This window comes from Pseudoalteromonas sp. JB197 (assembly GCF_002332205.1).
Taxonomy (GTDB): domain Bacteria; phylum Pseudomonadota; class Gammaproteobacteria; order Enterobacterales; family Alteromonadaceae; genus Pseudoalteromonas; species Pseudoalteromonas nigrifaciens.
This window is the reverse complement of record NZ_NRGZ01000001.1, coordinates 2,018,505-2,076,175: the sequence shown is the minus strand read 5'-3', so window position 1 is coordinate 2,076,175 and position 57,671 is coordinate 2,018,505. Positions and strand designations below refer to the sequence as shown.

The window sequence follows — 57,671 nt, the reverse complement described above, 5'->3', positions numbered from 1 at the left end:
CATCATCTGAAAAAATATCCATTCGTTGGCGAATTTCTTTGCAGTCAAAAATGGACTTTTCACCATCAATTGCCCGCACAATATCAAGCACATTTATGTCTACAGGTAGCTTTGCTAACTTAAAGCCTCCTTTACGGCCTTCTGTGCTTTCGACTAACCCTGCCTTTGAGAGCTTAGTAAATATTTTGCCTAAATATTCATAAGGAACGCCTTGCAATTTAGCCGCTTCCCTAACCGACATGACAATAGGCTGGTCGTGTTCATCGAGCATATTTACTAAACAATGAATACCATATTCCACACCTGAACTATAAAACGCCATGCTTTTCCTTTAAAACTTTTATTTGAAGTAGTAGTTGCAACTTGTTTCCTATCTTAATCGAAACAACTAAAAAAATAAACTCCGATTAATGCTGTCGGATTTAATTTCATCTTGTATGATTCATTTAAATCTTAATTGGCAAAAAAATAGGAATAACTAATGAACAAAGAAATCGTAATTATTGGTGCTGGTTTTGCTGGCATGTGGGCTGCGTTAAGTGCAGCTCGTTTAGCTAAGCTGCAAGGGGTAGAAAATATTCAGGTTACAGTTATTGCTCCTGTTGCAGAGCTGCGTGTCCGCCCTCGCTTTTATGAAGCCAACGCTGGGTCGATGGTATCGCCACTAATGCCAGTGTTTGATGTTATGGGCGTGAGCTTTGTAACAGGTAAGGTTAGTGATATCGATTTAAAAAATAAAATCGTTCATTTTGTGGATGGCAGTAACACGAAGAGTAAACAATATGACAGACTAGTGCTCGCTGCTGGTTCGAACCTACGAACAGATCTTGTCAAAGGCACAGCAGAGCATGCTTTTGACCTCGATCAAATCGAGTCAGCTATTGTACTTGATCAACACATCAACAATTTAGCAAGTCAACCATCATCAAATGCCCGTAATACTGTCGTAGTTTGTGGTGGTGGCTTTACTGGTATCGAAATGGCTACTGAATTGCCAGCAAGGCTCAAAGCACAATTTAATGACAACCCCCCAATAAAGGTCATCATTGTTGAGCGTAGTAATCAAATAGGTTCAAACTACAGCGAAGAATTACAAGATGTCATTAAGCAAGCTACAGATAACTTAGCAATTGATTGGATGCTTGATGCACAAGTCGCTGAGATTTCAGCGCATGGAGTAACTTTGGCGTCTGGTGAAGTAATTGAATCAGATACAGTTATTTGGACCGCTGGCGTCAAAGCCAATGATCTCACAAATGTATTTCCTGAGCAAAAAGGCCCACAAGGGCGATTGAAAGTTGAACCATCGTTACGAGTTATAAATGAAGACTACGTTTTTGCAACAGGGGATGTTGCTTATGCCTTAACCGATAATAAAGGTAATCACGCACTGATGACTTGCCAGCATGCAATACAAATGGGTAAGTTTGCAGGTCACAATGTTGCTGCGAGCTTGATAGGTTGTGAAACAATTGATTACAGGCAAGAAAACTATGTAACTTGTTTAGATCTTGGAGCGTGGGGGGCTGTTTTTACAGAAGGTTGGGACCAACAGGTTAAGATGGTCAAGGAAGAAGCAAAAGCCGTCAAAATATCAATTACCAACGAATTAATTTATCCACCTAAAGCTGATATTGATATTATCCTTAAACAAGCTGACCCACTTGCTCCTTTTGTGTAAATTAAAACCCCCATATATAATTCATATTTATGGGGATACATATGGGTTGATGCACAGTGAATATAAATATCCAGAAGTAATCTAAAAGATAGGTTGTCTATGGTCATTAATAGAGCTAAATAGCACGGCTTTAAAACGAGAGGCTAATTCATAGCATTGAGCTTCATCTTTTATATTAGTGAAGCTTAAAATAACCCCTGGTTCCTGTTGTGAATTAGCCCATTGAGATAACCCTTGGGCAAATAAACCCGCCTCTATCATCTTTTTAGCTAGCGTATTGTCGTTAATGCTTTTATCTGTGAACATCACAATCATATTCATGCCACCGGGCTGTGGGTCGATATTGATTGCAGAGCCTAAAACTTTTTGAAATACAGTTGCCATTATGTTGCGGCGTTCCCTATATAGCTTTCTCATGCGTTGAATATGACGAGAGAGGTGACCTTCTTTTATGAAAGAAAGAACCGAGGCTTGAGTCAACGCCGACACATTGCCAGCAAAGAGCTCTGATACTTGCTCAAAGGCGGTCAGTTGGCTTGGTGGTACGACAATATATGCTAAGCGTAGACTTGGAAACATGACCTTACTGAACGTTCCTGAGTAAATCACTCTATCTTGTGTATCTATGCTTTTTAAAGCTGGTAAAGGAAGCCCTGTATGTCGATATTCGCCGTCATAGTCATCTTCAATAATCCACCGTTTATTAGTTTCCGCCCAATTGAGTAAAGCTTGCCTTCGCTCTAAAGAAAGGTATACACAGGTCGGGCTTTGATGGGCTGGTGTTACAACAACTGCATCAGGTTTAGATTCGGAGTTAAAAATAATACCATTTTTATCAACCGGCGTTGGGAGCGGGGTTAAACCGTTGTTGATCAATAGTTGACGCGTTAGAGGGTAACCGGGATCTTCCATTACAACTGAAGCATGTTTTTTTAATAAAACATGGAAAATCCAATTTATGGAATTTACATATCCTGAAGTAATAAACACTTGAGAGGGCTCACATTGAATACCACGTGATAACTGCAAATATTGAGCAATTGCTTCTCTTAATTGCGGGTTACCATAAACTGATGGGTAGGCAAGATCATCTTTATGTATATTCCTTGCACACCTAGCAGTCATACGAGCCCAAACTTCTTTTGGAAACTTATCGAGTGCTGGAATACCTAGTTGAAATGGCAGAACTTGAGGTATTTCTACCTCAGATTGAAGCCCAGGTTGACGAGCTGTCGTTTTGCTTTGTAATACCCGAGGCTGTGAATGAAGTTTTTCACTGACAAGTGTTCCAGCTTGGCCTTTTGATTCGAGGTAGCCTTCGGCTTTTAGTAGCGCGTAGCCTTCTTCAACCGTCCCTCTTGAGACACCCATTTCTTTTGCTAATGTTCGTGTAGAAGGAATTCGTTCGCCAGGCTTTAATGTGCCTTTTAAAATAGCGCTATGAATTCGTTGGTAAACTTGTTTGTAAGCTAATATTTTAGGCATCAACATACCCGCTTATTATGGACTCTAAATATGGCCTATAATAATAGTTAATTTATGGCACTTATTATAATCCATATAGCACGATATTATAACCACCTTATGATAATTGGTAATTCAAAAATAACCATTTGAGGAAATATGAACGTATTATTGATTAACGCTAGCCCGAAGAAAGATCAAGCATCTACGCACCTCATTGCCCAAGTTATGGTGAACACCTTATTGGATAACGCAGAGGTTAAGCTAGACACTCTCGATGTGACAATGCTGCCTCATATAGATCGGCATTATGCTGAAGTTTTATGTGGTTCAGCAAGCCCACATACTGATTCTGCCAGCCTCAATTTATCAGATAGGCTTATTGCTTCTCTTGAAAAAGCTGACCTACTGATCATTACCTCTCCGATGCATAATTATACATTACCTTCTAGCTTAAAGTGTTGGCTAGATTATGTAGTCCGAGCAGGAAAAACTTTTGAGATAACTAACACCGGAAAGCTACCATTATTAAAAGATAAACCGGTGTATATTTTGATTTCTTCAGGGGGGATCTTTTCTGGTGAATTGGCATATCAACCAGACTTTTTCACGCCCTATATGAAAGCGATTCTCGCGACGATAGGGTTAACTAAATTGCATTTCTTCTCTATTGAGGGAACTGCGGGTGATCCAGAAGTTGTAGAGCAACAAATATATAAAATTCAGCAACAAGTATGTGATCACTTACGTGCGAGTATTTGATGTTCTTCTAATTTCTCTAGTCTTTATGGCTGTATTTACAAAAAACAGTAGTTATAAATTTTCAATATAAATAGGATAATGTTATGTCAATACGATTGGTTCGTTGGATGAAAACATCTTTACTAACACTATTATGCTCAATTACTCTCATGCAGATGGCGCATGCAACCGATGATTACTCTGCTGATGGTGAGCGAAGAGCAAAATCAGCGGGTGAAAACTTAGTTGGTACACCTGCCCCTCAAATGACTGTAAAAACAATTGATGGCAAAGAGATTGATTTGGCTGAAGTGTATGGTAAAAAGCCGGTCTACATTAAGTTCTGGGCTACATGGTGTGTCCCTTGTCGCGAGCAAATGCAGGGCTTTGAAGAAATTTACGAGAAATATGGCGAGCAAGTTCAAGTTATCGCGATTAATACTGGTATCAGCGACAATGTAAAATCGGTAACCGCGTTTCGTAAAAAAGTGGGGTTAACTATGCCAATTACAATTGATAATGGTGAATTAGCACGTGCTTTCCAGTTACGTGTTACGCCTCAACATTTGTTGATCGATAAAAGTGGCAAGTTCGCTTATTTTGGTCATGTTGATGACAAAGAATTCCACCGAGCTTTAGATGAAGTAGTAGCTGAAAAACCAAGCCAACAAGCGGTGATAAACCCAACTTTTGTTGATAACAATTCAGGTTATCAAGTAGGTGATAAAGTATCAGACATGACTTTATCCACTATTGATAACACAAATCTCGATGTAAAGTTTAATACGCCAACCAGTAAAAAAGTTGGTATGGTTTTTTTTGGTCCTTGGTGTGAATGGTACTTAGAAGAAACCGAACCAACCACGTCTAAAGCGTGCACTGAAGTGCGTGAACTATTAGAGCAAAAATCAAAATCATCAGAAGTACAATGGGTCACGGTATCGACGAACCTATGGTCTTCAATAAATGATCTAAACGATTATCGTAAAAGCTATGGTACAACGTTACCTATCGTATTTGATAAAGATAGCTCACTATTCAAGTTGTTTGGTGTGAACCAACTGCCAACCATCACACTAATAGATTCTGAAGGTAAAGTGACTATGAAGTCCTCAATTCAAGATGGTGACTTTAGTCAGGCATTAGAAATCATTTCTTCATTTAAATAATTGCTAGCTTTTAACCATATAATGCTATTTAAAAATAGGCGCACAATGAAATCATCTTTATTACGTTCATTGAAAAAATGGACAGCTTGTTTTAACTCTGTCTATTCATTTAAACCGAGCACTTTTTTAAAACAAACACTTTTGTTCGTCCTCTTTGCATGTTCATCACATGCGATAGCTACGGCTCAAGTTGATACTCAGCGCCTATTATCAGTTACTATGATGACAGAATCCGGACACATAGCATCTGACATGACGCAAGATCTAGCTCTGATAATGACACCTAAAGAGGGTTGGCATGGATATTGGGCTAACCCGGGTGATGCCGGATTTCCGACCCGCTTTGATTGGCATTTGCCAAAAGGGATTGAAGCGGGTGAAGTAAAATACCCCGCGCCAAGCCAACTTGTGACTAGTGATATTATGAATTATATCTATCACGGTCAGTATGTATTACTTGCTCCAATAACAGTTAGTAAAGCTATTGCGGTGGGCACTTCAGTACCTATCAAAGTCGATATGAGTTATTTGGTTTGTAATCCGACATCTTGCTTGCCAGAACAACAAACGGTAGAGCGTACATTTACTGTCGGTGAAGACTCCCAATTGTTATTGGATAAAAAATCGAATAATGACTCAAATAAAGAACTGTTTGATCAATGGCGTCAAAAACTGCCACAACCAATGGCGGCTGTGGGGCGTTTTTCGGTCGATAAAAGTAAATTAACACTCGCATTACCCTTACCAAGTAGCGTGGATATTGAAGGTGCGCATATTTACCCCGTTATCAATGGCATGATTGTTAATAATGCGAAACAAGCTTTGCAGCATAAGGGTGATGAGCTTTTGATGCAAACTCAAGTTGGAGACAATCTAGAACCTGTTTTTAAAGGGGTCTTGGTATTAAAAAGTGGTATCGGGCTTAGTTTTAGTGCAAATAAAACCGAGACTATCGCTTTTACCCCGACCGTTGATAACGCTAAAGATACTAACGGGCCCAATTCATGGTGGTTAGCCATTACTGCTTTGTTAGGAGCAATCTTAGGTGGTCTACTGCTTAATATTATGCCGTGTGTGTTTCCTATTCTTAGTCTGAAAATACTGAGTCTTCCTCATCAAAGTTCAGAAGAAAGAGCCAAAACAGGCGCAATAGCTTACACTTTAGGTGCAGTATTAGTGTGCCTTGTTCTTGGCGCTGCTATTTTGGGCTTACGGGCTTTGGGGCATCAGATTGGTTGGGCTTTTCAGTTACAAAGCCCAGTAGTGATTTCGGTCTTAATCGTATTAATGAGCGCAATAGGGTTCAATCTAGCTGGTTTATTTGAAATTGGTACTTTAACTTCTGGCTCAAAACTGCAAGATCAAAAAGGTCCTATTGGGGACTTCTGGACAGGGGGCCTAGCGGCCCTTATTGCAACACCTTGTACTGGTCCATTTATGGCAACCGCACTAGGTGCTGCCTTAGTATTGCCGATGAGTATTGCATTAATGATCTTCGCTGGCTTAGGTTTTGGTATGGCATTGCCGTTTCTTTTGGTGAGTTTTATACCGAAGCTAAGAACGTGTTTACCTAAGCCTGGTGGTTGGATGATAACCGCTCGTAAAATACTTTCTATACCGATGTTTATCACAACTCTAGGATTGGTTTGGATCCTATTACGTCAATCAACTGATACGTATGTGATGATGATTTTAACGACGACAATGTTATCCACATTTGGATTATGGTTAACTGGTGCATGGCAACAATCTCAACATAAAAGAAAGTGGTGGCCTGCGCTTCTATTTACCTTCATTCCTTTGTTGCTCTCAATTTATACAATACCTAATTCGGATGAGTTGAATGCTAGCTCAGTGCAAAAAGAAGGTACGCAAGTTTTGAGCTTTGATCAGAATAAATTAGCTGAGTTACGCGCTAAGCAGGATATGTTTGTATATTTCACAGCTGATTGGTGTTTAACTTGCAAAGTTAACGAGAAAACGTCGATTGATCGTGATGAAGTGCAACATGCATTTAAACAAAATAATGTTACAGTTATGGTCGGTGATTGGACTAATGGAGATAGTCAGATAACGGAATTTCTATCGCAACAAGGGCGCTCAGGTGTACCACTTTATTTATGGTATAAAAAGGGCGAAGATACTCCCGTTGTATTGCCGCAAGTCCTAACACCGTCAATATTATTGGATCATGCAAAGCAATACTAAAACGAATAGAAATACATTTTTTGATCTGGTAGGAGTCATTTTTATCAATTGATTAAATGGCTTGCGTCTAAACGAGTTTGAGCGACTGTCTCCTCACGCTCTTTTGAGGCAAGGGTTAGTCAAGTTAGAACAACGCTCGCGTATACGGAAACGCCCAAAGTTATTAGCTTTGGGGGTTTCTTTTAGCAAACTTGGTTACGACAAACCGAGCTTTTGAGTGTCATATGCAGAATTGGAAAAGGTTTTTCTATATCATCAAGTGGCGAGCGCGAAACGACTTTGAAGTCCATATGCTCGTATAAACTTACTGCCTGTGGGTTTTGTTCGTTTAGATCTACTTTGGTTGCGCCTAACTGCTCTATTGCGTATTGCAGCAGCACTTTGCCAGTTCCTTACCCTCTGGCCTCGTTTAAGATGAAATTAATTTCACAACATACTAACGCACTGGTAATTTGTATTCACTTTATATCCACAAGCCACATATACTAATGATCTAAACCAGCTAAACAGTGGTGTTCACTATATCAGCAGCATAAGAATTCCGCAGTATTTTGCTATTCCAATCCTGTTGAATCGTTACTGACATTACGAAAAGTAATGCGAGTGAAGATTTGGCTAAGTTAGTTCTCAACCGTTCGGAACTCACTTTGGGGCAAAGGCGAGTTAAATACATAACCCGCCTCTGGACAATTATGAGTTAGAGTCGACGGGCGGTTCTGTGCCAATTCCTAATAGCACGTACCTGTATGGCAAACAGTGCAAGACGCGACTCCATGCACCCCTCCACCACATCTAGAGTTCGTTTCGACATCGCTATTTACACTATAAATGCAGCACAGCGCCTAACCGGGCTTGTTCAACACCCAGATATGCCCGCGGCTTCGCGCGGCCTATCCTTATTTGCTATGTTCAGTTTGGGCAATGAACTTATGTTCCGGCAATATCTCTTTGCATGCATCTCGTAAACTTTGAAATATGACTTTTAGCCCCTTTTCTGTCTCTAAAATATTTGTTTCCAGTACTTCAACAGACTGGTATGCAGCCTTAAATATTGGTGGTGGTAGCGCATCTTCATACTCACCAATCGTTGCTTTACGATCAAGCAAACCCAATTCAAACATCTTAGGCTGCAAGATATTTAAGTAGTGCTCATTTCGTATTTTAAAAGATTCAATTGTTTGAATATAACCATCTTGTTCATTATTAATTTCTAGTAACAACTGAGGTTTGGAGGTTAATATTAAGGCAATTTCATTTATATCAACAATGGCATTGTCGTTAAAGTTTTTCTCAGCATTCATCGAGAATGCTTTATCATGTATCGTATTGTACTTATACAACTTTTTCTTCATGTTGCCGATAGTATTCAACTGCATAGCGATGTTTAATAAGGCTTTGTTCAAAATAGCTGCATTTTGTGCTTTCTCTTTTAAATCAATTCTTTCATTTTTAATACCCTCAAGTCGATTGTTAAACTTGAACGCAAGAGTTGCACCAAAGCCAGCACTACCAGCGACAGTTAGAGCCCGTATAATGTGCTCATAATATATAGGCACTACGCCTTGCTCGATCGCAATACCAGATAAATACCATGCATTTATGAGTAACAATGCAAATAAAACACCCAAAAATTCGGGTAAATAGTTTTTCAAATTCACTTCCTGAACATAACAATTTTAATCTACGAGCGATTCGGTCGTTTTTCTACCGTTAACCGTCTCGAGTTTCCTCTTGATGAATTTTTATCACATTGGATAACTTATTGCTACAAATAGCTTTATGCCTTTAAAGCTTAAATTGCTTTGGGATAGAAACGACCAAATAGCTCGTTTTCCTGACTATACGAGAAACTTGTAAATGGACAGCCGACCAGGGAAAAGGTCGAGCGTCTACAAATCGCTCGATTGAGAGCCTTACTCTAACTCATTTTGGGCAAAGGCGAGTTATATTAATAACTCGACAATGGATAAAAGTTACTTAGAGGTTCAGATTTTCTATTTGTATTCGGATATAATGTCTAGTAATGCAAATGGCTAGAGATCGTCATCGCTCAAATCTAACAAAGTGACTAAACTCACCGTACCACTTCATATGCACCTCCTAATATTTTCCTAAATTCTGTTTGCCACTACAAAATAATTTCACTGTTGGCCATTAAGCTTTTTATTGCCCTTACAATTAGTTAGAAGAAAATCTTTAAGTCACGTAAAATGAAAATATAAAACTATTTACTTAGCTATTTGTTAGACTTCCATGTGCAACTATGAAGGTAAGGATGTAACGTGAGAATCAAGATGTACCCTGCTGAGAACGGGGATGCTTTTCTAATAAGCTCAGAAAAGACGAATATCCTTATAGACGCTGGATATGCCAGAACTTTCAACTCATACATACGACAAGATCTAGAAGAGATCGCAAGTAGAGGTGCATGTTTAAATTTAGTAATCGTTACCCACATTGATGCTGATCACATTGGAGGTATTATTCGCTTTCTTCTATTAAACAGCCATTCAGAAACAAAAAATATTGTTTCTGTTGAAGGTATCTGGCACAACAGCCTACGAAGTCTGACATCATTGAATGAAACTGAATTATCACCTCAAGATTGTGAGGTCATAAATGCAATTAATAGACGAGGTCACCCCAAAGAGCTTAATGCAACGTCAAATTATGACGAAATAAGCGCACGTCAAGGCTCAACATTAGCATCTTTGATTCATGCTGGAGGGTATGTTTGGAATGACGGCGATGGAAGTGAAAGCGTTTGTATCAATCATGTGCAACACAAGCGATTTCAGGATGGTTTGGTAAAGGTGCTAACACCATCAAAAGAACGATTGGATGGCTTAATAAAGTCATGGAAGCGGGATTTAAGACGCTATGGCTTTGTCGGTTCTATAGGTTCTAGCCAGGCAATCGACGATGCTTTCGAACTTAATTTTGAGTACAGCAGTGAAGGGCAAGCTAGAGGAAAAAAACTCATATCTGCAGGACGTAAGAAAAGTCTCGAAGACGTATACAAACCAGACAACTCACCGACTAACGGAAGCTCTATTGCGACTATTATCGAACTCGATGGTCTTCGAGTATTAATGCTTGCAGACGCGTGGGCTGAGGAGGTTTTGAAAGAACTCCTTAAAATGAAGTCACAAGGTGAGTCCATGATGTTTGATGCAATTAAAATATCTCACCACGGAAGCAACTATAATACTAGCCCAGAACTACTTAGCACTGTAGATGCTCCAATGTATTTCATTTCCTCGAATGGAAGTAAACATAACCACCCTGATATTGAGCTTCTTCGGGCAATAGTCGATAGAGAAGCTAGTTTTACGAGGACTCTCTATTTTAACTACTCGACTCCAGAATCGAGAGAAATTAAAGATTTCCAAACAACTACAGGCGCTACTTTCATTGTTGAAGAAGACGCTGCTAACTGGATAGAAATCACCAAGGAATAATCATGTTAGATACTGAAATGAAAGTGGCAACTTGTAAGGTTGAATGTGGTGAAGAGTCAGGTACAGGCTCACTAATTACATCGAAAATCGTATTAACTGCCTACCATTGCGTAGCCGAAGCAATTGAAAGTGATTTAGAAGTAAGTGTCACCTTTAATTTTAGTTCCTCCCCTTCAGTACTGAAAGCTCGTGTTATTGGACATGACGCAAAGTTAGACATCGCTTTAGTAGAGTTAGAAGCTGTGTGTGACATCTCTCCAATCAAGCTTAGTGACTTATTACCTTTAGGTGGAAACCGCTTTTATTCCTATGGGTGGCCTGCTAGCAAGCTGACTCTGGGACATCGGTTAGAAGGAGCGATTGTTCAAACTTTCGAAAGCCTTAAGTTAGGCTCAGATATAGAAATAAGCATAGATGAACCGATATCTTTAAGCGACTATAAAGGCTTGTCTGGAGCGGCACTAGTTTGCAATGATGTTTGCGTTGGTGTTATTCGGGTTTCTGTAGAAAAAACCATCGGTGTTATATCTATATCTAGGCTATGTGACTTTTTGAACAGCTTTGGCATTGCTATTGAAACGAATAAAAAACATTCAACCAGTCAACGCTTAGCCTCTAGGAAAGCATTCACTGAACAATTCGATGATTTTATCTCTGCACAAACCGGTAGCTATATTTTCATTAACGGGGCTCATGGTATTGGTAAATCAACGTTTTGTGAAGCCTATTCACCAGAACTCCCTTCTTTAGAACACTTTGGAACATACAGCTTTACTCCAAGAAAAAGCACCAAAAATGCAACTCTATTAGCTCAACCTCAAGAGTTTTTCAACTGGCTAAACATGCAAGTTTCGATGTTCATCACAGGCACTCCTGGACGCAAAGAAACGCTCGATTACCCAGAGCTAATAAATAAAACAGAACAGCTATTGTTACAGTTAAGTGGAACTTACTCTTCTAATGGGAAAACCGGGATATTATTTATTGACGGACTTGATGAAGTCGAACGACAAGATACTGATACCTTAACTAAGTTCATTGGTCTATTACCTATGAAACTACCATCAGGAGTGGTAATTGTTCTTTCTGCACCAAACTATGAACAGTTTGCGACTCGATTAGGTAATAGGCTAAACCGCGAATCATGCATCTCTATAACCTCTCTCAGTGATAGTGCAGTTCAAAGTTTTTGTTATGGTGCTCTTACTGCAGAGCACTCTAACTCAACAACTGTAAGTCTGATTTGTGAACGAGTGCAAGGGCATCCACTATATCTTCGTTACTTAATCGATCTCGTGAACTCAGGTACAAGTAATGACGAACTAAAAAATTTGCCATTAATCGACGGCAGCATTCGAAAGTACTACGACTTGTTGTGGCTAAAACTGAAAGAGGATAACGACGCTGTAAACTTGCTAGCAATAGCAGTTCGTTTGCGTTGGGGGATTTCTATCAGTCACTTTACAGAGATTTTGAACCCAAATGAACAGGCCATACTTTTAGGCACTCTTGGAAGAATACAACACTTGTTGTTGAGCCCAACTGAAACAACGATATATCACTCTTCTTTTTCTGATTTTCTTCTTGAGAAGACAGCATTACGAGAACAGGATGTCCAGTTGCGGTTAGCTGAACACTGTGAGAAGCAAATACAAAAAAAATACTGTTTGCTCAATTTGATCTACCATGGTCTTAAAGCTGAAGGCACTGACAAAGCACAAGTGGTAGCTCTATGTACTCAAAAATGGATTGACGATTGCGTGTATCAAGGCATCGAGCCTGATACTCTCCTAGAAGATCTTAAATATGTTTTGAAAGCGGCAACAGAGCTTGGTAGCTTGGTTGAAGCGGTTCGTATCCTTTTACTTTGCCAAAGAATTCAATTTCGGTATGACACATTGTTTGCTCAATCTGCTGATTTAATGGCTAGTGCTTTGATCTCTATTGGGAAAGAACAGGAAGCTTTACAGCATGTAAGTCGATATGGACAGTTAATTATACCGTTACAAGAGGCACTTATCGTTGTATTGAAGCTTGTAGACTCAAACAGCCATGAGAAAGCTTTAGAGTTGCTAGGTATCGTAGAGAAGCACTTAACAGAAGCTCTTGAACAGGTATCTAACGAAAATGGACTTTCTTATAGAGAGTTTCTAGATATTTATAACCTTCAAATCCAGCAGTTCCTTCTAAAAATTCGCGCAGGGGATGATAACTCGCGATTATTACTTGCTAATTTCCAGTTTTATTGGATGAAAGCTATCGACAAAACTGCAAGAGATAAGGAAGCAAGCAAACTTATTCGAAGTGAAATGATAACCTACGTGCAAGCTGCATCAATGTGCTTTACTAGCAGTTATATGTCAATTTCTCAATTGCGAAAATTTTACTCCGGACCTTTAAGTGAGATAGCGGAACCAATCGTATTTGCAGTTCCGTTATATCAGGGGCTATGCGAAAGATATGAAGTAAATTATGACCAGGAGTTACTTGACCAGATTTTTTCTGATATAGAAACTTTAGTTTCAGATGCGTGGAATGAACAGAATAAAGTACATCCGAGTATAGTTGATTGCTATCTATCCCTTGGTGCGCCTAAAAATATTGTTTTGGCGCTAGGAGAGCCTGCTGATGACGAACTTTTACCCATATCATTTATTGCAGATGACAATGTCACTATTGATTATTCTGAATTAGAAAATTGTATGGCAGTATGGAAACAAAAAGCGTTTATTGAGCCTGAATTCACCTACCCCAAGTTAATCCCCTTATCTTCAAGCTCATGGTTAAAAGGGCTTAGTTCAATATGTAGTGCCATCGCTTGGTGTGACGGTGCTGCAAGGCGATTCAAAGAAGTCGGCGATACAATAGGGCTAGAAACTGTCTGGAAAACTCTAAATCAAGATATTTTAAACCACTTAAGGTTCAGTCTCGCACAGCGTGTTCAATGGGAAGACGCCTATGGCTTGCCAGAGAGCATTGTTCCAAATATATATCAATCAATTACAAAATTAATTACAGAGATATATCATAGTAGAATTTGTGACTTACTGAATTTTATAGAGGAGCAATTTGACTGCCAATGCGGTATCTACTCAGAAGGCTTTAGAAATATTCTAAACCAAGTTCTAACAACAGTTGTTAGTAAGCCATTAGACGTGGAAGTAGAGGATCAAGCATTTCTATTGCTGGATCATTGGAAAGAATACGTAACATCTAACCTAGAGAATAGATATGAGCTCGTTCCGGAGCTGTTAAGTATAATTCCACTTTATGCAAGGTTAGATGCTTCGGACCAAGCGAATAAAACTTATCAACTTGTCTTATCATTCTCCATGGGACCGAGTTGGTATAAGGAAGATCAGCTAGGTTTAAGTATTACTGCACTAGAGTCTATTGACAAAGAATACATCGTTGAACCAGAAGTCATATGTCAAATAGCAGGCCTTCTAGATGCCGCGGATGGTGAGATGACTTTCCAGCGTTTTGTTCGATACGCTAAGCGAGACTTCATTGGAGCTTTGTGTCAAAGAGGCTCCGTTCAAAGCGCTGTAGATTACTTTATTCGCCAAACCTACGGAACGCTTGAACAAATGCATCAAGAAGTTACTCGTGGAGATATAGACAGAGTTTCAACGCTAAAAGGCACTCGTTTCCCAGGAGCAGCTCTGGATGAACAAGACTCAATTTTATCTCTCATTACCCCTCTGATTCCTAAGGCTGATTGGCAGCTATGTTGGGCTCTGTTGGAGTGCTTCCAATTTGGCGATTCACGTCACAGAGACAAGTTTGCGCATGCCTATAGCCTTTTAATCAACAAGTTGGCAAATGATAATACCTATCTAGACCTAGCTTTTGATAGGGTGGAGATTATTTGTGAGTCTGAATTTGATAGTTTAAATGACCGTTCTGAGTTCATTTCATCGTTAGCCTCCAATCTAAATGAGCATGTCAAAAAAGTTTTCGCAGCTAGATTTCAGGAGAGCATCGCCCAGCCAGGTACAGACTTGACTAAAACTCCATCAAGAGAAGGCTCAAAATCTGATAATAGAGAAGCAGAAATAAAAGATTCCGATACAATTCACTTACCAGGGACTTTTGGCAGCTCTAACTTTATTGAAGAGGCTAACGTAGCCTTATCTAATGCGTCTAGATACCTACGCCGTAGGAATAATTCCGAAGCAAAAAGCGAAGTCATCTCAGCAATGAATGCGATTCAAGATGGTGGGTGGTCCATATGGAATGAGTCTACATCGGCTGTTAAGGAAGGAAGAGCACTACTTCTGCAAACTGATAGCTCTGTTTCTGATTTAGTTAAGCTGCTTTCACTTTTAATCGTGGGTAAGCCTTACACTGAGAGCTGGAGAATCGCAGAAAGTTTAATTACATGGTTAGCAAGTCATTGCCCTTATTACGAACAAGTCCAGCTCCTAAAACTAACGAATGAACATACTAGCTTAATGGTTGGAAGTCTAGAAGATGCTGATACATATACCTTTCTGGAGAATGGCGATGGTTTATCTGATTGCTTAGCTAAGCTAATTCTTCATGTTATCGAGCACCCTACATGGCTGAGGCGCGAAAAAGCATCAGAGATGCTGATTTGGTTGTCAAAGAGCTACCCAGATTTTGTTCAATTATTTGGAGCAAAAGCTTTTTCCATGAACAGCGGCACTCATCCCGACTTAATTTGTGGTGTTCTTGAGCAAACATCTATGTCACAACAAGCCTGGGAAGCTCTGGCTCATGAGCTTGACTTTAATTCGATACAACAAAACTGCAAACATGTCGGTAGATATTCAGTTTTAGTACGCATTACTAGACAAGCTGCAGTGCAAGGGTCAAAGTCTGCTGAGGAGGCTTTGGATACATTAGCGGCTCGCTTCAATGGTGCAACTAATAAAAGCACATCCGATGATGTTGAGTTACCTACATGGGCGGAATGTATTCGATCCAACTGGCCCAGGTTAATGGAGCTAGGCGTGCTGAGTTCTTCTGTACTAGCTCAAGCAGAGTCAATACTGAAAGAAATATGCTCACCACTATCTTTAGAAGCTAGTTTAGAATTAGAGCAGTTGTTGGCTGAAGGGTATTATGGAAATGCAGAACGCCCTAACCGCTGGTCCGATAAAGTTCGCTACTCGTTTAATGTAGCGTTGCATAATGTTGTAAAGGAACCAGAGTACAAACATATCGAAGCCATTTTCAGAAAGTATAATCCAACTCGCTTAGATAACTTAAGAATCATAAATTTTGAATCCCAAGCTATAAATTGGATACGCTCTAAACAACCAGCGCCGGTACATGGGGATAGTATTTACTTAGACTACTGTGAAAGAGTTTGGCACAAAGACCAATTGAGACTAGTTAGACTGACTGCGTACCTTACTGACAGTCCAGAAAATCTTCCTCTTCCATCTGGGCGGTTCTTATCAGTAGATAAGCCTTCACTAGATAAAACTTGCTTGATTGACACTTGTGCTAATGTTGAAGCTTTTCCTGCGTATTTTGGTAGTTTTACTCCAGCAATACCTACCACACACTTCATGAGGATGACTGAGGCAAGCAGTTCCAATTTGAAGCGAGGTTGGTGGAAGTCAGGGCGACTCAAAGAAACATATGAAGGATCTCCGATCAATGAGGGATGCTTCTTATCGATTGATTCTAACGCTCTCAGACTTCCACATGGATTAAGTTTGATTTGGGTATTTGAGTTGGATCTAGAACCTGTTGGACTAATTTCTTTTGGATAATATTGGAGGATTCATGAATTTTGAAACATATGATACACCAGAGACCAGGTCGGAATTCGAACTACGATTTCACTATCTGCATAATATTATTAAACAAGGTAAGTTTCATGTGAATGCTAATATATCTATGGAAGGAATTCTCAAAGTAAGAAAGCTCCCAAATGGACGGATTGATTTTCTCAGTGTTAATGAACAAGCTCGCCTTAACGCAAACATGATGTATCATATGCGAAATTTCAAGCTACCCGACAATATTGTTCTTGATGAATAATAGGTTAGAACTGAATATCATCGGTAAATTGTGGTGGTCAGTTATAACGGATCACCACATAATGGTTACGTGCACCGAAAGATCAGAAAGCTGACCAATGAAATATAATATCTAGATATTGTGCAGAGTTCGGATAACTTCTGTTAGCGTAAGCATGCATGAATTTTACAAGCATGAGTACTTACCCTAACTCGTAAAGGGGCAGAAACGAGTTACGGCTGATAGTCGGCTTATGGCACTTTCCAGCCACTCGATAACATAAAATGCTGATAATAAATAGGCAAAACATTTCACAGTGTCGGATGGCGCTTCGCTTATCCGACCTACACTTGGCACTTTTTAGCCAATCGATAATGCAAAACGCCTATGATAATTGACGTTGCCTTTTTTCGTTGGGTTTCGCTTCGCTCAAACCAACCTACCTCAATCAAGGTAAAAACTAACCGCTAAGCTTGCGTGTCACATTTGCTTATCAGAGCATTGAGCTGACATTAATAGCAATATTAACTCAGCTCTTTTATCGCTCTACTTATTCCATCTAAACTCAGCGCATACATGCGGTTGTTCATCAGCTCTTTAATAAAACCTATTGATTGATAGTACGGCCAGTGTTCAACGGGTTGTGGGTTGAGCCAAGCCACTTTATCAAAGTGATTTGTGACACGTTGTAACCATACACTGCCGGGCTCTTCGTTGTAGTGCTCTACCGAGCCGCCGGGGTAGGCTATTTCGTACGGGCCCATAGTGGCATCGCCTACAAATATTACTTTGTAGTCGCTGGTAAACTTATTAATTAGCGTCATGGTGTCGATAACGTTTGAGTGGCGGCGTTGGTTGTCTTGCCACACGTGTTCATATAAGCAGTTATGAAAGTAGTAAAACTCTAAGTGTTTAAACTCGCCGTGGGCGGCGCTAAATAATTCTTCGCAGGTATGAATGTAGTCATCCATTGAGCCGCCAATATCAAATAGCATGAGTACTTTTACTGCATTGTGGCGCTCTGGTGCCATTTTTACGTCAAGCATACCGCCTTGTTTTGCGGTAGCGCGAATGGTCTCGTTTAAATCTAGCGTGTCGCTGGCGCCAGTGCGGGCAAATTTACGCAGTTTTTTAAGGGCAAGTTTAATAGTACGCGAGCCAATTTCACGGTCAGAGTCTAAATTGCGATATTCGCGTTTATCCCACACTTTTACTGCTTGGCGGTTACGGTTGCCGTCTTGGCCTATGCGTACACCTTCAGGGTTATAGCCATAAGCACCAAAAGGGGAGGTGCCGCCGGTGCCAACCCATTTATTACCGCCAGCGTGGCGCTTTTGTTGCTCTTCTAAGCGCTCTTTTAGGGTTTTCATTAGCTCGTCGAGACCACCCATGGCTTTTAGCTGGGCTTTTTCTTCATCGCTGAGGTTTTTTTCAAACTCTTTACGCAGCCAATCTTCTGGTAAATTGTGCTGCTGCTTTAAGCTCTCGAGCAAATCAAGGTCGGCAATACCACTAAAGTAGTCGCTAAAGGCTTTGTCGAAGCGGTCAAAGTGCGTTTCGTCTTTTACCATTATAGTGCGTGCTAAATGGTAAAAAGCGTCTACGTCGGCAAATATAACACCCTTTTTTAAGGCGTTAATTAAATCAAGCAACTCGCGCAGGCTTACCGGTAAACGGTATTTACGCAGCGTGAAAAAAAACTGTATTAACATGTTAGGGCCTGTTTATCTTTCGAGGTTAAATTTGCAGCAGTGTGTTTGGTATTTAGGCAAGGCAGAGCCTATGTAGTGTGGTTATTCCCCATAAATAGGCGATAACGCAGCATAAATACCAAACACGCGCTGCCTGAAGGTTCGTCCTAGGGACGATTAACTCTTTGTTGCTCGGCTTTTACTTAGCCCACTAGGTTACAAACCTCGCGCCACGATTAAATCGTCCTTAGTTAGAACAAATTTTAATCCTGAAAGGTCAACAGGCCCTAGCGGCTCATAAACGCGAGTTTTTCGATTAGGCTTATGTCTTGCTCATTTTTAAGTAATGCGCCAAACATTGGCATTAAACCGCCTTTTTTAGCTTTGTCGTGGAGTGTTTTTGCGTCTATATCTTCTGCCATAAGTAGCTTTAACCAGTCGAGTAATTCGCTGGTAGATGGCTTCTTTTTAAGACCGTTTGCTTCGCGTAGGTTAAAAAACACTTCGAGTGCTTGGCGTACTAAATCTTGCTTAACGTTAGGGTAGTGCACGTCAATAATTTGCTGCATTTCATCCGCAGATGGAAAATCAATGTAATGAAAAAAGCAGCGGCGTAAAAATGCGTCGGGTAGCTCTTTTTCGTTATTAGAGGTGATGATCACAATAGGGCGCTCTTTTGCTACCACTCGCTCGCTGGTTTCGTAAACATGAAACTCCATTTTATCGAGTTCTAACAGGAGATCGTTTGGAAACTCAATATCGGCTTTGTCTATTTCATCTATTAATAATACCGGGCGTTTACCGTGTTGGTCGGCGTAAGTAAATGCTTGCCACAGTTTGCCTTTAACTATGTAGTTACTAATATTGTGTACGCGCTCGTCGCCCAGCTGGCTGTCGCGCAGGCGCGAAACCGCATCGTATTCATACAAACCTTGCTGCGCTTTGGTGGTCGATTTAATGTGCCACTGAATAAGTTCGGTATCTAAGCTTTTTGCCAGCTCTTCAGCTAGCATGGTTTTACCTGTACCCGGCTCACCTTTAATTAAAAGTGGCTTTTCGAGCATAATAGCCGCGTTTACAGCTTGCTTAAGCGCAGAGCTGGCGATGTAATTGTCGGTTGAATTAAATTGCACTTTATTACCTTCTTTTCGTCACAGGTCAGATGAGTTTTTATAATCCTATCATGCCATAGTTAATCGGCTTCACCAAGGTAGCTAAACCGAGGAAGAGTTTTGCCGTCTTTTTCAACTGTTTCGCTAAACATTTCTAAAGGGCGTGCCCATATACCAAACTCACCATATAGCGCTTGGTAAATTACCAGTTGCTCACTGGTTTCGCTGTGAGTGGCTACATAAAGCACTTTGTACTGTGGCCCTTTGTAGTGTTGGTATAATCCTGATTTGAGGGAAAGTGGTTTTATTGCTGTAGTCATGTTTTGATCTCTTGTATAATTTGTTTCTGCACTTTTAATGCTAACTAATTTGCCAATACTATGAACTATATTACGCTAGATGATTACAAAAAAGCATGGGTTTTTCGCCATAAAGACATGCCTGTTTCAGCCGATGATGCTGCAAACATTAAACCTATGAGCCTTGAGCGCGCAGCTGTGCTGTGGACAACTATGGTGAGCCGTGAGTTTGATCACCCTGATTTTTTTGATAAAACAGATTGGTGTGGTCAAGATGAAAGTTATAGCCAAGAAGTAAACTGGGAAAGCGCATGGGAAAACGGCGATGAGCAACTTCCCGAAGCCATTTTAGCGCACTTAGACTGGCAAGCTAATACCACGGTTTATTTTTGCATGGCACGCGACAATATTATTGAAACCACCTTTGATGTGTTTAAACGCAACTGGCAAAACTTTATGTTTTTAGCCGACGGCAGTTTACTTATAGGTAAAAAACGCAATACCGTAGTGCAGTTTTTAGAGTCGGGCATGGCTAAATTAGGTGAAAAGCCAAGCGCTTAATTTAGCACTCGGCGCTTAAAAATTACGCAGTACTGTGTTATAAAACATTTACCTAAGTGTTTTTGAGTACGGCAATTGGCAGCAAAAAATGAGCCTGTTGGCGCGCCACAACAAGTTGAAATGTGGCAAGCCGATGCAAAAAAAGTGTTATATGCACAATTGTGTAATGCATTTTATCAACGTGAGGTTCAGCGTTTAGTCGCTGAGCCTAATAGCGATAGGCTGCGTCGCCAATTAAAAAGCCTACCTTATTACATTGAACGTGCTGCCACATTAGTTGCTAATACAAGCTCGCCTTTTAAATTAGATTCACAAAATGGCTCTTGGCTTGCAAAGCAAAAACCGACCCCACCAGAGATTAACATTCAAGCAAATGAACTTTTTTATCAACATAATGCCAAAGTCGGGTTAATAATCCCTATTTTAGTGCGTAGTGATGAGCAAATTCGCGTTAGAATAGACAGCCTAGACCAAGTAAGCGACAATAAAGTGCATTGTAATGAGCTAGGTTGGTTTGCGTTTTCGGGGCAGGGGCTTGAGCTGCCAAACGCCCAATTATTAACGCCAAGTAAAATGTCATTAACCGCGGCGTGTTGCGGGCATCAATGGCAGTTTTCAAAGCGCTGTTTGCCACGGGTTTTATCGCTGCGCGAAATGCTACTGGCAGGAAATATAAATTGGCGCAATGTAAAACGACTACAAACGTAACTTGGTTAATTAAATAAGTTTATTTGAATTTAAAAATAAGGAGTGTTAAATGCGGTTTTTTCAGGTTGGCTTGTTATGTTTAGCACTGTTTGTGCAGTATAGATTGTGGTTTGGCCATAATGGCGTACAAGACTACACACGTTTAAAAAGTGCGGTTGCATCTCATTTACACACTAACGAAAAATTGATTAAACGCAATAAAGTATTAACCGCCGATATAGAAGATTTAAAGCTTGGCCATGAAGGCATAGAAGAGCGCGCACGTAACGAATTAGGAATGATTAAAGCGGGCGAAACATTTATACGTGTTTTACCAGCTCAACAATAATATGACAAATAAACCAACTATAGCTGCCATTATACCTGCTGCCGGAGTGGGTAGTAGAATGCAACATAATGCGCCTAAACAGTATATTAAATTAGCAGGTAAAACTATTTTAGAGCATACGCTCACAAAATTATCTGCTTTAGCGCAGCTTAATACAATTGTTGTAGCCCTAAATGAAAACGATCCTTACTTTGAGCAATTGCCAGTGATTGATGCGCGCATTGTGCGTACTTGTGGCGGTAAAGAGCGTGCTGATTCTGTATTAAACAGTTTACTTTTTTTAGCCACCAACCCGCCCGATTGGGTACTTGTGCATGATGCTGCCCGCCCGCTAGTTACTATTGACGACATAAATACACTTATAAATGAGTGTATAAACGCCGACGAAGGCGGAATTTTAGCCAGTAAAGTAAAAGACACTATAAAACGTGGCCATATTTATGCTGAGCAAACCGTACCCCGAGATGATTTATGGCAAGCCCTTACTCCGCAGTTTTTTAAATACGAAGATCTTAAAAATGCGCTGCAAAATGCACTGGCAAGCGGCGCAGTTATTACCGACGAAGCAAGCGCCATTGAATGGGCTAACAAGCCAGTAAAATTAATACCAGGGCGTAGCGATAATATTAAAATAACCACTCCTGAGGATTTAGACTTGGCTGGTTTTTTACTTCAAAAACAACAAAACGAGAATGCATTATGATACGAATTGGTCATGGTTTTGACGTGCATAAATTTGGCGGTGATGGCCCATTAACTATCGGCGGCGAAAAAATTGATTATCCACAAGGTTTTTTAGCACACTCCGACGGCGATGTTGCTATTCATGCACTGTGCGATGCTATTTTAGGTGCACTTGCAATGGGCGACATTGGTAAACACTTTCCAGATACGGCCAGTGAATATGAAAATATCGACAGCCGAATATTACTGCGTCATGTGGTTAGTTTAGCTAAAGAGCAAGGTTATGTATTGGGCAATGGTGATGTAACTATAGTGGCACAAGCGCCAAAAATGTTGCCACATATTCAAGCAATGCGTAGCAACCTTGCGAGCGATTTAAACTGCGAGCTATCGCAAATAAATGTTAAAGCTACAACCACCGAAAAGCTCGGTTTTGAAGGACGAAAAGAAGGTATTTCGAGCCATGCAGTGGTAATTATGAATAAAGAGTCAATGAGTAAAGCAAACGCATGAGCGATTTAAATTATTTATACGGCGCACCGTTATCAAAAGCTGATTTTAAAACCACAGCCGAAGACTTTATGGTAGATGAAGACTTAGGCATTGAGTTTACCGGTAGCGGCGAGCATGTATGTTTGCAAGTAGTAAAAAAAGGCGAAAACACCCAGTACGTAGCAAAGTTAATTGCGCAGCGAGCTGGGGTATCACCACGCGATGTAAGTTATGCCGGGATGAAAGATCGCCACGGAGTGTGTTCGCAGTGGTTTAGTGTAAAAGTACCCATTAAAAAACCGATTGATTTTAGTGATTTAAACAGCGAAAGCGTGTTTGTTGTATCGCAGCAACGCCACGAACGTAAACTGAGAACGGGCTGTCATAAAGGTAATAAATTTACTATTACGCTGCGCAATGTTACCGATCCTCTGGATATTTTGTGCCGTATTAATGCGGTACGCAGTGGCGTGCCTAACTATTTTGGCGAGCAACGCTTTGGCCGTGATGGCCATAACCTGATAATGGCTGAAAAAATGTTTGCAGGTGAGCGTATTCGCGATAAAAAATTACGCGGTATTATTATTTCTGCAGCGCGCTCGCATGTATTTAATCAACTCGTAAGTTTACGAGTAAAGGAGCATGGTTTAGCTAAAACCATGCACCGTGAAGTATTTATGCTCAGCGGCAGTAACGCCTTTTTTGAAGACGCTATTAGCGATGAAAATATTGCCCGCCTAGCCTCTGGCGATATTATGATGTCGGCACCTATGGTAGGTAAAAGCGAAAAAGGGCTCACCGAACAAGAAAAAGTATGGCTTGGGCCTTATCAGTCTTGGTGCGATGGTTTAGGCGAGTTAGGGCTAAAAAATGAGCGCAGAATGCTGCGTTTAATCCCGCAAGATTTTAGCGTAGAAACCATAGATGAAAGCACTTTGAAGTTAAGTTTTGGTTTACCAAAAGGCTGTTTTGCTACGGCATTATTACGTGAGCTGGTGGATTACACAGACGCAAGCCCACGCGAGCGAAAAGAAAAGGACAGCAAAGATGAAGATCCTATTAAGTAACGACGATGGTGTAGGCGCTAAAGGTATTGCGGTGTTATATCAAGCATTAATGCAAATTGCCGAGGTCACTTTAGTTGCCCCCGACCGAAACTGCAGTGGTGCAAGTAACTCGTTAACTTTGCTTAACCCACTGCGTGCTACAAAGCTTGAAAATGGCTTTATATCGGTTAATGGTACACCTACTGACTGTGTGCATTTAGGCGTTAACCAGCTTGTTGATGAAATGCCCGATTTAGTGGTCGCAGGTATAAACCACGGCGCTAATTTAGGTGACGACACTTTGTACTCAGGCACGGTAGCTGCAGCAACCGAAGGACGCCATTTAGGTTTGCCTGCTATTGCGGTGTCTTTGTGTTCGCACCACGGCGAGCATTTTGAAACGGCGGCAGCGGTAACTATAAGTATTATTAAAGGTTTAGCATCGCATCCGCTACCAAAAGATCAAATTATAAATATTAATGTACCCGACATTCCTTTAAGCGAATTAAAAGGCGTGCAGGTAACGCGTTTGGGTGCGCGCCATAAAGCCGAAACCATGACCAAGCAAACCGATCCTTGGGGTCGAGATATTTACTGGTACGGATCTTTAGGGACAGAAAGTGATGCTGGAGAAGGTACCGATTTTCATGCAATTAATAATGGCTATGCCTCGGTTACCCCACTGAGTGTTGATATGACCGCTAACGAGAGCATTAAAGCGGTAGGGGAGTGGTTAGCTGATTTGGAGATAAACCGTGCTGGCTAATTATACCCGCAGCGCCAAGGCGCTATCAGCGCTATTACAGCGTGAAGGTGTTGAGGATACGCAAGTACTAGATGCGATTGCACAAATACCACGACATATATTTGTGGGTGACGTGCTGCAACATAAAGCGTATCAAAATACTGCGTTACCAATAGGCCAAGGGCAAACTATTTCGCAGCCTTATATTGTGGCGCGTATGACCGAACTGCTGCAATTAGCTGGTGTGCGCGACAAGGTGCTAGAAATAGGCACGGGATCGGGCTATCAAACGGCAATACTGGCTAAAATATTTACCAAGGTTTACTCAGTAGAGCGTATTAAAGCATTACAATGGCAAGCTAAACGCCGTTTACATCAGCTCGATTTATATAATGTGGCAATGAAACATGGCGATGGCTGGCAAGGTTGGGAGTCGCAAGCGCCGTTTAACGGCATTATAGTCACTGCAGCCGCGGCTAAAATCCCGCAAGATCTATTAGCTCAATTAGCAGATGGTGGTGTGTTACTTGCCCCAATTGGCGAGCAAGAGCAAAAATTAACTATGGTTATTCGCAATGGTAATAACTACACAGAACACGTAATTGCGCCGGTTAGATTTGTACCGCTAGTCGCTGGTGATATTGAATAGGAATTCATTTTGAAGTTGTTTACTAAGTTATACGATATGGCTCTAGTGTGGGCTAAGCACCGTCATGCTGAGCGTTATTTAGCTGCAATGAGCTTTGCAGAGTCTGTGTTTTTTCCTGTCCCTCCTGATGTAATGCTGGCACCAATGTCGCTTGCTCAGCCTAAAAAAGCATGGCGGTTTGCAAGTTTTGCCACTATAGCGTCTGTTGTTGGTGGCATAGTAGGTTATTTACTCGGCTTTTGGTTATTTGAACCGGTTGTTGAGCCACTTATAGTACAAATGCACTGGCAAGATAAATTTGATATTGCACTTGATTGGTTTAAAAACTATGGCGTGTGGGTGGTGTTTATAGCGGGTTTTTCGCCTATTCCTTATAAAGTATTTACTATAGGCGCAGGGGTATTACAAATGGCATTTTTGCCGTTTTTAATTGCGTCTGCAGTAGGGCGAGGTGCTCGGTTCTTTTTAGTTGCTGCACTGATGAAGTGGGGCGGTGTTAAAATGGAGCAAAAATTACGTCAATACATTGAAGTGCTTGGATGGGCAGTTGTGCTTTTAATTGCAGTTGCATACATTTTATTACGTTAAGCACTATAAAATAATGTTATTAACATAAGGAGCTAAATACAGTGAATAAACAAATAAAATGTTATGTTGCTTTATTTATTAGTATTTTGCTCTTTGCTTGCTCGTCTAACCATGTTCCGGCGCCTGTCAGTAGTTTAAATAATGATGTTAATAATTACGGCAGAAAAATTAACATTAATGGCGATAAATATACTGTTCAAAAAGGCGATACACTTTATTCTATAGCATTTAGTGCAGGCCAAGATGTTAGAACCTTAGCAAAAAATAATTCAATACCAGCACCTTACACAATATTCCCCGGGCAGAGTATTTCCTTTTCTGCCATAGCAAAAAAAGACAAAAAGACAAAAAAATATACTCCTCCCATTAAAAAAGCCGCAAAAACTTCACAAAAAAATAACAATGAATCAAAGAAAGAGCTTGATAAGCCTAAACAACGAGGGTATGTTCAGAAACAAGCCAATAAAAAAATTAGTAACTCTAAGCATTTGTCGAGTAGTAAAGTGCAGTGGTTTTGGCCAGCAAAAGGCAAAATAACACAACGCTTTTCGAACAAGGAAAATGGCTACAAAGGCTTACAGATTGCTAATAAAAAAGGGGCTGCCGTTTTAGCCGCCGCACAAGGAACAGTGGTTTATGCGGGTAATGCGCTTCGAGGTTATGGTAGTTTAATTATTTTAAAACATAATGACGACTACTTGAGTGCTTATGCACACAACTCGAAACTACTTGTTAAAGAAAAACAGGAAGTTAAGGCTGGACAGAAAATAGCAGAGATAGGAAATACAGAATCTGCGGTAACGGCACTTCGTTTTGAAATTCGCTACCGAGGGCAAGCTGTAAATCCTGCTAAGTACCTTCCCTAATTTTTAAAGATATTGATAACTTGCTCAGGAGAAGTCTTATGGCTGATGCAGCAAAAGTTGATAAAAACACCCTCGTAGATAATAAATTAGATGAAACTGCTGTTGATGATGATTCAACACCGCTGCTTGAAGCTGTGGATGATGACGTATTTGTCAAAGAAGAAGTCACTAAAAATTTAGATGCTACTCAGCTTTATTTAGGTGAAATTGGTTTTTCTCCGTTGTTAAGCGCTGAGGAAGAGGTGTTTTTTTCTCGTAAATCTTTAAAAGGGTGCGAAGCGTCTCGCAAGCGCATGATTGAAAGTAACTTGCGCCTTGTAGTAAAAATTGCTCGTCGTTATAACAACCGAGGTTTAGCGTTACTTGATTTAATTGAAGAGGGTAACTTAGGCTTAATTCGCGCCGTAGAGAAGTTTGATCCTGAGCGTGGCTTTCGATTTTCTACTTATGCAACATGGTGGATACGCCAAACGATAGAACGCGCCATTATGAATCAAACGCGCACTATTCGCTTGCCAATACATGTAGTAAAAGAACTTAACGTATATTTACGTACCGCGCGCGAGCTAACTCAAAAATTAGATCATGAACCAACCGCCGAAGAAATAGCAGCTTGTTTAGATAAGCCGGTTGAAGATGTCACCAAAATGCTGCGCTTGAATGAAAAAATAGCCTCGGTTGATATGCCGATCGGCGGCGAAAACGATACCGCTTTACTCGATATTATTGCCGATGACAACAATGTTGGCCCTGAGGGCGAAGTACAAAATAACGATATGGATAAACACATTGTTGACTGGTTAGGAGAGCTAAACCCAAAGCAGCGTGAGGTATTAGCCCGTCGCTTTGGTTTATTAGGCTATGAGCCATCAACGCTTGAAGATGTTGGCCGCGAAATAGGGTTAACCCGTGAACGCGTTAGACAAATTCAGGTAGAAGCATTACGTCGCTTAAAAGATATTTTGCAACAAGAAGGCTTAAGTACAGAGAGTTTATTTGAGCACTTTGCGTAAGTTTTAATAAAGTACCATGTTATGTGTAAAAAAGCTGAAGGTTTTATTCTTCAGCTTTTTTTTGTTTGTAAATTAAAGAAGTGCTTTTAATTTATAGAGTAAATTGTGAGCTTGTCGCGGTGATAGATTATCAGGATCGATAGCCGTTAACTGCAATTCTACTTCAGAAGGGCTAATTTGTTGGGCTTCATTATTAAAGGTAAATGCTTGCTGCTCAATATTAGGCGCAGTGACGCTTTGGTGATTCTCGAGTAATTTAAGCTTTTGTTTTGCCTGATTTATTACAGACTTGGGTACACCAGCAAGTGCAGCAACTTGTAAGCCAAAGCTTTTACTTGCTGCGCCATCAAGTACCGTGTGCATAAAGGCAATGGTGTCGTTATGCTCTATGGCATCAAGGTGCACATTTACCAGCCCAGGCGTTTGCTCTGCAAGCTCGGTTAGCTCAAAGTAGTGGGTGGCAAACAAGGTTTTTGCTGATATTTTTGACGCTAAATGATCGGCAGTAGCATACGCAAGCGAAAGCCCATCGTAAGTACTGGTTCCGCGGCCAATTTCATCCATTAATACCAAAGATTGCGCTGTGGCATTATTTAAAATCGTAGCGGTTTCGGTCATTTCTACCATAAAGGTAGAGCGGCCTGAGGCGAGATCGTCACTTGCGCCAATACGGGTAAATATACGGTCAATATTGCCTATTTTAGCGCTGTCTGCGGGTACGTAACTGCCAATATGAGCCATTAGCACTATAAGTGCTGTTTGGCGCATATAGGTTGATTTACCACCCATGTTTGGACCCGTAATTATTAACATTTTACGTTGTGCATTTAGCTCTACTGGGTTAGCAATAAAGGGTTCTTTCATTACTTGCTCAACCACAGGATGACGACCTTGTTTAATGCTTATGTTGTCGTTATCGCAAAGTATTGGTTTAGCGTAGTTAAGTGTAAGTGCACGTTCTGCTAAGTTATTTAGTACATCTAAGTCGGCAAGGGCGGCTGCCATTATTTGTAATTGCTCAATATGCGGCGCAATAAATCTAAATAACTCTTCGTAAAGCTGTTTTTCGAGCGCCAATGCTTTTGACTGGCTGCCAAGTACTTTGTCTTCGTGCTCTTTTAGCTCAGGAATAATATAGCGTTCATTATTTTTAAGTGTTTGGCGACGAATATAATCGGTAGGCACTAAATGCGCATTGGCGCGGCTTACCTCAATAAAAAAGCCGTGTACTCGGTTATAACCAATTTTAAGGGTGCTGATCCCTGTACGTGCACGCTCTCGTAACTCTAACTGATCAAGCACATCGGTTGCGCCTTTGCTTAAGTTACGCCATTCATCAAGCTCGCTGTTATAACCAGGGGCAATTACACCACCGTCGCGAATAAGTACCGGCGGGTTTTCGATTACTGCACGCTCTAATAGCGCTTGTAAATCAGGTAGCTCAGGCGATTGCTTAATAATGCTGGCAATGCGCGGATCGCTGGCATCGTTTAATAAAGTATGCAGCGGTGCAAGTGCTTGTAAGGCGCTACGCAAACGAGTTAAATCGCGAGGACGAGCAGTGCACAAAGCAAGGCGGGCAATAACACGTTCTACGTCGCCAATTTCTCTTAATGATTCGTGTAGCTCACCACAAAGCTGTACATCTAAAATTGCGCTAATAGCGTTTAACCGCGAGTTTAGCTCGTCTTTATTACGCACAGGGGTATGAATACGGCGCTTAAGTAAACGAGATCCCATAGGGGTTGCTGTTTTATCAAGTATTTGCGCTAGCGTGTTTTCAAATCCACCCGATAAATTAACGGTCAGCTCTAAATTTTTACGAGTAGCAGCATCTAAAATAACGGCATGCTCGTTGTGTTCAAGAGTAATGGCACGAATATGGGGTAATGCAATACGTTGAGTGTCTTTAACGTATTGCATTAAACAACCTGCGGCAACTAAGGCGCAGTGGGCTTTATCAACGCCAAAACCGACTAAATCTTTTGTACCAAATTGCTCACACAATAAATGCTGGGCGGTGTCTAAATCAAATTCCCACTCAGGGCGGCGACGCGCGCCTTTAATGTGCTCAATTAAATGAACATTTTCGAAGCTTTCGCTATACAGTAATTCTGCAGGGGCGAGGCGTTGAATAGTTGAAGTAAATGCCTCGTCGGTATTAACTTCTACAACGTTAAAACGACCCGAGTTAATATCAAGGTATGCAATGCCATAAGTACCATTTTTACTCTGCCATACGCTGGTAAGTAAGTTGTCTTGGCGCTCTTGCAGTAGGGCTTCATCAGAAATAGTACCTGGGGTGACAATACGCACCACTTTGCGATCAACAGGCCCTTTACTGGTAGCCGGATCGCCTACTTGTTCGCAAATAGCAACAGATTCGCCCATTTGCACTAAACGGGCTAAATAGTTTTCTACGGCATGATAAGGTACACCGGCCATAGGAATAGGATCGCCACCGGCTTTACCGCGCTGAGTTTGCGAAATATCGAGTAATTGAGCGGCGCGTTTTGCGTCATCAAAAAAGAGTTCATAAAAATCCCCCATCCGATAAAACAATAAAATATCGCGATGCTCTGATTTTATTTTTAGATACTGCTGCATCATAGGGGTTTGTTGTTTTATAGTGTGTGGAGCATAAAGATCAAACGACATGTATTTACCCAAAGGCTGAATATGAAATTACATCAAGAGATTAAAACACTTGCTGCGCAATTAGGCGCTATTTTAACGGATAAATGCTTATGGATCACTACTGCTGAGTCATGTACTGGTGGCGGGGTAAGTTATGCACTTACCGACACCCCTGGAAGCTCTGCCTATATTGACCGTGCATTTGTAACTTACAGTAACCAAGCAAAGCAAGATTTACTAAATGTAAGTGCCGCCACATTAACGCAATATGGGGCGGTAAGCGAGCAAACGGTGCGTGAGATGGCTTTAGGCGCAATTGCAGCAACTAATGCCGATATTGCGATTACTGTATCGGGTATTGCAGGCCCAGGAGGAGCAACCCCAGATAAGCCGGTAGGCTTAGTATGGTTTGGACTACACATTAACGACAAGCAGCTGGTATTTAAACAAGTATTTACCGGCGATAGAGCACAGGTTAGACTGCAAGCTATTGTATTTTCTTTAAAAACTATAATAGAGCAGATAAAATAATAAAATTAACTTGATACTGTGATTTCATACAGTATACTTGTCGCATTAGCTGGATTTGGAGAGTAAAATGAACGATAACAAACAAAAAGCGTTGGACGCGGCTTTATCACAAATTGAACGTCAATTTGGTAAAGGCTCAATTATGAAATTGGGTGATAACAAAGCGTTAAACATTGAATCTGTATCTACAGGCTCATTAGGTATCGATATTGCCTTAGGCATAGGTGGCTTACCTATGGGGCGTATTGTAGAAGTATATGGTCCTGAGTCGTCTGGTAAAACAACGCTTACTTTGCAAGTTATCGCTGAAGCACAAAAAGAAGGCAAAACATGTGCCTTTATTGATGCTGAGCATGCTCTTGATCCAGTTTATGCACAAAAGCTTGGTGTAAACATAGATGAGCTTTTTGTATCGCAACCAGATACTGGCGAACAAGCACTCGAAATTTGTGACATGTTAGTACGCTCAAGCGCGGTTGACGTAGTTATTATTGACTCGGTTGCAGCACTTACACCAAAAGCTGAAATTGAAGGCGACATGGGCGACTCGCACATGGGCTTACAAGCACGTTTAATGTCGCAAGCATTACGTAAGCTAACAGGTAATATTAAACGCTCGAACACCTTATGTATTTTCATTAACCAAATCCGTATGAAAATTGGTGTAATGTTTGGTAACCCAGAAACAACAACGGGTGGTAACGCACTTAAGTTTTACGCATCGGTACGTATTGATATTCGTCGTATTGGTTCGGTAAAAGAAGGCGACGAGGTTGTTGGTAACGAAACCCGGGTTAAAATTGTTAAAAACAAAGTAGCACCGCCATTTAAGCAAGCCGAATTTATCATTATGTATGGTGAAGGTATTTCTAAACAAGGCGAGCTAATTGACTTAGGTGTGAAGCACAAAATTGTTGAAAAAGCAGGTGCTTGGTACAGTTACTGTGGTAATAAAGTTGGCCAAGGTAAGTCTAATTCAATTAAGTTTTTAAAAGAAAACCCAGAAATCGCAGACGAAATTGAAGGCAAGTTACGCGAAATGCTTTTACTTAAAGCAACTATTGAACCAGACGATGGTGAAGATAAGTTAGGCGATGAAGCTGACCTTTAAGCAGTATTAAATATTTAAGCTTGATTTGACCCGAGCTTTAAAGCAGCGCTAACCAGTAATGGTTAGCGCTTTTTTTTGGTTTAAATTTACAACTGCCAATTTACAGATAGAGCGTAGTTACGCGGTGCACCATAGTAACCTTGAGCCCAATATAAGCTGTGTAAGTATTTTTCACCTGTGGTGTTATTAATATTAAAAGTAACGCCTATATTTTCACTCAATTTATAAGTTGCCATTAAATCAAGTAATCCGTAGGCATTTTGCTTTGTAGTCACGCTTGCGATTTTGTTAGTATTTTTGACTTGTACTCGGCTTGTTGAATCTTGCCAGCGATAATTTGCACCAAACGATAAACCATCAATGAAAGGAACTTGATAGATTGCTGCCACCTTGAGTTGATTTTCTGGGGTGTAATCTTTTACTGTGTCATCGCCATCAATGCTTAAATTACTAAAGCTAATGCTTGCACTCAAGTCATCTGTAAACTTACCGCTTAGCTCTACTTCAAAACCATTACTGTTAATACCATTCGCAGCGTAGTAACGAGTATCGTCGGGTAATGAGTTAGGTATAGCGATAGCAAGGCCATCTTGTTTTGTATCAAAGTAAGCAAGTGTTACAAAAACTTGCTCGTCTAAAAGCTGGGCTTTAACACCTAGTTCGCTACTTTTACCTGTAATAGGTGCAAGTTGGTTAGCATTTATATCAAGCTCCTTTTGCGGCACAAATGTTTCTGTGTAGCTTGCATAAGCCGATAAAGATTCGTTAAAGTCATACACAGTGCCAATGTAGGGTATTAGCTGTGAGTCACTTTGTGTTTGCGCAACGCCATAAGCTGTGCCTGTTGTTTCCCAATCGGTATAACGCACACCAGCTAGTAGACTTAAAGGTTCGCTTAATTTGATACGAGTAGAAATATAAGCAGATTTTTGCTCATTAGTTATATTGCTACCATTTACACTATCTGTAAGTGTTGCTTGTGGTATTACGCCATCCCACGTTTTAAGTGACGGCATTGCCGGAAAACCATTCCCTGTAGTGTAATCGTAAAGAGATTGCTCGGTGTAATCCATTTTTGCTTGGCTAACACCCAATGACAAGTCGTGCTCTTGGCCAAATAAATCAAATTTACCACTCGCATATAGATCAAATAAGTCGTGCTTATCGCTATAATCATAACGGCTTGCGTAACCGGTTAAGCCAAGTTCGGTGTCTTTATCAGGGGTACCGTATACATAAAATAATTCAGAGTCTTGCTCGTTTTCAACATGAGCGTAACGCGCTTTAGCCACCCATGTTGCTGATAAATTTTGTTCAAGCGTTACATATACTTGCTCGGCACTGTTATCCCAGTAAGACCAGTCAGCCGCAGTGCTAGTTGATTCGTCATAGTCTGTTGGTGTGCCATCGGTATAATAAAGTGGTAGTGCACCCCAAAGTGGGCTATCGGCATCTTTTTGTTGATTAACGTAGTTAACACTTAGCAGGGTGTTATCGGTTAACTTTCCCTCGTAGGCTAAATAAATAACGGTTTTATCTGTTTCGTAGCGATCTAGATATGAGTCGGCTTTTTGTTTGGTAAATACAGCTCTAACAGCATGCTCTTCATTAATAGGCGTTGATACATCTAAATCTAAGCGTTTTTTATTCCATGAACCGTACGAAACAGATGCATTAGCTTGGGTTGTGTAAGTTGGTTTTTTTAGCACCATATTTACAGTAGCAGAAGGGTTACCTGTACCTGTCATTAAACCGTTCGCGCCACGAACTATTTCTACACGGTCGTAAATTGAGGTATCAAGGCTGCCTTGAATTGATCCCGAGCTTTGTGGAATACCTAAACCATTAACTTGAAAATTTGTAATATCAAAGCCACGGGCTTTAAAATAAGTACGATCGGTTTCTATTTGCTCTACCGTTACACCCGGCGTGCTTTCTAGCACTGCGTTTATATCATCGAGTGAAAAATCATCCATTAAAGCGCGAGAAACAACTGAAATAGACTGCGGAGTTTCTTTTATGGTTAAACCTAGTTTGGTTGCCGATTGTGCTTCTTCGGTAATATAGTTTTTATGATGTTGACCATACACAGCAATCTTTTCAATTTGCTGCTCGCTTTTATCGTTTTTTGCAAATGCATGCGCAGATAAAATTAAAGAGGTAATAAGGCTTAGTTTAGATAAACGCAAAACTTTAGAGGACGACATGGTGTTTTCCAAAAGGTTCAAAAATAAAGTGCTTAACTTAATCTAAATGATATTGATTTGCAATTGTGTTATTGGTTTTTATAACAATTTGTACTATCGGGATTAATAAAGAGTGATGAAGTTGATAAAACAGATGAGACTTATAAATTAATTAACAAAAAAAAGCGGCCAAAGCCGCTCAAGGAAGTAAACTATGTACGCTTAAAATGCATACTTAACCGAGAATTGTAAACGGTCCATATCGCCATCGTTACCGCTTTCAAGCTCGCGCTCGGCATGCTTAAACTCAGCACCAAAAGTTAAGCGTTTAACTGGTGAGTATAAAATGTTAGCACTGTAGCTTTGGCTTGATTTAGTTGGATCGCCTGTAAGGGCGAGTAAGTCTGTGTTGTTATCAGCACTGAAAAATGAATATAAGAAAGTTGAACGCCATTGGCTATTCCACTTATGCTGATACGCTACAAAGCCAGAAGTTGAATCAATAGCATCTAAATCATCGCCATTGAGTACTGCACCATGGGCTACATTAACACCAACATAACGGCCTAAGCCTTTACCTTGTGTAAGCATAAACTTAAAGTTGTCTTCGCCTAGTTTAACCATACCCGATGCACTAACACCAAATGAAGTTTCATCGGCATCAATAGCACCTACTTTATAAGTAAGTTGACGGGCAAGTGCAGCAACTACTAAATTACCCCAGTCAGCTTTATGGGTATAACGTGCAGTAAAGTCAGGAAGTGAAGCATCGTCGGTTACAGCCATACCGCCGCCAGCAGTAGTAATGGTGCTTTCTGGGTTTTCTAATGAGAAAGACCAAGCGCCAGTAGTGTATTTAACTTGAGTTTGGCGTACAAACACTGTGCCCTCTGCTGGGCCTATAAAATCAAGTGCTTCAGGTAGTGCGCCAACGTTTTGAAAGTTAGACCATGTTTGGCCAAATAACCAACCATCGTAGCTAATAAATGCATGACGTACACGTGGAGCGTAAGAGTTAGATACACGCTCGTTACCACCAGGAGCAGAAGCCAAAAAGTCGATTTCAATTTTGGTGTTAATGGTTTTGCCATTATCAAGTAATGTGGCTGTACCAAAGTTAAAACGAGATTCACGGGCATGCATATCAAATACAGCGTCAGAGCTATTGTCTGGGCCTACAGTCACTGTGCTCGGTACATAAAAGTCACGACCCACGTTAGTGCCCGCTGGTGCGCCTGCAGAATAGTCACTCCACATAGCATCTAATTTAATGTATCCGCCGTAAGTAAATTCAGTATCTCCAACTTTTGCTGCAGTGGCTGCATAAGCTGTGCTTGAAAGTGCACATAGTACAGCACTTGCTGCAAGTGTTTTTAATGGGGTAAATTTCATTGTTGCGTCCTTTATAGGCTACGTGTTGATTATTGCTTTTTATTTAGAGTGTATTAATAGCATGACTATTATTTATGAATAAAAGTTAATTTAAAAATTTTTTATTCGTTAAATAAAAATTAAAGCTAATTAATGTAAATATTATAATACTTAGGTGAAGCACTTTTAAATATGTACACTATTTACTCAATCATCTATTAGTCTATAAGACTAAGGTGTAATGATTACAATGTGATTATTTACTTACATTTAACATCATGTATTATTTATGTAAAAGTAATAAATAGCGCAGCGATTATAAACAACAAATTAGTAATTAGAATAGCTTTACAACTAAGGTCTAATACTTAATAGCGCATTGCTGAGTAATCCTTGAGAAAAGCCTAAGGCAAGTAATTTAAATGGAGACCAAGATGTCAAAAAATATCTATCCAGTTCCTACGCATATTAAAAACACAGCTCTCGTCGATAACGATAAATATAATAAAATGTATAAACACTCGATTGATGATCCACAAAGTTTTTGGGCTGAACACGGTAAGCGCCTTGATTGGTTTACTCCTTATTCTAAAGTAAAAAATACCACCTTTGATAAAGGCCACATAAATATTAAGTGGTATGAAGATGGCTACCTTAACGCATCGTATAACTGTATTGACCGTCACTTAAAAACAAAAGCCAATAAAGTAGCGCTTATATGGGAGGGCGATAACCCATCGCAAAGTGAGCATATTACTTATCAAAAGTTACATGATGAAGTAGCAAAGTTTGCTAATGGTTTAAAAAAGCTGGGCGTACAAAAAGGTGATCGCGTCGCTATTTATATGCCAATGAGCCCACAAGCTATTTACGCAATGCAAGGATGTGCACGTATTGGTGCTATTCACTCAGTTATATTTGGTGGTTTTTCACCCTCTGCGATTGCCGATCGTATTAAGGATTCGGGCGCAAAAGTGGTTATTACTTCAGACGAAGGACGCCGTGCTGGTAACTGCGTGCCACTTAAAGCAAACGTTGACGAAGCTGTATTGCAAGAGTCTGTAACAAGTATAGAGCATGTTATTGTGCACCAACTTACCGGTGGCGATGTTGATTGGCACGACCATGATATATGGTGGCACGATTTAGTAGCAGACGAAGAGCCTGTGTGCGAGCCTGAGGTAATGAACGCTGAAGACCCGTTATTTATTTTATACACCTCAGGGTCAACAGGTCAGCCAAAAGGCGTGGTGCATACCACGGGTGGTTATTTAGTTTATGCATCGATGACGCACGAATATATATTTGATGTAAAAGAGGACGATGTTTTTTGGTGTAGCGCCGATGTAGGTTGGATCACCGGGCACAGTTATATTGCTTATGGCCCGCTGGTAAATGGTTGTACCCAAGTTGTATTTGAAGGTGTACCTACTTACCCAACCGCAGGGCGTATGGGCGAAGTTGTTGATAAACACGGTGTTACTATTTTATATACCGCGCCTACCGCTATTCGTGCCTTAATGGCAAAAGGCGATGAGCCTGTAGCGTCATCTCATCGTAATAGTTTACGAATTTTAGGATCGGTTGGTGAGCCAATTAACCCAGAAGCATGGAACTGGTATTATGAACAAATAGGTAAGTCAAATTGCCCTATCGTTGATACCTGGTGGCAAACAGAAACGGGTGGCATTATGATCACCCCATTACCAGGTGCTACCGATTTAAAACCAGGCTCTGCAACGCGTCCATTTTTTGGTATTGCGCCAGCAATATTTGACGCTGAGGGTAATGCGCTTGAAGGTGAAGCTGATGGTAACTTAGTTATTTTAGATAGCTGGCCATCGCAAGCACGTACTATTTATGGCGATCATGAACGTTTTGAACAAACTTACTTTTCTACCTACCCAGGTGTGTATTTTTGTGGCGATGGCTGTCGTCGTGACGAAGATGGTTATTATTGGATCACTGGTCGCGTAGATGATGTACTTAATATTTCGGGGCATCGTTTAGGCACTGCTGAAATAGAAAGCGCACTGGTTGCACACCCAGCAGTAGCTGAAGCCGCTGTAGTAGGTTATCCGCATGATATTAAAGGCCAAGGTATTTATGTTTACATTACCCCTAACGAAGGTATAACTGTAAGCGATGAGTTAACCAAAGAAATTCGTAACTGGGTTCGTAAAGAGTTAAGCCCAATTGCGTCACCCGATATGATTCAGTGGTCACCAGGGTTACCAAAAACGCGTTCTGGTAAAATAATGCGTCGAATTTTACGTAAAATTGCGGCCAACGAGCACGAACAACTAGGTGATACATCAACACTTGCCGATCCATCTGTGGTTGATGAGTTAATTGAAAATCGATTAAATCGTTAAATGCGCGTTAAAAGCTTGATTACAAGTTGATTCTAAACGTAGTATATCGGCTGTGCTCTACTAGATAGGGCACAGCCGAATTTATTAGGAGTGAACCATGAGTCAGTTTTTAATAGCGGACGACCATCCGTTATTTCGTGAAGCACTAAAGGGTGCACTAACTGTAAAATTTGACGATTTAGAAGTATTTGAATCATCTGATTTTGACAGTACATTGCAGGTGTTAAGCGAGCAAGAAGATCTTGATATATTACTGCTGGATTTACACATGCCAGGTAATGGTGATTTATACGGCCTTATTCGTATTAGAGAAGACTATCCTAGTTTACCTATTGCGGTAGTTTCGGGAAGTGAAGACGCTAATATTGTATCTAAAGTAATGGGTTACGGCGCAATGGGGTTTATTCCTAAGTCATCATCATCAGATGATATTGCCAATGCAATTAATCAAATACTCGAAGGCGATACTTGGTTACCAACAGAATTAAAAAATAAAGTCGCCGAAATTCAAGGCGAAGACCGAGAAATTGCAGCGCAAGTTGCCTCACTTACCCCACAACAATACCGTGTTTTACAATACCTGCACGAAGGTTTGCTAAATAAGCAAATAGCGTATGAGTTACATATTTCAGAAGCCACTGTAAAAGCGCATATTACCGCCATATTTAGAAAGCTTGGCGTATATAACCGCACACAAGCGGTATTAATTGCTGCAAAACTACAATTAGCACCTATAGAGCAAATATAAAACCATGCATAGAATAGAGGCACAAAGCCTCTTTTTTAGTCTTATTTACGCTTATATACGCAATTATCACAAGCCATTCACCTTTATTACATGATCTCCTATAAAAATAATGCTAGCTTACGGGCATTTTATAATTAAGAGAACATGGTATGTCAGACTCTTTAGACTCCAAGGCCCAAAGTAGTAATGAAAGCGCAAATAAAGGCTGGTTTAACCGCTTTTTAGCTGGCGTAGAATTTTTAGGCAATATGCTACCGCATCCCATCACCTTATTTGCAATATTTTGTATCGTAATTGTTGTATTTAGTGGAGTGGCGGATTGGTTTGGCCTAAGTGCAATCGATCCTCGACCTGAGGGCTCGCCTGGGCGCGAACCCGATGGTGTTATTGAAGTAGTGAGCTTGCTTAGTGCCGAGGGATTACAGCGTATTGTAACTGGCTTGGTAACTAACTTTACCAGCTTTGCCCCACTGGGCACGGTACTGGTAGCTTTACTTGGTGTGAGTGTTGCTGAGCACTCTGGACTGCTGTCGGCAGCAATGCGCGGCATGGTAATGGGTGCATCAAAGCGGTTAGTGACCTTTATGGTGGTGTTTGCCGCTATTTTATCTAATACCGCCTCTGAGCTGGGCTATGTGGTACTTATTCCATTAGCTGCAATGATATTCCATAGTTTAGGGCGTCATCCATTAGCGGGCTTAGCAGCGGCGTTTGCTGGGGTGTCGGGTGGTTATAGTGCTAACTTATTATTAGGCACAATAGATCCCTTACTGGCAGGCATTACCACACCTGCGGCACAAATGATCGACCCAACTTACCAAGTAGGCGCAGAAGCTAACTGGTATTTTATGATGGTGTCGGTGTTTTTAATTGCGATTTTAGGCACCCTAGTTACTGAAAAAATTGTTGAACCACGTTTAGGTAAATATAATCCTGAAGAGGCCAGTGCTGATCTTGCACAAAATAATATTGCCGCGTTAACGGCCAAAGAAAAGTCGGGTTTAAAGTGGGCAGGGGTATCGCTATTAGTTGTATCGCTACTACTTGCCTGGACCATAGTGCCAGCCGATGGCATTTTACGTAACCCCGAAACCGGATTAGTAGCCCACTCGCCCTTTTTGAAAGGCATAGTGGTGTTTATTTTTGTAACCTTTGGTATTCCGGGCTTTGTATATGGGCGCGTTGTTGGCACCATGAAAAACGACAAAGACGTAATTAATGCGATGAGCAAAAGTATGAGCTCAATGGGCATGTATATTGTACTAGTGTTTTTTGCTGCACAATTTGTCGCGTTTTTTAAATGGACCAATTTAGGCACTATTTTAGCAATTAACGGTGCTGCATTACTGCAAGCTTTAAACTTAACTGGCCCCGAAGTTTTTGTATTATTTATATTAATGTGTGCATTGGTTAACTTAAGCTTAGGGTCGTCTTCGGCGCAATGGGCTGTTACCGCGCCTATTTTTGTACCTATGCTAATGTTAGTTGGTTACGCGCCAGAGACCATTCAGGCGGCTTATCGTATAGGTGACTCGGTTACTAACTTAATAACGCCAATGATGAGCTATTTTGGCTTGATCCTCGCTGTCGCAGCTAAGTACAAAAAAGATATGGGTATAGGCACACTGGTAGCCACTATGTTGCCATACAGTATGATATTTTTTGTTGGTTGGGTTGTTTTGTTTTATTTATGGGTATTTGTATTGGGTATGCCAGTAGGGCCAGGATCACCCACTTATTACACGCCTTAATAGTACCTGGGTAATACAATAAGTATTATTTAATCGTTTAAAAATGCCAGCATAATTTGCTGGCATTTTTGTTTTACGAAAACACCACGGTTTTATTACCGTTAATAAATAGCTTATGCTCAGAGGCAAGTTGTAGCGCTTTACAAAATACTGTTTTTTCTACATCTTTACCCATATTGGCCATCATTTTTGCAGTTTCTGCGTGGGTTACAGGCGTAACATCTTGCAAAATAATAGGCCCTTCGTCTAACTCGTTATTGACAAAGTGAGCTGTGGCTCCAATGATTTTTACGCCACGTTCAAATGCTTGATGATAAGGTTTTGCACCAATAAAAGCGGGTAAGAACGAGTGATGAATATTAATAATTTTGCCCTCAAAGCGTTGTACAAACTCAGGGCTTAAAATACGCATATATTTAGCTAAACCAATAATGTCAGGGTTATAGCTGGCAATTAAATCGCCTACTTGTTGATCGTGTTCGCTGCGCGTTAATCCCTCATGAGAGATAACATGAAAAGGGACATTAAGCCCTTTAGCAAGCGGCTCTAAAATAGGGTAGTTTGCTATAACGGCTTGCACTTCAATATTTAGCGCTTGTTCGAATTGCTTTAATAATACGCCACCTAAGCAATGTGCTTCTTTAGTAGCAAGTAACACAACTTTAGTTTTTGTACCATTGTGTAAAGCCACTTTAGCGTCTGCAGGTAGTATTTCGCGTAGTAGTGGTAAAAAGTTACTTTGTGGCTCACCAGTGAGCTCTGTACGCATAAAAAAGCGTTTAGCGTCTTTGTCTACAAATTCATTATTACGTGTAATATTTAAATTATGCTGGTGGCAAAGCCCGGTGATTTTGGCTATTAGCCCTACATCATCGGCGCATTGTGTGGTTAGTATGTAGCTCATTCTCTCATTCTTACCCAATTATAGATTGCTTTATTATTTGCGTTTTAGCGCATAAAGCAAGGGCTTTGTGTGTTGTTACAAGGTTTAATTTAGAACAAGCATGACATTAAAGTGAGCAAAGTTAACTGGGGTTTAAAAAGGTATAGTTGCTGTTAAAAATGCCACTGATTGCCAGTGGCATTGATATATAATTAAGTTACTGTGTTATGACTTGGTTTCTGAGGCTAAATCATCTTGTTGTCTGATAAAGCCGGCGGCTTCTTCATCATTTTTTGTAATTGCGCTTTGTTGTGTTGGCATAGCGCGTGTTTGCTGATTAAGCTGATGAATTTGCGACGCGTTACCTAAATCACGCTCACTGGTAATTGAGGCTATTGACTCGCGATCTTTTAAGAACGCAATCACATCGTTTTTAATTGCTTGTAACTGACCTTCGTCTTTGTGCATTTCCATAATATGGCGTGGATGCTCAAGATTTTTCATACCTGTTGCTGCAAAAGTGGTGGTTACTATTCGCGAAACAATAACCCAAGGGGTAATGCTGCTACGTACTAAGGTGTTTTCAGAGCGAGTGCTGTCGTGAATACCTGTACCGGTTGATATTTTAGACTCAGTAAATGTACCTTCACATTTAAAATAGACCAGAAGTGATTCAAATTGCATTTCAGCAAAAAACAAATGTGCATTGCTACTTAATAGCTGAGCAAAGGCTTTAATTAATACACCTATCAGTAATAAATGTACGCTTGCCATTACTAGCTCGCTGATAGGTGAAATATGACGATTATTAAGTGCTTGCTCTATTGAATTGATATTTGCGCTATCAATATAACGATAAATATCGATGAAAGAGTAGGCTAATAATACCGTGAAAATAAGCGCGATTAAATACAGAAAATTACCACTAAGTAGCGCCAATAATCTAGCCATACTAAAACCTTTACCTAAATCTAGCTCATGTAGTTTAGGTTGTATTTCTTGAATTATTTCGCCTTTAAAGCCGCCTTTTCCTTCTACTTGCTCTTGCAGTTGTGGGTTGAGCTCGCGGTATACGCGATTAGGCACTTCTTTATAACGACGGTTAGCCATTACTAGGTTATCTAGATTAATAAAAATTTCAGTAGGGTGTACAGATTCTTGCCAGTTTTCGCGCAGCTCAGATACCTCAGTGCTTGGTGTTATGCTATTTAATCGTGCTTTTAACATAGTAAAAACCAGTGCGCAGCTCAAGGTGGCTAAAATAATAATAGCGACTAAATACATACCCGCATGTAGGTTGGGTAATTGTTCAAACCAAACATCTATTTGCGCTTTACTAATGTGTTGTTCTTGCATTAACCACGACATAGAAAGGCCAATAATAATGGGTAAAATAAACGATAGCGAAATAACTTTAGCCAGTGCACCACCACCAAGTGGTTCAATTTCTCTTGCAGCATTGCGAGTGGTTGGTTTACCTGCCGAGCGCCATGAGAACAATACATAAAACATTAAAATGCTACTGTATATGGGAAATGCTAATTCGCCTGCTTCACCGGTAAAGCCCGACAAAGATACAAAAGCTACCAGTCCATACGCAATAAGTGCCACAAAGGTACTTACCCATGAGCCAAATAATTGCTGGGCAATATTACGCATCGGGTAGGGTAAAAACATTAGTTTAGGAATAAGGCTATGCAACAAGCGAGATAAAAAGCCTTTAGGCTCTTTAAAAGTAATGTTTTTACGACCCATAAGCATTTCTTCTAGTTCTTGGTCGTTATAGGCAACTTCTTTTTTTTCTTCTTTTGCGGTAGAGCTTTGCGATTTACTGTAGTTATAAGCCAGTGACGTAGGGTGATTACGGCCAACAAAGTATTTTAGTGTGGCATAAATACCTGTTGAGAGTGAAGCAATGCCAAACCCTAAAATAATCATCCCAAAAAGCATCAAGATCCACCCGGCAGTTGCATCCTCTTTAACTAACCCTGCAGCAACAACAAGCAGCGTAATGCCGGTAATTGACTCTATAGCACCTCTTAGTGCGGTTACTTTACCTTCAAGCTTGAAGGGGTTTTTAAGTCCAAGATCAATCGATCCATAATCAAAAGCCATTGAATATTCCTTTATAAAAGAATTTTATTGGGAGAAATAAGTGTAATAAGCAATTTATGTTTATTACACTTATTTATTAGTTTTGGCATTATAAGCTTGGTTTAAGCAAATAGCCTAAAATGTTAAGCGTTTATTATTGCAGCATAAAGGTTTCGTATTCTAAATCTTCAAACTGTTTAGATAACCAAAACAAACCCACAACCGAGCTAATAATAGTTGCAAATGCAAAGCCATAGCCATAAAACTGTGGTCCAAGTGCAACCGATAAATAGGTAAAAACAACATTTACGACTAAAAATATTGCTGCGAGTACCAGCACAGTAAAACGTTTATCTAAATAAAATAAAATATTGAGTATTGATAAAAATATAACCTGTACACCCACACCCACACCCACTACATCGATAAATAATAAGGTTTTGTAGTTAGGATCTATGCCTATAAAAGTGAGTATTTGCTCACCCCAAAGTAATAAGCAAGCTACAGTAATGCCCTGAATTTTAAATATATCGTATAAACCACCTTGAGCAGTTTGTATCATATTATCTTTTAATAGATAAATTTCATTTAAAGAGGCACCTTCGCGTATTGCAGTGTAAAAACGGTCGTACTCCTCAACAAAGTCGGTTTCCATTCTTACTAAAAACACGGCCATACCAGGAATAATAGACAAGTAGGCTAAAAATATGGGTAAGTCGTAAATAGGGCTTGCCCTGAGAGTGCCGATAATTTCTATTGAAGTACTAGGGCGTGTTGATCTTTGTGGTATGAAAAACAAACAGCATGAAGATAAGGTATAATTGAATTCGCCAGAAAACTTTACACCGAACCTACATGCCAAGATTAATGTTAACAGACGGGACATGGAATGTCTTATCAAAAGTAATGTACTTAAGTGGTCGAATTTATAATAAGCCCAACCATAGAAAAACGCTCGAAGGCATACTGTATAAGATGCGCACAGGTATTCCATGGCGAGATTTACCTTCTGATTTTGGCCGTTGGAGTGCTATCTACAGACGGTTTAATTTATGGTCCAAAAAAGGGATTTTGAATGAACTGTTTCGCGCATTATCTCGTGATGCGGACATGGATTGGGTCTTCATTGATGGCAGTATTGTCAGGGCTCATCAACATAGTTGCGGTGCAAGAACTGCTGACAATGAATCAATTGGAAAGAGCCGAGGTGGAAATTCTACGAAAATTCATCTTGCAGTCGATAGCGGAGGGTTGCCTGTTTATTATGAATTATCCTGTGGAAATACGCATGATATCGTCCATGCAGAGTCACTCGTAGCTAATTGCCCAACAAGTAATATGGTTGTCGCAGATAAAGGCTACGACAGTGAAAAACTGAGAGCGTTTGTTCGTGATAATAACGCTACACCCGTTATTCCACGTAAGGGCAACAGTTTAGTAGGCAATGAAGATATTGACTGGTGCATGTACAAATATCGGCACTTGGTTGAGAATGCATTTGGCCGTATTAAGCAATATAGAGGGATAGCCACGCGGTATGAAAAGCTTGAACGAAATTATCATTCAATGCTCGCTTTAGCATTTACTATGATGTGGCTACCAATGTGGGCTGATTGATATATGTACTACAAAGATCAACAGCCCCTAATAAATAGTCAAGGTGCAATTAGAATAATTGTACCTGATTTGTTATAGGAGTTTAGTATTAATATTTTAATTATATGTTACAAAAAGCAAAAAAACTAAACAAATTTAAATTGTTTATATTGTAAGTAGCATTTTATGTTGTGCTTGCTCATCATTACGGCAATTAATTAAATATTTTACCTGTATTAGGTGTTTTGCTTACTTTAAAGGCTATTAATTATACTAGAGTAAGTTGCAACTTTATTACTATTCAGCTTAGGTTTATTAATGATAATGGTGTTTTTCTCTATTAAGTTAATAGAACAAAGACTATAATAGTAACCCACAAGTTATAGCTTGCTTCACATAAATATTTATTTTTCTTAAGTAGATCTAAACGTTTATATAAGTTAGGACTATAGCCATAGTTATTATAAATTTTGTAGCTAATAAGCCCCAAAATGAAAGTAGAGCTTTTACAGCTTATATAATGTGTTTATTTGGAGAAAAAATGAGTAATTTAAGCTTGAAGAAAAAGTTACTACTGTTAACTATTCTGCCGCTAACGCTACTGCTAATAAGTTTTTTATTTAGCTCGTATTATTTAGAAGTTAAGAATCAAGAACTTACATTTGATACTTTTAAAAGCAAATTGATTTTTGATAAAAAACATTTACTCGCTACAGAAGTTGAAATTGCGAGTAAATTAGTACAATACGAATTAAGTAAAGGTACAGAGCAAGATGCTAAAAATGCATTAAGGCAACTCATCTTTGGTGATGATGGTTATTTCTTTATTTACGATACCAATGGCGTGAGTGTTTTTCATGCCATGTTAGGTGATGCTATTGAAGGTAAAAATGAAATTGGGATGACTGACCCCAATGGCAAAAAAATAATAGTAGGCTTGCTTGCACAAGCCCGCCAAGGTGGCGGCGCATTTACTTATCATTTTCAAAAACCAAATACCAATGGCTTAGTTGAAAAAATAGGTTATGCAGCAATGATCCCAGGTACCAATTGGATGATAGGTACAGGTGCTTACATGGATGACATAGAAGCTGAGCTTACTAGTTATCAAATGATAATGGATAAACAACTAAACAAAAAAATAACTACCTTATTATCAATTGCATTGCTTTGTATGGTTTTAGCCATTGCGGGCGCGCTATTTGCTGCAAATAATATGTTAAAACCAGTGCTGAGAATGGTACAAGGCTTAGATAATATAGCACGAGGTGAAGGTGACTTAACTAGGCGGTTAGAGGTTGATAGTACGGATGAAATTGGCCAACTTGCCGAGTCGTTTAATACTTTTGTTAGCAAATTACACGGTATTATAGCCAGTGTGGTTGATGTAACTAACGATGTTAAAACAGCGTCAGCAGATATAAATACGCAAACCTTGGTGATTGAAGATAAGTTATTAAAACATAATCATGAAACTGATTTAGTCGCGACCGCGATTACTGAAATGTCTGCAACCTCTCACGAAGTGGCGCAAAATACGACCCAAGTTGCGGTGTCAACTCAGGCAGCAACGCAAGAAGTAGCAAGAGCGCAAGAATGTGTTGATATATCTTTAAGTGAAGTATCAAACTTAATGGCCGAAATAAATACAGCTGCAGAACAGGTTGATTCATTAAGTGAGCAATCTAAAAAGATTAATAGTGTATTAAGCGTTATTGGTGGCATTGCAGAGCAAACAAATTTACTGGCACTTAACGCAGCAATTGAAGCGGCTCGTGCGGGTGAGCAGGGCAGAGGTTTTGCAGTCGTTGCTGATGAAGTAAGAAGCTTAGCAAGTCGTACACAAGTAAGTACGTTAGAAATTAGCGAAATGCTTAGTGAGCTGCATAACTTAGTTACTGCGGCGGTTAACGCTATGCAAGCAAGTCAGCAAAGCTGTAATCGCTCAGTTGAGTCATCACGTGCTATTTCAGAAAGCTTAGGCGCGGTTACTACATCGGTTACCACTATAAACGATATGAGTACCCAAATAGCAACAGCTGCAACAGAGCAAAGTAGTGTAACCGAAGAAATAAACCGTAATGTTTTTGCTATTCAAGAAATTGTAAATGAGCTAACAGAGTCAAGTAAAACAACGTCATCGGTAAGTTTACATTTAGCTGGTCGTGGTGAAAGCTTAGGCGAGTTGGTAGGGCAGTTTAAAATTTAAGACATATTTTTAAATTTAATCATTTATAAAGCCGTAATTTTTAGCTACGGCTTTTATTTTGCCTGCTGCAAAAAATCCTTCCTAGTTAACCTGAGCTCCGGATAATAAACTTATCTCAAGCAGCTATTTTCAGCGCTAACTGCGTTGAATTTACTTGCAATAGGCCAGCTATTGACGCGTAAATTCGCCTTGTTTTCACTGAAAACCTCTGGCTAGAGAAAATAAAATTAAATATAACGATGATTCAATATGTTAGTAAATCTCTTAACCAGAGTTCAGGTTAGTTAATGAAGATGTATGAAATTGCCTACACTTAAGCATCTGAAATCATATCAAAAGTAAGTCGTGATTGTGCTTGTATAATTAAATTTAAAAAATAATAAAAAAACATTAACCGCTGGTTATTTTTACGCATACAATGCGAAAAAAAGCGGATGAGTTTGCATATTTTTTCAATATTTTATGCCCGCTACGTTACACTAATAGCAATACATATTAATAAGTGACTATTTATTAATATAACCTACTAAACTTTAAGGCTTAAGATGATTGAGTATCCGGTTGATAAACTACCCCAACTCATAAATGACTTATTACAGTGCGACACCACAGAGCGCAAAAATAAGTTATTAATAGACGCACAATTAACATTATCAACTGAGCATTTATCATTGCTTTTTGAAGCAATACCTAAAGAGCAGCGCCTTGAAATTTGGCAGTTGTTAGATGAAGACACGCAACACGAAATATTTGTTAATTTAAGCGATGACAGCACCTTATGGTTACTGCAAACTTTAGATGATAGCGACGGTTTTAAACTATTAGACGAAGTTAATGTAGAAGAACTGCTTGAGCTTGAAGAAGTAATTCCTGAGCGATTTGTTGAGTATGCAAAAAAACAACTCGATGAAGCACAAACAAAGCAATATGAATTAGCGCAACAATACCCTTCTGAGCAAATAGGTCACTGGTTAGGTTTTGACTTTTTAAAAGTGTCTGAAAAGTTAACCGCGGGAGGCGCTAAAAAGTTACTCCATAAAGGGTTGCCGCAGTTCACAGAGGTTATTTATTTAGTGAGCCGTAAGGGCAGTTTAATTGGTGAAGTGGCAATTAATGATTTAATAAAAGCCAATGACAACGACAGTTTAATTACTTTAGCAAACCATGACTATGTATCGCTGCATGCAGATGATGATTTATACGAAGCTGCGGAAGTGGTTATTCATAGCGAAAAAATGGCAATGCCGGTTGTTAATGTTGATAACAAATTACTGGGCCGTTTAACCATTGCTTCAGCGTATGAGTTACGCCAAGAAATAACCGACGAGGCTGCCGCTAAAGCGGGTGGTCTGCGTGAAGACGAAGATTTATTTGCGAGTGTGCGAAAAAGTGCTAAAAACCGGGGTATTTGGTTAGGTATAAATTTGGCGACTGCATTTTTAGCCTCGTGGTTTATTGGCCTGTTTGGTGCAACTATAGAGCAAGTAGTGGCTTTAGCGGTATTAATGCCAATAGTGGCCTCTATGGGCGGAATTGCCGGGAGTCAAACGCTCACCGTTATTGTACGTGGCTTGGCACTTGGCCAGGTAACCGACTCTAACCGCGCAGCGCTACTTAAAAAAGAGCTAAGAGTGGGCGCGGTAAATGGTTTTGTATGGGCTTTTGTTATTGGCGCATTGACCTTTTTGTGGTTTAACGACGTTATGCTAAGTATTACTATTACCGTGGCTATTTTGCTTAACTTAGTTGCAGCATCGTTAGCCGGTGTAGTGATCCCTTCTATTTTAGATAAAATGAAAATAGATCCAGCGCTTTCGGGCTCAGTTATTTTAACTACAGTAACCGATATAGTTGGTTTTGTTACCTTTTTAGGTTTAGGTAGTTTGCTACTGTTATAGTGCCTTGTATCGCAAGGAACGCGTAAATAAATAGGAAAAACAATGACTTTTGATGTCATGATTTGGTGTGCTATTGCACTGTGTATTTCGCAGTCAGCAATATTTTCGGGTTTAAACTTGGCGTTTTTTCGCTAAGTAGATTACAACTCGAAATGGAAAGTAGTAAAGGTAACGCCGCTGCGATAAAAGTAATGGCACTGCGTAACGATTCAAATTTTTTACTCTCGACTATTTTGTGGGGAAACGTAGGTATTAACGTACTGCTGACCTTACTTTCTGACTCGGTATTAATGGGTGCAAGTTCTTTTTTATTCTCAACTATTGCTATTACTATTATTGGCGAAATTACACCACAGGCGTATTTTTCACGTAATGCGTTAAAAATGGCCAGCATGTTGTCGCCGTTAATTAAGTTTTATCAATTACTGTTTTATGTCGTTGCTAAGCCTACAGGGCTAATACTCGATGCTTGGTTAGGCAAAGAAGGTATTACCTACTTTGCAGAGAGTGAGCTCAGAGGCATTATTCGTAAGCACATAGAAGCTGAAGAAGCCGATGTACAGCACGTAGAAGGTATTGGTGCACTTAACTTTTTTAGTTTAGATGAAATTAGTGTTACTCAAGAAGGCGAAGTGATAGATCCCGACTCAATCATAGCGTTACCAACCAAGCTTGATTTACCAATATTTCCTGAACTAACACTAAGTGCCGATAATGAATTTTTACGCAAACTGCACAAGTCTGGTTACAACTGGGTAATTATTACTAATCAGGCCGGTGATCCTTTGTTAGTGGTTGATGCGGATGGATTTTTACGCGCAGCTTTGTTTGAGCCAGACACATTTGATCCGTACCACTTTTGCCACAGACCAATAATAGTGATCGATGAAAGTATGCGCTTAAGTGATGTTATTTTAAAAATTCGCGCCAGTCATTCATTAGACAAGTCATTCGATGGGGCAATTGAGCACTATGTAGTACTGGTATGGGGCGATGAAAAACGCATTATTACTGGGGCTGATATTTTTGGCCGATTACTAAAAGGTATGAGTGCGCCTAAACTTGAATTAAACCCCAGTATAGATCAGCCTAAACCGCTTTAAACGGTTTAGGTTTATAAATTAATCACTTTTAATAATACTAACAATGCGCTGCGGTAAAGGTATTTCAATATTCGCTTTATTCATAGCGCTATAAACCCCACCATTAATAGCCAACTTGGTTTCGATTATTTTAGTGGTTGGTACCCAGTAGCGGTAGCTAATAGTTACGCCATTGTCGGCAAAGCGTTCTATACCAATTTGTGCATTGGGCACTTTAGCCACAAGCTCATGGCCATTCACAACATCTTCAATTAGTTTAACTGCGGTATTTGAGCACGCGCTGTAAGCAATGGTAATTTCGCCTTTTACCAATGAAAACTTAAACGAGTTATGGAGTATTTCACCGAGGATATGCTTATTGGGTATGGTTATTTCTACCTTTTCTTCGTCAATAAGTACTGTATGCCCCAGCTCTATTATTTTAACTTGCCCGCTGACATTTTTAACCTCTATAGTGTCGCCAACCACAAAAGGACGAGTGGCAATAATAGCAAGGCCAGCACCATAATTAGACAACATACCTTGCATTGCCAAACCCGCACCAAGCGACGCAGCACCAATAGCGGCCACGAAAGGGGTAACACTAATGCCTATTTTGCCCAGCGCAATAATAATGACAATTATTATGAGCAACACTTTAACTAGGTTACTCACAAAGTTAGTTAACGTGACGTCAATATTATGGCGAGCCATTAAATTAGCCACTACGTTGGCAAGCTTTTGCGCAACCCATAAGCCAATTAAGAGTATGAAAATAGCACCTACAATTTGCATGCTATAGGTAACTAAATACTCGGTAAGCATGGCGTAGTATTTTTCAAACTGTTCTATTTCTGGGCTGATCATATATGCTCTTAAGATGGCTGTTAAATATTTTTGCTAACTATAGCAAAGTGTTGACTAAGATTGGATATAAAAACGGTACTATTACAGCCGTTAAAAGCGCACTTAATGCCATGGCAACCGATGAAAATGCACCTATTTTAGGATGCTCAACCAATGCTGCTGCGGTGCCAATAGCGTGACAGGCAGTACCCATGGCAACGCCTTGCGCTTCATGGTTATAAATTTTAATTAGTTTAAAAAGTACAAAGCCAAATAAAGCACCCAATAAACCAATAAAAATAACCAAGGCAGCAGCGAGCGAGTCAATACCGCCTAATGACTCGGTTACAATTAGCGTTATAGGAGTTGTTACACTCAATGCTGCAACTGAGGCGCTAAGTTGTGTGGGTACAGCAAATATCATGCTGAGTAAAAAAGCCACTACAGTGGCGTTAATAATCCCTAAACTACAAGTGGTTACAATTAAGAGTAAGTTTTTACGTACATGAACAAACTGCTGATATAAAGGTAATGCTAGTGCCACAATAGCGGGCTCTAACAGCCAACTTAGTAATTGGCTGTGGCTAGCAAATTTAGTGTAAGGCAAGTTTAAATTAACCAAGAGTAAAGCAATAATAGCTATACTTAAAAATACAGGGTTAGTAAGTGATTTTAAAATAACATGCTTAACCCGCTGGTTAAGTAGCCTTAATAATAAAAACAGCGCAATAATAAACGGTACGCTAAGCCACCATAAATCTGGAGTTAGTTGTGTTGTTAGCGATTTTAGTTGCTCAGTCATTATTTACGCGTCCTTTAAAGTAGGCAATAACACTACTCACTAACAATAAGGTACTAATAGGGACTAGCAATACAATGGCAACTAAAAAAGGCCAATGCGACTTTATTAAGCCAAGGTGCTCAATAAAGCCAACCCCCGCAGGAATAAAAAAGATGGGCATAATATTTAAAATAGGTGAAGCGCAGGGCTTTAATTGATGCTCTTTTACTATGCCAGTTAACAGTAGCAGCAATAAAATAACCATTGCTAGTAAAGGCGCAGGAAAACTGCCGCCAATACTGTGCATAATGAATTTAGCCGCCGCTAAGCAGAGTAAAATAATTGCGCTACTTAACACATATTTCATTAGAGAGCTCATTGGAAAGTCAGGAATTTAACTTTAACAAATCTCTGTTATTTATGCATGCATCATCTTACCAGCGTTTAGGGTTGGCATAATGAATATCGGTTTTACCCTTTGCTTTAGCAATTGCCTTTTTGGTATTTGGGCTAAGTAATAATCTAATTTGGCTAAAGGTTTCTTTGGCGAGTATGTTGCGTTGCTGAGTTTTATAGCTTTGCTGGGTAACGCGCTTAATTGCCGCCAGAGTGTCGGGCGAGCGGGCTAATAGTATTTCCAACATTTTTTGTGTGGCAGCCTCGGTGTCATCAGTTACTTGAGTGACCAAGCCAAGCTCTTTTGCTTGTAGCGCACTTATTGGATCAGCATGGCTGGCAAGCCATAGTGCTTGGTCGCGTTTTACTAAACCGCTCATTACAACATTAGCCCCCATATCTGGGCATAACCCCCAACGCGCTTCCATAATGGCAAATTGGGCATCGTGGTGCACTATTCTATAGTCAGCGCCGAGTGCTATTTGCAATCCACCGCCAAGGCAGTTGCCATTAATTTGTGCAATAACCGGCACGCTAAGCGATTGCCAACCCAATACTACCCGCTGGGCTAAATTTTTATTGCCAGGTAACCATTTAAATAATAATTTAATAATATTAAGCGGCGACGCCATAACTGCGGCTATATCTAACCCCGCGCAAAAGTGATCGCCATCGCCTTTTAAAACTACGGCGCGGATGCTGCGATCTTTTTTAAGCTTTGTTATTATTTTATTAAGCTCAACAAACATAGCAAAGCTTAAAGCATTTTGTTTTTGAGCTCTGCTTAGTGTGACAATTGCAATGCCTTGTTGTTTTTCTAACTTTATCATTTTGCACTCCTCTGACCTGTTGCCTGAGCTTATGATGTTATTTAAGTTAAGTAAAGTGAGCGTGGTTGATTAGGGTCTGTTTATCTTTCAAGGTTAAATTTGCAGCAGTGTGTTTGGTATTTAGGCAAGGCAGAGCCTATGTGGTGTGGTTATTCCCCATAAATAGGCGATAACGTAGCATCAATGCCAAACATGCGCTGCCCGAAGGGTTCTGCCTAGGGGCGATTGACTCTTTGTTGCCTACATGGATGTAGGTAAGGGGCGTGAGCAGGACGCGGAAGCTTTGCTCGGTTTTTACTTAGCCCACTAGGTTACAAACCTCGCGCCGTGATTAAATCGCCCCTAGTTTGAACAAATTTAATCCGCAAAGGTCAACAGACCCTAAAATAAAATGAATTTATTACTCAGCGGCAGGTCTCAATTGATTGATTTTACTTATAACAATTAAGAGACTGAAGAAAGTCAGTTTTTTCAGCGTTTTTTTCTCAAAACAACGATAACTTTTGGTATTATGATCATACTTTAAAAGCTCAAAGGTTAACTACTCATGTCAGGCCCGCGTTTATACACAGAAGAAGAAGCAACTCATCAAGCGTACGATATTTTTTTAGAGTTGGCACCAAGCAACCTGAATGAGCAAGACGTTGAAACTTTTAATCAATACAGAGAAGAACTTGGTTTTATTGAAGAGGGCGAGCCCGATGAGCAATGGCAGGATTTTGTTGCTCTAGAAGTTGAAGCTGATCATTTTTTGCAGGTGTTAGTAGGCTTAGAATTTGAAAATGACGATGTATTATTCGCTAAAATTTTAATTAGCCGTGATAAAGACGCGCCTTTTTGTCACATTTTATGGAAAGAGACTGAGTAACTCAGTTTTAGTTAAAGTTGTTTTATGATCACCTACAAGAGAGAGTGTTTTGCGTAAGTTTTTATTCTTAATTTTTTTAATGGTTTGCCGCCCAAGTTGGGCTGTCGATCCTTTTGAAGATTTTCATGAATACGGACAACTCTCGGATGAAGAAATTCATGATTTACATAAAGGCGAAATGCTTTACGGCGACACCGAATTTGGTTTTATATTAAGTAAAGGCAATACTAATTCGACCAGTTTTAAACTCAAAGGTAACCTTTATCAAGATTTTGAAAGCTGGCGTAATCAATTTAAAATAGATTCCTTATACAAACGCGATCATAACGATGACACCGGAAAGTCTGATGTGACCGCTAACCGGGTGTTTATATCAGCGCAAGGTAACTACAAAGTAGGCGTTAAGAATTCCTCATTTTTTATTTATGGCGATTACGAAGAAGATAAATTTAGCGGTCTAGCGTTTAAAAGTACTGTAGCAACAGGTTATGGTGCGCGCGTTTACCAAGGCGTTAAAAATAAAGTTGATATTGATATAGGACCTGGTTTGTATCGCTCTGTGGCTGAGGAGCAGTCTGATGTTAGCGAAGATGATAAAAACAAAGTAGGTTATTTAGTGCGTTTTGCTATGCAATGGGAGCGGTTGGTTTCTGAGCGAACGCGCTTTAACCAAGATGTAAGTATAGAGCAGTCTTTGTCGGGGCTTAATTCACGATTAAAGTCAGAAACAGCCTTGATCAGCCAAGTAATTGGTGGGGTATCACTTAAGTTTGCTTATATGTATCGTTATAATTCCAAACCTGAAGAAAATAAGCTCAAGTTTGACTCAGAGCTCAGCGCAACATTAGTTTATAGCTTTTAAGTTGTTTTATTTTTAATCGTATCGTTATTTAATTTTGAGAGTGTTATGTATCAGCATAAGCAGTATGCGCTATTTATATTTTTTGTATTAGCCTGGATTGGTGGCTTTGTAGCCCTTGCCTGGAATTTAATTGGGGCTGATGGCCCACTTATGGTGTTTGCCGGTATTTTAGTGCTGGTGGGTTTTTTGTTTCATGGCTTAACCGTAAAAGTAAATGACACTCATATTAGTTGGGCATTTGGTCCAGGTGTTGCTGGGCAAAGTATTGCACTTGCAGATATTGCAGAAGCTAAAGCGGTGCAAAACTCGTATCGTCATGGTATTGGTATTCGTATTACCCACGATGGCTGGATATATACAGTGTCTGGTTTTAGTGCTATTCAACTTACCCTTAAAGATGGCACTTTATACAGAGTGGGTACTAATGATCAGCAAGGCTTACTCACAGCGCTTGAAGGTAAAATAGCACCTGCAGAAACACTTAAAGCAGCTACCGATGATGCTAAACCTGCTGCGGTTTAAATGTAATTAAATTGAGTTTAGTAACAAAAAAAGCGCCTTAGGCGCTTTTTTATTTGCTTAGGCATTTTAGTGGTCGTGACCACAACCGCCTTCACCATGTACATGACCATGGCTTAGTTCTTCTTCGGTTGCATCGCGTACTTCTAAAATTTCTACATTAAAGTTAAGCGTAATACCAGCCAGTGGGTTATTACCATCTACAATAACTTCTTCGTCTTGAATGTCGATGATCATGACTGATTGATCGCCATCATCGGTTGATGCACGAAACTGCATACCCACTTCAATTTCCATGCCTTCAAACATTTCTTTAGGCACAGCTTGCATTAAGTTGTCACTACGTTCGCCGTAACCTTCATCAGGTTCAACTTTTACGCTTAACGTGTCGCCAGCTTGTTTGCCTTGCAGAGCATTTTCTAGGCCTGAAATTAGATAGCCGGTGCCAATAATAAAAATTAGTGGTTCGCCATCGAACGAGTTATCAATGGTATTGCCGTCATTATCTAATACCGAATAATGCATTTTTACCACTTTGTTTGCTGCAACGATCATAGTCAGTCCTATTTATTCATCTTCAAGAGAGTAGGGTAGAGGAAGAATGTTTAGCTCTACCGAAGGAGTGTGTTTTGCACGAAGTACCTGAGTAACATCAGTATCGTTTGGCAACACTACAAGGCCAGTAAGTGTTTTACTTTGTTCATTAAAGCTCTGGCTGATAAGTTTACCAGCGCGGCGCCAGTTTTCGCCTAGTTGTCTTTCTAGATCCAACTCAGTAAGTAACCCATCGCTTTGCCCTGAAACGATATACATAGCACGCTTATTTTTACCTAAGTATTTCATTCGCGCTACGGTTTCTTGCCCTGCGTAACAGCCTTTTTTAAAGCTAATGCCACCTATTGCTTGCAAGTTAACCATTTGCGGCACGTATTCACCAATCGCTTGCTCATTAAGCTGTGGCTCGCCGGCTAAAATAGCAGCTTGTTGCCATAGCATATCGTTTTCAAGCGTTACTACGTTATCAGGCAAGTTAAATTGCTCATCTACCATTAGTAAAAGTCGATTGCCGGTAAGCTTAAGAGCTTTACCATGGCTAAAATCGCATGCAGTGTCTTGCGCCGCAAATTCGATATTAAGTTGTGTGAGTAACTCAGTAAAGTCGTCGCTAATTAAGCCAATTAATCGCTGTGGTGCTACGTTAATGTCTACTTTAGCAAATACCGCATACTTTTTTAACTCGGCTAAAGAGCACTCCACTTCAGCCTTAGAGCCAATTAAATAGTAATGATCTTGATGAGAAAATAATTTAAACACGCCCCATAACTTACCTTTGGCGCTACAGTGCCCGGCCCAAAGATAATTGTTGTTAGTTAGCTTGTTGATATCCTGAGTGATTTGTCCGTGAAGATAAGATAATTTATCTGCGCCAGAGAGGCTAATAAGCTGATGAGATAAAGCACACGCATGAACAATCGACATAAACACCTTCTTTGACTATTTAATGAGGTAACATAATAACGTAGATACAACCTTGGGTACAGCAGCTAACTCAGTGCGGGTTTTATTATTTTAATAAGCGATTAAGAGCTGCTAAATTAATTGGTATTTGTTAAACTCAAGTCAATTAAATATGAGGTTTAAAATGACTGAAATTCATAGTAAAGCACGTATCCGTTGGGCTTGTCGCCGTGGCATGCTAGAGCTAGATGTATTGTTTATGCCCTTTGTAGAAGATGCTTTTGATTCACTTAGCGTTGAACAGCAAGCTATTTTTCAGCGTTTACTTACCGAAGAAGATCCTGACTTATTTGCTTGGTTTATGGGCCACAAAGAATGTAAAGATGAGCAGCTCAACAGCATGGTACAACTTATTTTAGACCGAGTTCGTGTATAGGTTTACAGTTACAGCAAACAAAACAGACCATAAACCTATTGTGGTCTTTTTTTGTGTTTTAATATTATTGCTGTGCTTATTTTTAAGTTCACTTGAGGCAATCATTTTTTGCATAGTTGTTAACTTTGTAGCGGCCATACTTGTATGGCTAAAAATGCAGGCAGTACAGCCACTTGAAGGCGTTATTATTTTAGCCCCAAAGCAGTTTAGGTTTGAAAATAGCACACGGTTAATTCAAGGCGAAATAAGTGCTAAAAGCCGCTTAATTGGCAATAGTGTTTGGCTTTATATTAAGGGTTTTAATAACAACTATTGGCTGATTATTACAGCCAATAGTGTTGATGTACAAAGCTATGCGCGCCTAAAACGCGCTACACTTAATGCAATTAACGCTGTGGAGTTAAAATAGTAGGTGTTGGATTAGCGTTTTGCTCTGGGTAATCAATAGTGTAGTGCAGGCCACGGCTTTCTTTGCGCTCAAGTGCACTGCGAATAATTAGTTCGGCAACTTGTACCAAATTACGCAGCTCTAACAAGTTATTACTAACTCTAAAGTTAGCGTAATAGTCATGTATTTCCTGCTGTAACAACTCAACTCTATGTAGTGCACGCTCTAAGCGTTTAGTTGAGCGCACAATACCCACGTAGTCCCACATAAACAACCTTAGTTCATGCCAGTTGTGAGTAATCACTATTT

General features: G+C 40.0%; 51 protein-coding genes and 1 pseudogene (2 of these 52 cut by a window edge). 32 read left to right on the top strand and 20 right to left on the bottom strand.

The genetic code is table 11. The features are described 5' to 3' along the window. Positions 1 to 322, bottom strand: partial view of an Rrf2 family transcriptional regulator gene (locus CIK86_RS09825; protein WP_086997892.1) — the 5' portion only. The gene continues 191 nt to the left of window position 1, outside the view; the window shows 322 of its 513 coding nt (coding positions 1-322); its start codon is at positions 320 to 322; the stop codon falls past the left edge of the window. A gap of 159 nt (positions 323 to 481) precedes the next feature. Here CIK86_RS09825 and CIK86_RS09820 point away from each other — a divergent pair, with 159 nt between their 5' ends. Beyond that, positions 482 to 1,681, top strand: a complete 1,200-nt coding sequence (locus CIK86_RS09820; protein ID WP_086997895.1) for an NAD(P)/FAD-dependent oxidoreductase — start codon at positions 482 to 484, stop codon at positions 1,679 to 1,681. Positions 1,682 to 1,762: 81 nt separating this feature from the next. Here CIK86_RS09820 and CIK86_RS09815 read toward each other — a convergent pair whose 3' ends face one another. Next, on the bottom strand, positions 1,763 to 3,166 hold the full coding sequence (locus tag CIK86_RS09815; protein ID WP_086997898.1) for a PLP-dependent aminotransferase family protein: 1,404 nt from the start codon (positions 3,164 to 3,166) through the stop codon (positions 1,763 to 1,765). A 138-nt stretch (positions 3,167 to 3,304) separates the two neighbouring features. Here CIK86_RS09815 and CIK86_RS09810 point away from each other — a divergent pair, with 138 nt between their 5' ends. The 3 genes from CIK86_RS09810 (at position 3,305) to CIK86_RS09800 (ending at position 7,263) form a co-directional block, all read left to right on the top strand. Continuing rightward, on the top strand, positions 3,305 to 3,907 hold the full coding sequence (locus CIK86_RS09810; RefSeq protein ID WP_086997901.1) for an NAD(P)H-dependent oxidoreductase: 603 nt from the start codon (positions 3,305 to 3,307) through the stop codon (positions 3,905 to 3,907). An 83-nt stretch (positions 3,908 to 3,990) separates the two neighbouring features. Then, positions 3,991 to 5,055, top strand: coding sequence for a redoxin domain-containing protein (locus CIK86_RS09805; protein ID WP_086997904.1), 1,065 nt, complete (start codon positions 3,991 to 3,993; stop codon positions 5,053 to 5,055). A 45-nt stretch (positions 5,056 to 5,100) separates the two neighbouring features. Further along, the gene (locus CIK86_RS09800) at positions 5,101 to 7,263 is read left to right on the top strand and encodes a protein-disulfide reductase DsbD domain-containing protein (RefSeq protein ID WP_086997907.1); all 2,163 of its coding nucleotides are present in this window, start codon (positions 5,101 to 5,103) and stop codon (positions 7,261 to 7,263) included. A gap of 182 nt (positions 7,264 to 7,445) precedes the next feature. Here CIK86_RS09800 and CIK86_RS09795 read toward each other — a convergent pair whose 3' ends face one another. Continuing rightward, positions 7,446 to 7,643 (bottom strand): hypothetical protein, encoded by a 198-nt coding sequence (locus tag CIK86_RS09795; RefSeq protein WP_217896497.1) that lies wholly within the window; start codon positions 7,641 to 7,643, stop codon positions 7,446 to 7,448. A gap of 516 nt (positions 7,644 to 8,159) precedes the next feature. Beyond that, positions 8,160 to 8,915 carry a hypothetical protein gene (locus CIK86_RS09790; RefSeq protein WP_086997910.1) on the bottom strand — a complete coding sequence of 252 codons (756 nt, stop codon included), beginning with the start codon at positions 8,913 to 8,915 and terminating at the stop codon, positions 8,160 to 8,162. A gap of 630 nt (positions 8,916 to 9,545) precedes the next feature. On the opposite strand from CIK86_RS09790, the gene avs1a reads away from it, so the two are divergent. From avs1a to avs1c, 3 genes are read left to right on the top strand one after another with little or no spacing between them, the layout of a single operon-like run. Then, on the top strand, positions 9,546 to 10,724 hold the full coding sequence (gene avs1a, locus CIK86_RS09785; RefSeq protein WP_086997913.1) for an AVAST type 1 anti-phage system MBL fold metallo-hydrolase Avs1a: 1,179 nt from the start codon (positions 9,546 to 9,548) through the stop codon (positions 10,722 to 10,724). 2 nt (positions 10,725 to 10,726) lie between these two features. Then, on the top strand, positions 10,727 to 16,474 hold the full coding sequence (gene avs1b, locus CIK86_RS09780) for an AVAST type 1 anti-phage system protease Avs1b (RefSeq protein ID WP_086997916.1): 5,748 nt from the start codon (positions 10,727 to 10,729) through the stop codon (positions 16,472 to 16,474). Positions 16,475 to 16,487: 13 nt separating this feature from the next. Next, a complete protein-coding gene (gene avs1c / locus CIK86_RS09775; RefSeq protein WP_086997919.1) occupies positions 16,488 to 16,745 on the top strand; it encodes an AVAST type 1 anti-phage system protein Avs1c in 258 nt (85 codons plus the stop codon). 503 nt (positions 16,746 to 17,248) lie between these two features. Here the strand turns inward: avs1c and CIK86_RS09770 are convergent. The 3 genes from CIK86_RS09770 to CIK86_RS09760 all read right to left on the bottom strand — a co-directional run bounded on the left by CIK86_RS09770 (position 17,249) and on the right by CIK86_RS09760 (position 19,847). Next, the gene (locus CIK86_RS09770) at positions 17,249 to 18,436 is read right to left on the bottom strand and encodes a VWA domain-containing protein (RefSeq protein ID WP_086997921.1); all 1,188 of its coding nucleotides are present in this window, start codon (positions 18,434 to 18,436) and stop codon (positions 17,249 to 17,251) included. A gap of 266 nt (positions 18,437 to 18,702) precedes the next feature. Beyond that, positions 18,703 to 19,548 carry a MoxR family ATPase gene (locus tag CIK86_RS09765; RefSeq protein ID WP_011327376.1) on the bottom strand — a complete coding sequence of 282 codons (846 nt, stop codon included), beginning with the start codon at positions 19,546 to 19,548 and terminating at the stop codon, positions 18,703 to 18,705. 59 nt (positions 19,549 to 19,607) lie between these two features. After that, entirely contained in the window at positions 19,608 to 19,847 is a 240-nt protein-coding gene (locus tag CIK86_RS09760) for a DUF1653 domain-containing protein (protein ID WP_086997426.1), read from the bottom strand. A 60-nt stretch (positions 19,848 to 19,907) separates the two neighbouring features. Here CIK86_RS09760 and CIK86_RS09755 point away from each other — a divergent pair, with 60 nt between their 5' ends. The 11 genes from CIK86_RS09755 to rpoS all read left to right on the top strand — a co-directional run bounded on the left by CIK86_RS09755 (position 19,908) and on the right by rpoS (position 27,506). Next, positions 19,908 to 20,387 carry a DUF2947 domain-containing protein gene (locus tag CIK86_RS09755; RefSeq protein WP_086997423.1) on the top strand — a complete coding sequence of 160 codons (480 nt, stop codon included), beginning with the start codon at positions 19,908 to 19,910 and terminating at the stop codon, positions 20,385 to 20,387. A 75-nt stretch (positions 20,388 to 20,462) separates the two neighbouring features. After that, entirely contained in the window at positions 20,463 to 21,095 is a 633-nt protein-coding gene (locus CIK86_RS09750) for a hypothetical protein (RefSeq protein ID WP_058372701.1), read from the top strand. 49 nt (positions 21,096 to 21,144) lie between these two features. Beyond that, positions 21,145 to 21,423 carry a cell division protein FtsB gene (gene ftsB / locus CIK86_RS09745; RefSeq protein WP_058372702.1) on the top strand — a complete coding sequence of 93 codons (279 nt, stop codon included), beginning with the start codon at positions 21,145 to 21,147 and terminating at the stop codon, positions 21,421 to 21,423. 1 nt (position 21,424) lies between these two features. Then, positions 21,425 to 22,126: a 2-C-methyl-D-erythritol 4-phosphate cytidylyltransferase gene (gene ispD / locus CIK86_RS09740; protein ID WP_086997420.1), complete on the top strand. Its 702-nt coding sequence runs from the start codon at positions 21,425 to 21,427 to the stop codon at positions 22,124 to 22,126. Continuing rightward, positions 22,123 to 22,620 carry a 2-C-methyl-D-erythritol 2,4-cyclodiphosphate synthase gene (ispF, locus tag CIK86_RS09735; RefSeq protein ID WP_086997417.1) on the top strand — a complete coding sequence of 166 codons (498 nt, stop codon included), beginning with the start codon at positions 22,123 to 22,125 and terminating at the stop codon, positions 22,618 to 22,620. Before ispD ends, ispF begins: the two co-directional genes overlap by 4 nt. Continuing rightward, the gene (locus CIK86_RS09730; RefSeq protein WP_086997414.1) at positions 22,617 to 23,666 is read left to right on the top strand and encodes a tRNA pseudouridine(13) synthase TruD; all 1,050 of its coding nucleotides are present in this window, start codon (positions 22,617 to 22,619) and stop codon (positions 23,664 to 23,666) included. Before ispF ends, CIK86_RS09730 begins: the two co-directional genes overlap by 4 nt. Next, positions 23,647 to 24,411, top strand: a complete 765-nt coding sequence (gene surE, locus CIK86_RS09725) for a 5'/3'-nucleotidase SurE (RefSeq protein WP_011327384.1) — start codon at positions 23,647 to 23,649, stop codon at positions 24,409 to 24,411. Before CIK86_RS09730 ends, surE begins: the two co-directional genes overlap by 20 nt. Then, positions 24,401 to 25,039: a protein-L-isoaspartate(D-aspartate) O-methyltransferase gene (locus CIK86_RS09720; protein WP_011327385.1), complete on the top strand. Its 639-nt coding sequence runs from the start codon at positions 24,401 to 24,403 to the stop codon at positions 25,037 to 25,039. Before surE ends, CIK86_RS09720 begins: the two co-directional genes overlap by 11 nt. A 9-nt stretch (positions 25,040 to 25,048) precedes the next feature. Further along, positions 25,049 to 25,627: a YqaA family protein gene (locus tag CIK86_RS09715; protein ID WP_041454351.1), complete on the top strand. Its 579-nt coding sequence runs from the start codon at positions 25,049 to 25,051 to the stop codon at positions 25,625 to 25,627. Positions 25,628 to 25,668: 41 nt separating this feature from the next. Beyond that, positions 25,669 to 26,493: a peptidoglycan DD-metalloendopeptidase family protein gene (locus CIK86_RS09710; RefSeq protein WP_086997411.1), complete on the top strand. Its 825-nt coding sequence runs from the start codon at positions 25,669 to 25,671 to the stop codon at positions 26,491 to 26,493. A 38-nt stretch (positions 26,494 to 26,531) separates the two neighbouring features. Beyond that, positions 26,532 to 27,506: an RNA polymerase sigma factor RpoS gene (gene rpoS, locus CIK86_RS09705; RefSeq protein ID WP_086997408.1), complete on the top strand. Its 975-nt coding sequence runs from the start codon at positions 26,532 to 26,534 to the stop codon at positions 27,504 to 27,506. Positions 27,507 to 27,578: 72 nt separating this feature from the next. Here the strand turns inward: rpoS and mutS are convergent, their stop codons facing one another. Then, positions 27,579 to 30,164, bottom strand: a complete 2,586-nt coding sequence (gene mutS / locus CIK86_RS09700) for a DNA mismatch repair protein MutS (RefSeq protein ID WP_086997405.1) — start codon at positions 30,162 to 30,164, stop codon at positions 27,579 to 27,581. Positions 30,165 to 30,185: 21 nt separating this feature from the next. Here mutS and CIK86_RS09695 point away from each other — a divergent pair, with 21 nt between their 5' ends. Next, on the top strand, positions 30,186 to 30,674 hold the full coding sequence (locus CIK86_RS09695; protein ID WP_086997402.1) for a nicotinamide-nucleotide amidohydrolase family protein: 489 nt from the start codon (positions 30,186 to 30,188) through the stop codon (positions 30,672 to 30,674). A 67-nt stretch (positions 30,675 to 30,741) separates the two neighbouring features. Next, positions 30,742 to 31,785: a recombinase RecA gene (recA, locus tag CIK86_RS09690; protein ID WP_011327391.1), complete on the top strand. Its 1,044-nt coding sequence runs from the start codon at positions 30,742 to 30,744 to the stop codon at positions 31,783 to 31,785. Positions 31,786 to 31,871: 86 nt separating this feature from the next. Here the strand turns inward: recA and CIK86_RS09685 are convergent, their stop codons facing one another. Both CIK86_RS09685 and CIK86_RS09680 read right to left on the bottom strand, forming a co-directional pair. Then, positions 31,872 to 33,992 (bottom strand): TonB-dependent siderophore receptor, encoded by a 2,121-nt coding sequence (locus CIK86_RS09685; protein ID WP_086997399.1) that lies wholly within the window; start codon positions 33,990 to 33,992, stop codon positions 31,872 to 31,874. Positions 33,993 to 34,193: 201 nt separating this feature from the next. Then, entirely contained in the window at positions 34,194 to 35,363 is a 1,170-nt protein-coding gene (locus tag CIK86_RS09680) for a DcaP family trimeric outer membrane transporter (RefSeq protein ID WP_086997396.1), read from the bottom strand. A gap of 413 nt (positions 35,364 to 35,776) precedes the next feature. Between CIK86_RS09680 and acs the strand changes: the two genes are divergently transcribed. From acs to CIK86_RS09665, 3 genes are all read left to right on the top strand, one after another. Further along, positions 35,777 to 37,717 carry an acetate--CoA ligase gene (acs, locus tag CIK86_RS09675; protein WP_086997393.1) on the top strand — a complete coding sequence of 647 codons (1,941 nt, stop codon included), beginning with the start codon at positions 35,777 to 35,779 and terminating at the stop codon, positions 37,715 to 37,717. Between the two features lie 97 nt (positions 37,718 to 37,814). Then, the gene (locus CIK86_RS09670; RefSeq protein WP_011327396.1) at positions 37,815 to 38,465 is read left to right on the top strand and encodes a response regulator transcription factor; all 651 of its coding nucleotides are present in this window, start codon (positions 37,815 to 37,817) and stop codon (positions 38,463 to 38,465) included. Positions 38,466 to 38,614: 149 nt separating this feature from the next. Then, positions 38,615 to 40,216 (top strand): AbgT family transporter, encoded by a 1,602-nt coding sequence (locus CIK86_RS09665; RefSeq protein WP_011327397.1) that lies wholly within the window; start codon positions 38,615 to 38,617, stop codon positions 40,214 to 40,216. 73 nt (positions 40,217 to 40,289) lie between these two features. Here CIK86_RS09665 and purU read toward each other — a convergent pair whose 3' ends face one another. The 3 genes from purU to pelG all read right to left on the bottom strand — a co-directional run bounded on the left by purU (position 40,290) and on the right by pelG (position 43,992). After that, positions 40,290 to 41,120 carry a formyltetrahydrofolate deformylase gene (gene purU / locus CIK86_RS09660; RefSeq protein WP_011327398.1) on the bottom strand — a complete coding sequence of 277 codons (831 nt, stop codon included), beginning with the start codon at positions 41,118 to 41,120 and terminating at the stop codon, positions 40,290 to 40,292. Between the two features lie 204 nt (positions 41,121 to 41,324). Next, positions 41,325 to 43,214, bottom strand: coding sequence for a hypothetical protein (locus CIK86_RS09655; protein WP_086997390.1), 1,890 nt, complete (start codon positions 43,212 to 43,214; stop codon positions 41,325 to 41,327). Positions 43,215 to 43,347: 133 nt separating this feature from the next. Then, positions 43,348 to 43,992: an exopolysaccharide Pel transporter PelG gene (gene pelG, locus CIK86_RS09650; protein WP_257010425.1), complete on the bottom strand. Its 645-nt coding sequence runs from the start codon at positions 43,990 to 43,992 to the stop codon at positions 43,348 to 43,350. 56 nt (positions 43,993 to 44,048) lie between these two features. Between pelG and CIK86_RS09645 the strand changes: the two genes are divergently transcribed. The 4 genes and pseudogenes from CIK86_RS09645 (at position 44,049) to CIK86_RS09630 (ending at position 49,999) form a co-directional block, all read left to right on the top strand. After that, positions 44,049 to 44,810, top strand: coding sequence for an IS5 family transposase (locus CIK86_RS09645; protein WP_089367531.1), 762 nt, complete (start codon positions 44,049 to 44,051; stop codon positions 44,808 to 44,810). A 520-nt stretch (positions 44,811 to 45,330) separates the two neighbouring features. Further along, entirely contained in the window at positions 45,331 to 46,998 is a 1,668-nt protein-coding gene (locus tag CIK86_RS09640; protein WP_086995154.1) for a methyl-accepting chemotaxis protein, read from the top strand. A 545-nt stretch (positions 46,999 to 47,543) separates the two neighbouring features. Next, entirely contained in the window at positions 47,544 to 48,896 is a 1,353-nt protein-coding gene (locus CIK86_RS09635; RefSeq protein WP_011327408.1) for a magnesium transporter, read from the top strand. Between the two features lie 42 nt (positions 48,897 to 48,938). Next, a pseudogene (locus CIK86_RS09630) lies at positions 48,939 to 49,999 on the top strand (CNNM domain-containing protein). Positions 50,000 to 50,017: 18 nt separating this feature from the next. On the opposite strand, the gene CIK86_RS09625 reads toward CIK86_RS09630, so the two are convergent. The 4 genes from CIK86_RS09625 to CIK86_RS09610 all read right to left on the bottom strand — a co-directional run bounded on the left by CIK86_RS09625 (position 50,018) and on the right by CIK86_RS09610 (position 52,831). After that, entirely contained in the window at positions 50,018 to 50,845 is an 828-nt protein-coding gene (locus CIK86_RS09625) for a mechanosensitive ion channel family protein (RefSeq protein WP_011327410.1), read from the bottom strand. A 37-nt stretch (positions 50,846 to 50,882) separates the two neighbouring features. Further along, entirely contained in the window at positions 50,883 to 51,626 is a 744-nt protein-coding gene (locus CIK86_RS09620; protein ID WP_086995023.1) for an LrgB family protein, read from the bottom strand. Next, positions 51,619 to 51,972, bottom strand: a complete 354-nt coding sequence (locus CIK86_RS09615; RefSeq protein ID WP_011327412.1) for a CidA/LrgA family protein — start codon at positions 51,970 to 51,972, stop codon at positions 51,619 to 51,621. The genes CIK86_RS09620 and CIK86_RS09615 overlap by 8 nt, the downstream gene beginning before the upstream one ends. 67 nt (positions 51,973 to 52,039) lie before the next feature. After that, positions 52,040 to 52,831, bottom strand: coding sequence for a crotonase/enoyl-CoA hydratase family protein (locus CIK86_RS09610; RefSeq protein ID WP_086995026.1), 792 nt, complete (start codon positions 52,829 to 52,831; stop codon positions 52,040 to 52,042). A gap of 547 nt (positions 52,832 to 53,378) precedes the next feature. On the opposite strand from CIK86_RS09610, the gene CIK86_RS09605 reads away from it, so the two are divergent. The 3 genes from CIK86_RS09605 to CIK86_RS09595 all read left to right on the top strand — a co-directional run bounded on the left by CIK86_RS09605 (position 53,379) and on the right by CIK86_RS09595 (position 55,083). Continuing rightward, positions 53,379 to 53,699: an HI1450 family dsDNA-mimic protein gene (locus CIK86_RS09605; protein WP_011327414.1), complete on the top strand. Its 321-nt coding sequence runs from the start codon at positions 53,379 to 53,381 to the stop codon at positions 53,697 to 53,699. A gap of 79 nt (positions 53,700 to 53,778) precedes the next feature. Next, positions 53,779 to 54,561, top strand: a complete 783-nt coding sequence (locus tag CIK86_RS09600) for a DUF481 domain-containing protein (protein ID WP_086995029.1) — start codon at positions 53,779 to 53,781, stop codon at positions 54,559 to 54,561. 45 nt (positions 54,562 to 54,606) lie between these two features. After that, positions 54,607 to 55,083, top strand: coding sequence for a hypothetical protein (locus CIK86_RS09595; RefSeq protein ID WP_086995032.1), 477 nt, complete (start codon positions 54,607 to 54,609; stop codon positions 55,081 to 55,083). Between the two features lie 66 nt (positions 55,084 to 55,149). Here the strand turns inward: CIK86_RS09595 and CIK86_RS09590 are convergent, their stop codons facing one another. Both CIK86_RS09590 and ygfZ read right to left on the bottom strand, forming a co-directional pair. Continuing rightward, entirely contained in the window at positions 55,150 to 55,635 is a 486-nt protein-coding gene (locus tag CIK86_RS09590; RefSeq protein ID WP_011327417.1) for a peptidylprolyl isomerase, read from the bottom strand. A gap of 12 nt (positions 55,636 to 55,647) precedes the next feature. Beyond that, positions 55,648 to 56,559, bottom strand: coding sequence for a tRNA-modifying protein YgfZ (gene ygfZ, locus CIK86_RS09585; protein ID WP_086995035.1), 912 nt, complete (start codon positions 56,557 to 56,559; stop codon positions 55,648 to 55,650). A gap of 163 nt (positions 56,560 to 56,722) precedes the next feature. On the opposite strand from ygfZ, the gene CIK86_RS09580 reads away from it, so the two are divergent. Next, on the top strand, positions 56,723 to 56,974 hold the full coding sequence (locus tag CIK86_RS09580) for a succinate dehydrogenase assembly factor 2 (protein WP_011327419.1): 252 nt from the start codon (positions 56,723 to 56,725) through the stop codon (positions 56,972 to 56,974). Positions 56,975 to 57,128: 154 nt separating this feature from the next. Next, positions 57,129 to 57,383 carry a hypothetical protein gene (locus CIK86_RS09575; RefSeq protein WP_011327420.1) on the top strand — a complete coding sequence of 85 codons (255 nt, stop codon included), beginning with the start codon at positions 57,129 to 57,131 and terminating at the stop codon, positions 57,381 to 57,383. Here CIK86_RS09575 and nadB read toward each other — a convergent pair. Continuing rightward, positions 57,361 to 57,671, bottom strand: partial view of an L-aspartate oxidase gene (nadB, locus tag CIK86_RS09570; protein WP_011327421.1) — the final stretch only. Its footprint extends 1,297 nt past the window's final position; 311 of the gene's 1,608 nt are visible here — the last part of the coding sequence; the start codon falls outside the window, past its right edge; it ends in the stop codon at positions 57,361 to 57,363. The genes CIK86_RS09575 and nadB overlap by 23 nt on opposite strands.

Bases quoted from the DNA above. Each gene is read 5' to 3' on its own strand.
- CIK86_RS09680 (WP_086997396.1), bottom strand. From the start codon at position 35,363: ATGAAATTTACCCCATTAAAAACACTTGCAGCAAGTGCTGTACTATGT.
- acs (WP_086997393.1), top strand. From the start codon at position 35,777: ATGTCAAAAAATATCTATCCAGTTCCTACGCATATTAAAAACACAGCT.
- CIK86_RS09770 (WP_086997921.1), bottom strand. From the start codon at position 18,436: ATGTTAATACAGTTTTTTTTCACGCTGCGTAAATACCGTTTACCGGTA.
- CIK86_RS09820 (WP_086997895.1), top strand. From the start codon at position 482: ATGAACAAAGAAATCGTAATTATTGGTGCTGGTTTTGCTGGCATGTGG.
- CIK86_RS09635 (WP_011327408.1), top strand. From the start codon at position 47,544: ATGATTGAGTATCCGGTTGATAAACTACCCCAACTCATAAATGACTTA.
- CIK86_RS09645 (WP_089367531.1), top strand. From the start codon at position 44,049: ATGCCAAGATTAATGTTAACAGACGGGACATGGAATGTCTTATCAAAA.
- ispD (WP_086997420.1), top strand. From the start codon at position 21,425: ATGACAAATAAACCAACTATAGCTGCCATTATACCTGCTGCCGGAGTG.
- CIK86_RS09805 (WP_086997904.1), top strand. From the start codon at position 3,991: ATGTCAATACGATTGGTTCGTTGGATGAAAACATCTTTACTAACACTA.
- CIK86_RS09810 (WP_086997901.1), top strand. From the start codon at position 3,305: ATGAACGTATTATTGATTAACGCTAGCCCGAAGAAAGATCAAGCATCT.
- CIK86_RS09755 (WP_086997423.1), top strand. From the start codon at position 19,908: ATGAACTATATTACGCTAGATGATTACAAAAAAGCATGGGTTTTTCGC.
- CIK86_RS09580 (WP_011327419.1), top strand. From the start codon at position 56,723: ATGACTGAAATTCATAGTAAAGCACGTATCCGTTGGGCTTGTCGCCGT.
- CIK86_RS09590 (WP_011327417.1), bottom strand. From the start codon at position 55,635: ATGATCGTTGCAGCAAACAAAGTGGTAAAAATGCATTATTCGGTATTA.
- surE (WP_011327384.1), top strand. From the start codon at position 23,647: ATGAAGATCCTATTAAGTAACGACGATGGTGTAGGCGCTAAAGGTATT.
- CIK86_RS09655 (WP_086997390.1), bottom strand. From the start codon at position 43,214: ATGGCTTTTGATTATGGATCGATTGATCTTGGACTTAAAAACCCCTTC.
- ispF (WP_086997417.1), top strand. From the start codon at position 22,123: ATGATACGAATTGGTCATGGTTTTGACGTGCATAAATTTGGCGGTGAT.
- CIK86_RS09685 (WP_086997399.1), bottom strand. From the start codon at position 33,992: ATGTCGTCCTCTAAAGTTTTGCGTTTATCTAAACTAAGCCTTATTACC.
- avs1c (WP_086997919.1), top strand. From the start codon at position 16,488: ATGAATTTTGAAACATATGATACACCAGAGACCAGGTCGGAATTCGAA.
- CIK86_RS09670 (WP_011327396.1), top strand. From the start codon at position 37,815: ATGAGTCAGTTTTTAATAGCGGACGACCATCCGTTATTTCGTGAAGCA.
- CIK86_RS09730 (WP_086997414.1), top strand. From the start codon at position 22,617: ATGAGCGATTTAAATTATTTATACGGCGCACCGTTATCAAAAGCTGAT.
- CIK86_RS09615 (WP_011327412.1), bottom strand. From the start codon at position 51,972: ATGAAATATGTGTTAAGTAGCGCAATTATTTTACTCTGCTTAGCGGCG.
- CIK86_RS09800 (WP_086997907.1), top strand. From the start codon at position 5,101: ATGAAATCATCTTTATTACGTTCATTGAAAAAATGGACAGCTTGTTTT.
- CIK86_RS09640 (WP_086995154.1), top strand. From the start codon at position 45,331: ATGAGTAATTTAAGCTTGAAGAAAAAGTTACTACTGTTAACTATTCTG.
- avs1b (WP_086997916.1), top strand. From the start codon at position 10,727: ATGTTAGATACTGAAATGAAAGTGGCAACTTGTAAGGTTGAATGTGGT.
- CIK86_RS09815 (WP_086997898.1), bottom strand. From the start codon at position 3,166: ATGCCTAAAATATTAGCTTACAAACAAGTTTACCAACGAATTCATAGC.
- CIK86_RS09760 (WP_086997426.1), bottom strand. From the start codon at position 19,847: ATGACTACAGCAATAAAACCACTTTCCCTCAAATCAGGATTATACCAA.
- CIK86_RS09695 (WP_086997402.1), top strand. From the start codon at position 30,186: ATGAAATTACATCAAGAGATTAAAACACTTGCTGCGCAATTAGGCGCT.
- CIK86_RS09575 (WP_011327420.1), top strand. From the start codon at position 57,129: ATGCAGGCAGTACAGCCACTTGAAGGCGTTATTATTTTAGCCCCAAAG.
- ygfZ (WP_086995035.1), bottom strand. From the start codon at position 56,559: ATGTCGATTGTTCATGCGTGTGCTTTATCTCATCAGCTTATTAGCCTC.
- purU (WP_011327398.1), bottom strand. From the start codon at position 41,120: ATGAGCTACATACTAACCACACAATGCGCCGATGATGTAGGGCTAATA.
- recA (WP_011327391.1), top strand. From the start codon at position 30,742: ATGAACGATAACAAACAAAAAGCGTTGGACGCGGCTTTATCACAAATT.
- CIK86_RS09625 (WP_011327410.1), bottom strand. From the start codon at position 50,845: ATGATCAGCCCAGAAATAGAACAGTTTGAAAAATACTACGCCATGCTT.
- CIK86_RS09610 (WP_086995026.1), bottom strand. From the start codon at position 52,831: ATGATAAAGTTAGAAAAACAACAAGGCATTGCAATTGTCACACTAAGC.
- rpoS (WP_086997408.1), top strand. From the start codon at position 26,532: ATGGCTGATGCAGCAAAAGTTGATAAAAACACCCTCGTAGATAATAAA.
- ftsB (WP_058372702.1), top strand. From the start codon at position 21,145: ATGCGGTTTTTTCAGGTTGGCTTGTTATGTTTAGCACTGTTTGTGCAG.
- CIK86_RS09665 (WP_011327397.1), top strand. From the start codon at position 38,615: ATGTCAGACTCTTTAGACTCCAAGGCCCAAAGTAGTAATGAAAGCGCA.
- CIK86_RS09620 (WP_086995023.1), bottom strand. From the start codon at position 51,626: ATGACTGAGCAACTAAAATCGCTAACAACACAACTAACTCCAGATTTA.
- CIK86_RS09600 (WP_086995029.1), top strand. From the start codon at position 53,779: ATGGTTTGCCGCCCAAGTTGGGCTGTCGATCCTTTTGAAGATTTTCAT.
- CIK86_RS09595 (WP_086995032.1), top strand. From the start codon at position 54,607: ATGTATCAGCATAAGCAGTATGCGCTATTTATATTTTTTGTATTAGCC.
- mutS (WP_086997405.1), bottom strand. From the start codon at position 30,164: ATGTCGTTTGATCTTTATGCTCCACACACTATAAAACAACAAACCCCT.
- CIK86_RS09605 (WP_011327414.1), top strand. From the start codon at position 53,379: ATGTCAGGCCCGCGTTTATACACAGAAGAAGAAGCAACTCATCAAGCG.